Source organism: Natronomonas aquatica, assembly GCF_024449025.1.
Classification (GTDB): Archaea; Halobacteriota; Halobacteria; order Halobacteriales; family Haloarculaceae; genus Natronomonas; species Natronomonas aquatica.
Genome location: NZ_JAHLKM010000018.1, coordinates 1 through 55,568 on the forward strand (window position 1 = coordinate 1; position 55,568 = coordinate 55,568).

Genomic DNA, 55,568 nt, shown 5'->3' on the forward strand with positions numbered 1-55,568 from the left:
CAGCTCATTCACGACCTGAAGGCCGCAAACCCCGAGGCCGACATCAACGTGAAGCTGGTCTCGGAGGCCGGGATCGGCACCATCGCCGCCGGCGTCGCGAAGGCAAACGCCGACGTCGTCCACATTTCCGGGCACTCCGGCGGGACGGGCGCCTCGCCGAAGACCTCGATCAAAAACGCCGGCCTCCCGTGGGAACTCGGGCTCGCGGAGGCCAACCAGATGCTCCGCTCGACCGACCTGCGATCCCGGATCAAAGTCACCGTCGACGGCGGGATGAAGACTGGCTACGACGTGGCTATCGGCACGCTCTTGGGCGCCGAGGAGTACGTCTTCGGGACGGCCTCGCTCGTCACCTCCGGCTGTGTGATGGCCCGCCAGTGTCACGAAAACACCTGTCCGGTCGGCGTCGCGACCCAGAACGAAAACCTCCGCCAGCGGTTCCCGGGCGAGCCACAGCACGTCATCAACTACATGACGTTCATCGCTCAGGAACTTCGCGAGATCATGGCCGAACTCGGCTTCGAGACCGTCGAGGAGATGATCGGCCGCGTCGACGTCCTGCGGCAGCGCGAGGACGTCGAACAGGAGAAAGCGAGAAAGCTCGATCTCTCCGGGATCCTCGCCCAGCCGGCCGGCGGCGATCGGCACAAGACCGAGCCCCAGACCCACGAGATCGAGGAGGCCCTCGATTGGGACCTCCTCGAGGAGGCGGGCGGGGCGATCGAGACGGGCGAGCCGATCCATCTCGACCGGGAGATCTCGACGGTCAACCGGGCCGTCGGTGCGACGCTCTCCAACCGGATCTCGAAGCACCACGGCACCGAGGGGCTCCCAGAGGACACGATCACGGTCGATTTCGGCGGCACCGCCGGCCAGAGCTTCGGCGCCTTCCTCCAGGACGGCGTCACGATGGGGCTGACCGGTACCGCAAACGACTACGTCGGCAAGGGGCTTTCGGGCGGGAAGCTGATTATCAACACGCCGAACGACGCGCCCTACGAGCCCGAAGAGAACATCCTGATCGGCAACGTCGCCCTCTACGGGGCGACACAGGGGGAAGCCTACATCAACGGGATGGCCGGCGAGCGCTTCGGCGTCCGGAACTCCGGGGTGAAAGCCGTCGTCGAGTCGGTCGGCGATCACGGCTGTGAGTACATGACCGGCGGCGTCGTCGCCTGTCTCGGCCGGACGGGCAAGAACTTCGCGGCCGGGATGTCCGGCGGGATCGCCTACGTGCTCGATCGGGACGGCGACTTCGAAGGGAAGGTCAACTACGGGATGGTCTCGACGACCGACGACCTCGACCGGAAGGACCGGCAGATGCTCCGCCGGCTCATCGAGAACCACGTCGCCCACACCGATTCGGACCGCGGCGAGTACATCCTCGAGAACTGGGAGTCGGAACTCGAGAAGTTCGTCAAGGTGGTGCCGGACGCCTACGCAGAGATCATCGAGAACGACGAGACGGCCGACGTCCGGACCGATCTGCCCGACACCGCGGCCCCGACCGTGGGAAGCGACGGCGTCGGCCAGGCCGCCTCCGACGACTGAAACACCCCTGTCAAGGTATCGCAAACGGACGACTCCCGACCGTAACTCCCGGACGGAGAACTACCCTCCGTCACGAGGTTTATGTCCAGCGAAACCGTACGCCCGTGTGTGAGTACGCGAACGGACGCCCTCGACGACCGGATCTTCGGCGTCGACATCCAAAGCGGGGACGTGCGGGGCGATTCACCCTCTTACGCCGTCGTAGCCTATGACGGAGAGTCCATCGATCGGGCCGTCGTCTCCCGGCGGAAGCTCCTTCGGCGCATCGGCGAGGAGCTTCCCGGGATCGTCGCAACGGACAACGCCTTCGAACTCGCCGAGGACAAGGGGGCGCTCGTTCACTTCCTGCGGGGGCTTCCTTCGGAGACGAAACTCGTCCAGGTCACGGGCGACGAGCGGCCGGAACCGCTCTCGCGGGTCGCCGCCCGCCACGGCGTCCCCTACGGCAAGGACCCGATGAAGGAAGCCGAGGCCGCCGCCAGACTCGCCGCCAGGAACGTCGGCTACGAGGTCTCGGCGTTTACGAACACGACCGAGGTGAAAGTCGCCCGGGGCCGTTCGACCGGCGGGGGCGGCGGCTGGAGCGAAGACCGGTTTACCCGCCGGATCCACGGATCGGTCAAAAAGGTCGCCCGGGACGTCGAATCGAAACTCGATGAGGCCGCCCTCGAGTACGAAACGGACGTCACCGAGAAGTACGGCGGCTACTCGCAGGCCCGCTTCGAGGTCGAGGCGACGCCCGACGAGATCCCGGTCTCGGCCCGCCGGTCGGGCGACACCAGGATCGAGATCGAACGGGAGCGACGGGACGGCATCGAGTACCGGCCGCTCGTCACGCGCCGGGATCACGTCATCGTCGGGATCGACCCGGGGACGACGACCGCGGTGGCGCTGGCCGACCTCGACGGGGGCGTCCTCGACGTGTGGTCGAGTCGAACCGCCGACACCGCCGAGGTCATCGAGTGGATCGTCGAACACGGCCGCCCGATCGTCGTCGCCGCCGACGTCGAGCCGATGCCCGAGACCGTCGAGAAGATCAGACGCAGTTTCGACGCCGCCGGCTGGACACCCGAACGGGACCTGCCGGTCGACCGGAAACTCCACCGGACGCGGGAGGAGGCCTACGACAACGACCACGAACGGGACGCGATGGCGGCGGCGCTTTTCGCCTACGACGGCCACGAGGACCAGTTCGAGCGGGTCAGCGCGAAGGTGCCGCCGCGGTTCGAGCGCGGGGAGGTCATCGCCCGCGTCGTCGCCGGCGAGGAGAGCGTCGAGACGGCGCTGGACGAGTTGGGGGAGGACGACGGCGGCGAGGAATCCGCCGAGACGCACGATCCCCGCGAACTCACGCCGGAAGAAAAAGAGATCAGGCGGCTCAAAGAGCGGACCGAGCGGCTCGAGAACCACGTCGACGACCTGAAAGCCACCATCGAAACGAAGGACGAACGGGTCGCTGAACTCGAGTCGGAACTGTCGGAGGCCCGCCGCGAGGAGCGCAAAGACGCCAGGGAGCGCCGTGAAGTGACGCGGCTGGAACGGGAAAACGAGCGGCTCAAGCGGGAACTCGCCGAGGCCGAGGCGGCAAACGACGATCTCGAAGGCAAACTCGAACGGCTCAAAGAGCTATGGAAGCTCGATCACTCGAATTTCGCCGACGTGGCCGAAAAGAAGCGCGATCTCGTCCCCGTGAAACCGATCGAGCAGTTCACGACGGACGCGATCGAACGCGCCGACGAGTCCTACGGGCTCGCATCCGACGACGTTGTCTACCTCCGGGACGCCAGCGGCGCCGGCCGCCGGACAGCCGAGTTGCTCGTCGAGTACGGCCCCCGGGTCGTCCTCCGGGACGGGCGGCTCTCCGAGCAGGCCGACGAGATCCTCTTCGAACAGGAGATCCCGGTCGGGCCGGCGGCGGACGTGACGATCCAGGAGGTCGACGAACTCGCCGTCGCCCGCGAGAGCGAAATCGAGGCCGTCGTCGACGAGTGGCGCGAGCGGGCCGAAAAGCGGCGGCGCGAGCGCAAGGCGGCCGAGATCGACCAGCTGATAAGCGAACACCGGGCGCGGGACGAACCCCGGTAGTCGGAACGTTCACGGGGCTGCCCCGGCCAGAGAGCGTATGAAACAGGCCATCGTCGCCAGGACGGACATCGGGATGGGGACCGGCAAGCTCGCCGCACAGGTCGCCCACGCCTCGCTTTCGGCCTACGAGAAGGCTGAAACGGCGGCCCGAAACGAGTGGAAGTCCGGCGGGCAAAAGAAGATCGTCCTGAAGGGAAACGGAGAAAAACAGCTCCAGCGGCTGGCCGACGAGGCGCGCCGGGAGGGGCTGCCGTACGCGCTCGTCCGGGACGCCGGCCACACCCAACTGGAACCGGGCACCGTGACCGCCCTCGCCGTCGGGCCGGGCGGGGAGAACGTCGTCGACAAGGTGACCGGCGATCTGAGCCTCTATTGATCAGTCGAAACCGCGGGTGTACTGGCGCGGGACGGGCGCCTCGTAGCCCAACTCCTTCGCCGCGTGGAGCGTAAAGTACGGGTCCCGGAGGTGTTCCCGGCCGACGATCGCGAGGTCCGCCCGGCCGTTCCGGACGACCTCCTCGGCACCCTCCGGGGTCGTGATCTTGCCGACGGCACCGACGGGGACGCCGCTTTCGGCGACGCGTTCGGCGTAGGGAACCTGATAGTGGGGCCCCGGCTCGGGGACCTGCTGGTCGGGGTGGTTCCCGCCCGCGCTCACGTCGATCAGATCGGCGCCGAGCGGCTCCAGATCGCCGGCGAGCCGCGCCGAGTCCTCGACGGTCCACGACTTTCGGTCCGGGAGCCAGTCGGTCGCGGAAATCCGAACGAAAAGCGGCGTTCCCTCGGGGATCTCCTCGCGGACCTCGCGGACGATTTCCCTGAGGAGTCGGGTCCGGTTCTCGAAGCTGCCGCCGTAGTCGTCCTCGCGGGTGTTCGTCACCGGCGAGAGGAACTCGTGGAGCAGATAGCCGTGGGCAGCGTGGATCTCCAGAATATCGAACCCAACGTCGACGGCCCGTCGGGCCGCCGTGACGAAGGCGTCGATCACGCGCTCGATACCCTCGATGTCGAGCCGTTCGGTCTCCAGGGGCTCGTCGGCGGGCCACGGTTCGGACGTCGGGCCGACGGGCGTCCAGCCGGCCTCGTCGCGGCGCGGACCGCGGCCGTCGGCGGGGCGATACGTCGAGGCCTTCCGGCCGGCGTGGGCCAGCTGGATCGCGGAGGTCGCGCCCTGTGACTCGATGTACTCGGTGATCGGCCGGAGGGCCTCGGCGTGTTCGTCGCTCCAGATCCCCAGGTCCTGTGGCGAGATACGGCCCCGAGGCGTGACGGCGGTCGCCTCCGTCATCACGATCCCGGCGCCGCCGGTCGCCCGGCTGCCGAGGTGGACCAGATGCCAGTCGGTCGCCAGCCCGTCCATCTCCTCACAGGAGTACTGACACATCGGCGAGACCATCACGCGGTTTCGGGCCGTCACGTCCCGACACTCGAAAGGTTCGAAGAGGTGCATGCCGACCGTTCGGGGCGGGAGAAAAAGACCCTTCGTATCTCCGCCGGACGGCAGAATTAACGCTTTAGCCGCGACCGTAGAAGCGATAGCAAACGGCTTGTCCCTCGACGACACAGCTATCGTATGCGCGAGGCTCACCAGGCCGAAGCCGCCGTCGGAATCGAGTATTACGTCTCCGAGACCGAGGGGACCGGCGGTCGGCTCCGGGACCGATCCGTGGACTTCCGGGTCCGCGAGCGGGAGGCCTTCGGCGCGGAGCTTCGGGACCCCGACGCCGAGACCGGCTCCTACCCGCATCTCGTCTTCCGGGCGACGCTCGAAGGCTGGGATACGAACGACTTCGCGTCTGCACTCTCGAACCGCTTCGGGGTGAGCCGAGAGCGCGTCTCGTGGGCGGGGACGAAGGACAAACGCGCGGTCACGACGCAGCTTTTTTCGATCAAACGCGAGGGGAACACGCTGCCGGAACTCGACGGCGCCGAGATCGAGGCACTCGGCCGGGCCGGCCGGCCGGTTCTCTTTGGGGACCTGATCGGCAACGAGTTCGAGATCGTCGTCCGCGACGCCGATCGGCCCGAAAACGCCGACCGGATCGCCGCCGAACTCCGGGCGTTCGCGGGAACCGACAGCGGTGACGGCGCCGAAATTGCGGTCCCGAACTACTTCGGGCAACAGCGGTTCGGCTCGAAGCGACCGATCACCCACCGGGTCGGCCTCGCGGTCCTCGCCGACGACTGGGAGACCGCCGCCGTCCGGTACGTCTGTGAGTCCAGCGAGCGTGAGCCCGAGCGGACCCGAAAAGCGCGCGACCGGATCGCCGCCGAGCGGGACTGGTCGGCCGTCGACGAGGAGCTCCCGGGCGGGCTCCGGTTCGAGCGGGCGATCGCCGCCAGGCTGGCCGAGGGCGCCGACACCCCGGAGGACTACCGGGCGGCGCTCGAAGAACTGCCCTCGAACCTCCAGCGGATGTTCACGAACGCGGCACAGTCGTACGTCTACAACCGGATCCTCTCGGAACGGCTCCGGCGTGGAATGCCCTTCGGCCGGCCGGTCGAGGGCGACGTGGTCTGTTTCACCGACGGCGACGGGCTGCCCGACCCCGACCGGACGCAGGTCGTCGAGGAAACACAGCTCCGGACGATCCGCCGGCACTGCGAACGCGGGCGGGCGTTCGTCACGGCGCCGCTCGTGGGGACCGAAACCGAGTTCGGTGCGGAGGAACCGCGATCGATCACCCGGGAGGTGCTTTCCGATCTCGGGATCGAGCGGTCGGATTTCGACCTCCCGGGCGAGTTCGGATCGACCGGCACCCGGCGGGCGATCGGCGTCTCGACCGACCTCACGCTCGGCGAGGACCCGCTCGAACTCCGGTTCTCGCTGCCGAAAGGAAGCTACGCGACGGTCCTCGCCCGCGAGTTCCTGAAGACCGACCCGGACGACCTCGCCTGATCGGACGGTCCGGAAACCGCCCCGCTTATCGGCCTCGATCGCCTCCCTTCGGGTATGGAGTGTCGGTGCTGTGCGTCGCCGCTCGACCGACCGGGCGATTACTGTCTGGTCTGTCGGAGCGAAAACGCCGACACGGTCGTCATCGAGTGTGCCCACGATCGGGCGAGCGTGACGACGCTTTTCGACGAGGAGGTCGTCGGCGAGCGGACCGTGACGACGAACCCCGAAACCGAAGAGCGGTGGATCCCGACCGAACGCCGGAACTTCGCGGGGCGGATCGCCGACGAAGTCCGGCGGAAACGCCCGGAGGAGGTCTATGCGACCGGCGACCGGGGCGTGATCAACGCGGTCCGCGGCGAACTCCGGTATCCCTTCTACCGGATCGAGGACGACGATCCGATCGAGGCCGTCCGCCGAAAGCGAGGGGAGCCGGCGCTCGCGGTCGTCGAGGCGTCGGCCGCAGAAAAGCTAGGCGGTAGCCACAGCACGCTCATCGGCGGTCGGGACGGCCGCCGGGCGATACAGACGGTCGCCGGACACCCCCACGTCAAGAAGATCATTCCTGGGCCGATCGACGCCGGCGGCTCCGGGTCCCAAAGCGGCGTCCGGGCGAAGGCGACCCGCGCCGACGAACGCGGCAACGTCCGGCTTCTGATCCGCGATGGCTCGAGCGTTCAGGAGAACCGGATCGTCACGACCGCCGGCGATCGGGAACTGGGCGAGCGCGTCCGGGCGGACCTCAACGAGGCGCTCTCGGAGGCCGAACTGGGCGAGTGACCGTCGCCGGGAAACGTGGGGTTTATGCCTTCGCTGGCGTGACAGTAAGGTACTATGGCCAAGAAGGGCAAAACCGGGAGCGCAGGCCGCTTCGGCGCGCGATACGGGCGCGTCGCCCGCCGTCGCGTCGCAGAGATCGAAGAGGACACCAACAACGCGAAAGTCGACGGCGACAGCGTAAAACGGATCGGAACCGGCATCTGGGTCAACGAGGAGACCGGCGAGACGTTCACCGGCGGCGCCTACCGCCCCGAGACCCCGGCCGGAAAGACCGTAACGCGGTCTATCCGCGCCGCGATCGGCGACGAAGAGTAACGATGAGCTACAAGTGTTCCCGCTGTAAGCGCGACGTCGAACTGGACGAGTACGGCGGCGTCCGGTGTCCATACTGCGGCCACCGGGTCCTCCTGAAGGAGCGCAGCCGCGATATCAAGGAAGTCGACGTCGAGTAGCGTGCATACGGTTGAGCTGGATTTTCGTTACGATACCCCGGAAGCGGCCGCCCTCGTCGCCGACGCCGTCGGCGAAGAACTCGGCGAAATCGACGGCGACCGCGCCACGGCGACGCTCGCCCGGGAGGGGTCGCGGCTCTCGATCGGGATCGACGCCGAGGATCTCGTCGCGCTCCGGGCCGGAGTGAACACGTGGTCGACGCTCGTCGAAGTCGCCGAGACGGTGGCCGAGACGGGAAACCACGACCGGAGAGATACTGATCATCACGGGTAGGACCGATCTAGAGCCACGGATCGGCAAACCGTCCGCCGCCTCTTGTGGCTATGGGGCGTGTCGCTCGATCGCCTCTCGGATTCGATCTTCGTCGATCGGTTTGGTGAGATATACGTCGTATTCGACCCCGATTTCTGCCTCGGAATCGACCGCCGATATGATCCCGATCGGTGTCCGGTATCCGTCCCCGCGGATCGCCCGGATCGCCTCGTCGCCGGACATCCCCGGCATCCGTCTGTCGAAGAAGGCGATGTCGATGTGATCATCGAACCGTTCGAGGGCTTCTCGGCCACCCTTCGCAGTGAGAACCTCGTACTCGGAGCCGTACCGGATCTCGTAGATATCCAACAGTTCGGGCTCGTCGTCGACGAAAAGCACCGTGAGTTCCGTCGCCCGTTCTACGGAGGGATCGCTCGTCCTCAGCTCCGGCATACTCGATGGTACACGCTCACGGTAATAATATGACGACCTAAGTGGTTAGGTACTCCCGCTGCTTGAGGGCTATGCGATCGGCCGTTCGGATACGGGTCGGACGGTTACTGGACGTTCTCGAGGTCGATCACCGCTTCGACGGACATCGCCAGCCAGGCGTCGTCCCGTGCGATATCGGCGACGACGAACGCGTCGGTTCCGTCGACCGAATCGTACTCGCCGACGACTTCGGTGTCCGGGCTCGCGTTCTCCGGTTTCGGGGGATCCGGTTCGGTCCCTTCCATGCATCACGGTAACACGCAGTCTAATACCGGTCTTCGGGGTGATTCGGCGAACGTTTCGACACTCAAAACCGCTGCCGTGTTCCCGTTCGAATCGAGATCTGAATCCGCTCTCCAGTATATATATTCCCCCTGTCGTAGCTACTGGCAAGCCAGCCCACCGATCCGGTGGCTGCGCACGAACCGATGAACTCAGAGAACCCGATTCAGAAGGCTGGATTCGAACGTGCCACCTCGCCCGTCGTGGGGGTCGTATTGCTGTTCGTGATGACCGTCGTTTTGGCGACGGTAATCGGAACCGCGATCGTTTGAGGCCCAGTCTGGCGGCGGGCCGGCGTGGGCGCTTCAGGCAGGTTCTCGCGTCGCTCGCCCCGTGGTCCGCCGTATCCGGCGTCTCCGCTCCCCATAGAGGGGTGTTACCGAACCGTAAGTCGGTAACACAGACGTGCGTTTCTGTTTTGTTTCCGATTCCCGATGCGGTAACAGTATGGGGAAGTACGCCTTCCTGATAACCGGAGGGCCCGATCGGGTCGGCAGCGTACTCAACGGGATCGAGTACGCACTGACACTCGACAACGACGGCCATGAAGTTCGCGTCTATCTCGACGGCGCGGCGACGAAATGGCCGGGGGAACTCGAACGGCGGGTCGATCACCCGCTCCACGAGCGGTTCTCAGAGCTCCTCGATCGCGATCTGGTCGCTGCCTGTGCGTTCTGTGCCGACGCGTTCGACGCGATCGACGGCTGCCGGGGGGCTAATATCCGACTCCAGGGCGTCCCTGACGAGCAACACGGGCCCGATGTCGGACGGCTCGTCGAAGAGGACTTTGAGCTTCTTACTCTTTCTTAACACGTACCGGGTCCGATCGGTCCATTCTCCCGATTTGACGTCATTACAGACGCTCTATGTGTATATTCGGTAACATTAGACGATACTTCTTTATATACGTATCCTCAGATAAAACTCATACGCGCGGTATTCATATATGGTATCGCAACGCACGGACTCCCGAGTTGTCCCGTTCGTCTCTGAGCTATGACTCGGACCTACGCCTTTGATGGCGGACAGGAGATTTCCGGGGTGGACGAACGCGTTCTTTCGGTCGTCCTCGATGAACTGCCGGCGATGGTCGTCGTCACCGACGGACTGGAGCGCATCTATCACGTCAACGAAGCGGTCGCTGAGGAGACGGGTTACGACCGGGACGAGCTGGTCGACGAACCGGTTGGGACGCTGCTTTCGGGTTACGACGGGGACGCTGTCGCCGACGGGGACGAACTCGAGCTCGAACTCGTCGCGGAGACGGACAGCCGGTTTCCGGTTCGCGTGACCGTCGAGACGACCCCGTCAGTATCGGATGTCGGGGCCGACCGGATGGTCGCACTCCTCATCGAAGGGGACGAAACGACCGGCGACGAGACTCCGAGGGAGAGGTCGGCGCGGACTGATTCGCTCGATCGGGTCTTCGAGCACGCCGACGACCCTGTGTTCCTCGTCGACATCGAGGCGGATCGGTTCGTCAGGTACAACCACGCCGCCTGTGAATTGCTCGGGTACGACGCGGCGGAGCTCGATTCGGTTCAGCCGTCGGATATCCACCCACAAGATTACGAAGCGTTCCAAGAGTTCGCCGAAGAAGTGTTCGAGTACGGCCACGGTTGGACGGAACGGCTCTCGTGTCGTCGGTGTGACGGGGAACTAATCGAGGCGGAAGTCTCGGGGACGGCGGTCGTCGTCGACGGCACCGAGCTCCTGCTCGCTACTGTTCGTGACGTTTCGACACGAGTCGAGCAGGAACGGGAACTGCTCCGGTGGTCGACGGCGCTGGCGGCGGCGACCGACGGGATCTCGATACTTTCGGACGACGGCACGGTTCAGTACGCCAACGGGGCCTACGCCGCCCTCTTCGGATACGACGATCCCGACGCAGTCGTCGGCAAACGGTGGCGCGAACTGCACGAACCGGCCGATCGCTTCGCGCTCGAGATCGGCCCGGAGACGCGTTCGGAGGGTGAGTGGCACGGGGAAGTCACTGGGGTACGTGCCGACGGTTCGACGTTCCCGCTTGAGGTCTCGCTGACGCGGCTCGAAACGGGAGAGTTCGTCTGCGTCGGACGGGACGTGACAGACGAACGGCGCCACGAACGGCGGCTCAACGGGCTGTTGAAAGCGACCCGGGAACTGATGTCGGCGGGGGACAGAACCGAGACCGCTTCCGTCGCAGTCGAGGCCGCCGCCAACGCGCTCGACTACGAGATCGCGACGCTCCGGCTGTACGACGGGGCGGAAAACGACCTCCGGCGGTCGGCAGCGACCGACGCCGCGGGGGAGCTTCTCGAATCGGAGGTCGCCTACGATCTCAAAGCCTCGAACGCCGGGACGGCGTATCGTACCGGCGAGACGGTTTGTAACGAACCGACCGACGACGCGTATGCGACCACTTCCTCGCGTGCCGATCTCCACGTTCCGGTCGGCGATCTGGGCGTCCTTACGGTGATCGACCCCGACGGGACGTTCAGCGAGACCGATATTCAACTGGTCGAACTGCTCTCTGAGTCGATTCGTACGGCCCTCCGTCGAGCCGACCGCGAGGAGCGACTCCGGGACCGGCGGGTGGAACTCGAACGGCGGCGGAACGAACTCGCGGTAACCGACCAGTTCAACACGCTCGTAGTTGAGGTGATCCGGTCGATACTCGGATCGGCGACCCGGGCGGAAACGAGCGAGACGGTCTGTGATCGGCTCGCCGGTTCATCGCTGTACGACGCCGCCTGTATCGTGACCACCGACGACGGGGAGCCCATCCTCGAGGCCGGATCGATCGACGACGATACCGCACTCGTCTCCGACCCGGAGACGTTCGTCGACTCGCCGTTCGTGAGACAACTCCTCGAGGAGGCCGCAGGACGGGCCTGTGTGACCACGACCCGTCGTCGCTTCGACTCCCAGCGCGGCGAGGAGGAAACACTGGCCGCCGCCGTACCGATCGCTTCCCGGACCCAGACGTTCGGCAAACTGGTTCTCGCAACCACCGATCCTCCGGAGTTCGGCGACGCGGTACAGAGCGGGTTTGCGGTACTCGGGGAGGCACTCGGGTTCGCCTTCCTCGCCGATCGTCGCCAGAAGACCCTCCAGACGGGGGAGTGTGTCGAACTCGAGTTCGCCTACGAGAGCCCGTTCGGCGATCTCTCCAGCGCGTTCGATTGCCGGTGTTTACACCGGGGAGCGGTAGACACCGGAACCGAGCCCGTTTATCGGATCAGAATCACGAACGGGGACTGTGAGGCGCTCGAGGACTTTCTCCTCGAGTACGGATCGGTCGATCACTGCGCCGTCGTCGACGACCGGACGGACGAATGCGTCGTTCACGTCACCGTCGATAATCCGCCGCCGAACATCCTGGCCCGAACCGGCGTGAACCTCCGGTCGTTGATCGCCGAGAACGGCGAGACTCGTCTCGTTGTCGAGGTCGCATCGGAAATCGACGTCGATACCGTCATCGACCGGCTCAAGGAACACTGGGTGAACGTCCGGCTGGTTGCGAAGCGACAGCGTCCCCGGCCGGTCGATGAGTTCGCCGTCGACCCGGACGCCCAGTTGACGGGCAGACAGACCTCCGTGTTGCGCACGGCCCACGAACAGGGTTACTACGAGTGGCCCCGGGAACATACGGCCGAGGAGATCGCCGACTCGCTCGATATCGCGTCCTCGACGCTACACCAACACCTTCGATCGGCCGAGCGGAAGCTCGTTTCGGCGTTCCTCTCGGAGTAGCCCGGCTGTTGGGCTGTTTCGGGGGTCATCGAAGCAACGTCATGGAAGGGGCATCCAGCCGGCCAGTCCGCCGATTATAACAACAACCACGGGTACGGTCATTCGATCGCACGCCTGCAGTGTGATCGATTGTGTATCTTGCCCCCCGGTCGCTTCGTCGTCCGATCGCTAGTCTCCGGGTTCGGGATCGGCCGCCGAGTGTGTACCTACGTGTCTAGGTATCCCCGTTCGAAGTATTTGCCATAGATGACCATGCTATATCCCGTATAGCTCACAGGTAGCGATGAGCACCGAAGGGATCGATCCCGCACGGATGGACAGCACGTACACTGACACCCAGGCGGTTTTGATCGACGTGTCGGCTCTCGTCAGCCACAAGTGGCACCCGATTGTCGTCCACCAGTTGCTTACCGAAGGATCGCTCGGATTCAGCGGCCTGAAATCCAGGATCGACGGGATCTCGAGCAAGATGCTTTCCGAGAGTCTCACCGCGCTCGAAGAGTGGGGCGTCGTGGAGCGCTCTATCGTCGAAGAGAAACCGGTTCGGGTTCGATATAGCCTCACCGACGGCGGCCGGGCACTGGAGCCCGTCCTCGGATCGATGGTCGAGTGGGGGCGAGTCAATCTCGAGCGTTCGCCCGATGCGCCCGATCGGAGCCATCCCGTCGTCGCCTCGTGTCGTCGCTCAGGCGCCCCGACGTCGGAGGGGGGACGATGAGTAGCCAGCAGGGTGCTGATTCGGTTCTGTCTCGCCCGATGAGTACCGAGAAGCTCTTTTATCCGAACCGGACCGAAAGCGAGTGGATCGAGCAACTCGGGATCGACGAACCGGCCTACCGGGACGTCCTCGAGACTGTCTTCGGACTCCGGACACAGACGGTCGCGACGTACGCCGCCCTGCTGGAAGAATCCGGCCAGACGACCGAACAGTTGGCCGACCGGTTCGATCGAGACCGGAGCAACGTCAACCGCTGGCTGAGTGAACTCCACAGGGCGGGGCTCGTCTTCCGACACAGACGCATTCCGGAGACGGGTGGCTTCTTTTATGAATACTACCCCATCCCGGATTCCCTCCGAGAAGCCGTCCTGAAAGAGGCTATCGAACAGTGGAAAGAGACCGCGGTCGGCGCTGTTACGGCCGAAGAATCACGATCGGAATAGCGACAGGACAGCCCTCTACACCATCCCATGGTCGAAGCACTCACCGAACTCGTCGCCTTCACTCGAACCGAGGGGATGAGTCGAAACGGATCGACGGAAACTCGTCGTGGTTTCGCCTCGTACCGGCAGAAATGTTGACCGACATCCGATCGGCCGTCTACGTTCCGCCGTCCGCACTCGCGACTATCGAGACGTAACTCACGTCCCCGGCCTCGAGGGCGGCTTCGAGTCCCTCGATCGCCGTCATGACGCGCCGTCCGCGCTTTCCAATCAGTCCGAGCAATCCCTCGTAATCGATCCGTTCGTTCACCCGATCGCGCATCGCGAGGAGATCGTCGTGGTGATCCTCGATCGATCGCACCTCAAAGCCGGCCTCGGCGAGCGCCGCCCGTAACCGATCGCGGCTCCGCGCGCCGTCGAGACAGAGCGCCTCGGCCATCCGATCCGGGAGCGGAGGGTGTTCGCCCTCGACGACGACGTCCGAGAGCGCGAGCCGACCACCGTCGTTCATTACCCGGTTTGCCTCCCCGAGCGCGACCGGGAGGTCGGTGAGACACAGTACACACTCGGCGAGGAGGACGTCGACGCTTCCGTCCCGTACCGGAAGCGCCGTCGCGTCCCCCCGTACCGCCCGATCAGCCGCCGGGGACGGATCGATACCCACGGCGTCGGCACCGCGCTCTCTGGCCACCTGCAGCGCGTCTCCGGCGCCGCAGCCGACGTCGAGGAGACGTGCCCCAGGGACGACGTCTGCCCGGTCGAGCAGCCGTTCCGTCGCCTCGGTCCCGCCCGGGTGAAGCGGCCCCTCGAGGACAGTATCGAGGGTACCCCACGGGTTCGCCAACGCAGCGTCGAGCAGCCCGTTCATCGCTCCTCTGTTCGATCGTCCGGCCCGTGCCCACCGTCGGGTATCGTCCCGTCGTTCCGGTAGCCGGTCGTCGATTCGCCTTCGACAGGCGGTTCATCGACCGTGCTCCGGCCGCCCCAGCCCTTTCGGTTCCGGAGCGCGTACTCACCGTCCTCGGTCGTCATGTTGTAGCCGCAGAACGGAACCAACTCACCGTCCGCCGTCGGTACCGAGAGACAGCAGTTGCTCAACCGGTTCACGTCGGCCGCGTCGGCGTCCATGAACCCCGTGAACGACACGGGGACGATCTCATCGAACAGCCCCTCGACACTGCCGGGTACGTCGATACCACAGCAGCCGGCGGTCTTGCAAGCCCACTCTTCGCCGGCGGCGGTGCCGGCCAGAAGCTCCATGTAGTCGCCCTCGTCGACCATCCCCGAGAGTATCCCCCAGAGCCGGTCGTCGACGTACTGTGTGAGCGGGACGAACGAATCGACGTCCGGGCTCGTGGACGTGTCGGTCTCCCGGCTCGGATCGCCACAGCCGCAGTCAGAGTCATCGTCTCGGGCGGCTCCACACTCGGTGTCCCCGCCCGGGTCGGCGTCGCGGGGGACGAACGCGGTTCCGATCTGACAGTAGGCCGAACAGCAGGGGGCCGGCAGCATGTCGCGCGGCTCGAGCGTGTCGATCTGCTCGGCCAGCGATCGCGTCGCGTCGTCGATGGCGAACCGGCCGTCGTTTCGTTCGTACCGGCCGAAGTGAGCCACCGGCTGGAAGTTGACCGACCGGACGATGTCCCTGTTTTCGAGCGCGAACCGGACGATATCGCCCATCTCGTGGTCGTTGACGCCCGGCACCACGGTCGGAACGAGGACGACTGGCAGGGCCGCCGCCCGACAGGCTTCGATGGCCGCGAGTTTCTCTTCGAGCAGATCGATCTCGCGGATCCGCTCGTAGCTCTCGCTCGTCAGGCCATCGAACTGCAGGTAGATCGCAGTGACACCGGCGTCGGCGAGGACATCTACATAGCCCGGGTCGGTCGCCAGCCGGATCCCGTTCGTGTTCACCTCGACGTGGTCGATACCGCGATCGCGAGCCCGCTCGACAAGTTCCGGCAGGTCGTTTCGCACCGTGGGCTCGCCGCCGGAGAACTGGATCGGCCGCCCGCCGGCGTCCGCAACGGTATCCAACAGCGTCTCGATCTCCGCCGTTGAGCGGTGTTCGCCACCGGGGGCGGAACTGGCAAAACAGTACGAACACGAGAGGTTACAGTCGGTCGTGACCTCGACGACGGCCAGACAGGCGTGGTCGTCGTCGACAGTCAGATCGCCGCCGTCGTGTTCCGGATCCGGGCCGAAGTCGGCGGCCCACTCCCAGTGGTCAATCGAGCCCCAGATCTTTCGGCTCGTGGTGCCGTGTGTCGGGCACTCGCGTGTGAGGAACACGCCATCCTCCTGTTGCTCGTAGCGGCCGGGGACTTCCTCGAGACAGTCCGGACAGAGGCTCGTCGTGGCCGTGAGGGCGTCGCCGTCGTCCATACGCGGTGGGAGGAACAAAGTGTCATAAGCGTGCCGGGGATGTGCGCCGCCGCAACGAGTGCAGCGAGGCTCTGGTATCGCAGCTGCTAGGCCGCACAATCGTTTTTGATACCCGGAACCGAAAAGGAGTATGACAGTTCCGACGGGACAGGCCCGATCCTCGGTGGCGGTTCCCGACACCGATCCAGCGGCGCTGGCTCAGAACCTGCTCGTCGCGTGCAAGCAAGGCGAGGGAACCGACCGATACAGGACCGCACTCGCCGAAGCGACCGACGACGACCTCCGTCCAGTGCGAGCGGACCGGTCGACCGCGCTTTCGTTCTGGCTCAACTGCTACAATGCGGGGACCCAGTTCCTCCTTGAGGATCGCCCGGGGCTCTACGAGAACCCGCTCAGATTCCTGCGGTTCTTCCGTGCGCCCGCGATCACGGTCGGCGGAACCTCGCTCTCGCTGGATCGGATCGAGAACGGGCTGTTGCGCGGCGGCCGATCGAAGTACGGACTGGGCTATCTGCCGAAAATATACGTCACGGAGTTCGAACGGCGCTACCGGCTCGAGAGATGTGATCCGCGGATACACTTCGCGCTGAACTGCGGTGCCGAGAGCTGTCCGGCGATCCGGGCCTACGAGCCCGATCGAATAGACGAACAACTGGATCTCGCCACCCGTCACTATCTCGATAGGACCGCCACCCACGACGCGGGGACTGTCCGCGTGCCCCGCGTATTCCTGTGGTTCCGTGGCGACTTCGGCAGCCGCTCGGACATCCGTGCGTTTCTGCGCCGCTACGACGTGATTCCGGACGGCGCTGCGCCGAAGCTCCGCTACCGGTCGTGGGACTGGTCGAAAGCGCCCGGAAAGTTCGCCGAGTAGCGCCCGAGCCGTTTTCACCGCGGAGCGACTACGGGTCCCCATGGCCCAACAAGTACCGGACTTCTCGCTGCCGAACGTGGCCACCGGACCGAACCCGTTCTCACTCTCGGAGCTGTCCGAGGACGTTGTCTTCGTCATCCTTTTCTTTCAGCGCGATCACTACTGTACGAACTGCCGGAAGCAGGTACAGGAACTCGCCGACCGCATCGACGAGTTCCACGAGCACGACGCAGAAGTCGTCTCTATCGTCCCGGAACCGGTCGAACGCGTCGAAGCCTGGCAGGAGCGATACGACCTCCCCTATCCGCTGTTGGCGGATCCGAACGCGGAAGCGGGCGAGGCCTACGACCAGCCCGTCCGGTTCGGGATCCTCGGTCGGTTCTCCGATTTCTTCGGCCGGATGCCCGAGGTAGTTGTCGTCGACAGGCGGGGGCCGGAACCGGAGATCGCGTACGTTCATCGGGGCTCCTCGACGTTCGACAGGCCGGAGATAGACGCGTTGCTCGCGGAACTCGATGCGCTCCGGACAGGGGCGTGAACCGCGTCGCAAACAGCGAGCCGGGAAACTCCTGTCGTCACGGGGTTTCGGTCCGGTGGCCTACTCGGGATCACTCCGATGAGTATCCCGCAGTCGCCACTTCTGTACACGTCGGCCGACTGCTCCGAAGATTCGAACCGATCCAGACTGACGCGCGGAACGTCGGGAACCGTCTCGATCCCGTCGTGTGAGACGTCCATGTCGCAGCCGTCACAGAAGAACGGATCCGGACACATACTGTTCCGAGTTCACTAGGGACGGATATCCCCGTGGTGGTGCTCGTCGTCGGAGGGCTCCGCCGATGTCGGCGAGATAAACCCGATAGAGCGGCTGTAATCGTATTGCATACTCGCCGAATCGATAATAGACGATACAGACGACGTTGACGGGATGTGACCTAATGGCGACCCCATCCGCCGATTCCCTGCGATCACCGGGGGGAGCCGAAAAGCTCCGACAGGGGTATCCCGTCACCGTCGAAACGGCGGTCATAGACGAGTTGATGAACGCTTCGCGGAGGTGACGACCCGCGGCGAAGCAAAACCGTTCCCGGGACCGATCGTCCATCGATGTAATACAGCAACACCACAACCATGCCGATATCGAGACGGGTCGTCCTCGAACGACTCGCCACAGAGACCGACGCCGACAGCCGGGAAACGATGACCGTCGAAGCGCTCGCTGCAGGTCTCGACACCGACGAACGGACTGTCGAAGCCCACCTTCAGAGGCTCGCAGACTGCGAACTCGCCCGGATTCACGCAAGCGGGCGCGTGAGAGTGACGATCACGGGCGAAGAGATCCTCGAACTCGGAGCCGACGAAGTAGTCATCGTGGACCGACCGACGACCGATACGGAGCGGTGAGATGACCAGTACTTATTCGGACACCGCACTACTGATGGTTTGTATGGTGGTATCGAATCCCGATGTCTGAGAAAGAAGCCGACCAGCACGGGGAGAGCTCGGCGGAAGTCGAGTACGACCCGGCGTCCAGCCGGTATGACCTCTTCGAGTGCCCCGATTGCGACAACGTGGTCCTCGCGCTCGGGCGCGATGACCCGCCGATGTCGTGTCACGACGAACCGATGGAACGCGTCACAGATATCGAAATGCAGGTCAAGCCACCGGACGTCAAACAGGTGCTGCTGCAGGCGTTCGGGCTTCCGAAAGCCGGCCTGGACATCTGTCTGTGCGTCATCAGTGAAGGTCCTCTCTCGGCGTCGGAGGTCGCCGACTCGCTGGGATACGACCGGAGCACGATCACCCGGTATCTCAACAAACTCGTCGAACTCGGCCTGTTACAGCGATCCGAGCTAAACCTCGAGGAGGGCGGCGTCGTCAACGTGTATCACTCGGTCGATCTCGAACGGATGCGGCGCGAAACCCTGATCGGCTTCTACGTCTGGGCCGGGGAGGCCGCCGCGCTCATCGAGGACGCGAACCTGACGAAGCGGGATTACCTCGAAGAGAACCCCGACCGGGAGCTGCCGGACGTGTTCTGGGAGTCGTTCTCGGAGGAGTAGCGGTCTTCGAGTTGAGAGATAAACGTCCCCGTACGGTCGGCTACCGTTTGTCCTCGATCACGTAGGCGGCGGTCGAGACGGAATCTCACGTCGTGTTGAACGGTGGCACGCAGGCGAGTTCGCCGTTCGACACGTCGTCGACGACGATAATTTACATCCGTGACAGGCACGATACCCCGGAATTCGGGCTGTGAATACGCGCTGTCACTCTGTGAAACAATTTATTGTGATTCGGATCGAAACTCCGCGGCTCGTTTCTCCCCCAGTTCGATCAGCTCCTCGATGAACCCGGGACTTCGGTCGACCTTCGTCGAACAGTGATACGTCCGTCCCATCGGAATCCGACGGACCGCCGTCTTCGAAAAATCGCTTTCGGGGAGGTGTCCTTCGTCGATCCAATCGTTGACGCGTTCGATGACCCGCAGTTCTTGGTTTAACGAGATGTTGCCGGAGAGTTCGTTGCGGCGGTCGGCGATCTCTTCGGCTGTCGTCGGCTCCTCTTGGCGTTCCTGGGGGTTGATTTGGATCACCCAGAGTTCGTCGGGTTTGCGGGCGGCGTCGACAGTCATCAGATCGTCGATCGGCGGGTTCTGGCTGAAGAGCCCATCCCAGTGGTAGTGGCCGTCGATCTCGACCGCCTCGAACAGGTTCGGGACCGCAGCGGACGCCAACACCGCTTGCGGCGTCACGTCCTTGTTGGTAAACGTCTCGAACACACCGGCGTTGATATTTACTGTTCCGATCACGAGTTCAGGGACCTCCCGCGTACAGAGCTCCGGGATCTCGTCGAAATCGATGTGCCGTTCGAGCGCCGCTTTGATCCGTTCTTTGCCGGATTCTGCACCCGGGATCTGGTACGGACTGACCTGCGGGATCGGGAAACCACTGCTCTCGATGCGGGAGAGTCCGACCACCCAGTTGTTGGTGAACTGATCGCCGATACCGTCCGCTTTGAGATCGTTCCAGAACCCCTCGAGGAGTTCGATGGCCGTGTTCTCGTCGGCAGTCACGAGCCCGTACCACGCCAACGCCGCGTTGAACGCACCACCCGACGTGCCGCTGATCCCGACCAGTTCGTATTCGTCGTTCCACTCCTCGAGCAGTCCCTTCAGGACGCCCGCGGTGAACGCCGTGTGGCTCCCACCGCCCTGACACGCGATCGCGATCTTGGTTTTCGTGTGCTTACTCATACGTTGTGGTGTACCCGCCGTCCCACAGCAGATCGCCGCCTTTGAGGTGTTTCCCGTGTCTTGAGAAGCTGAACACGAAGGGGTTCGCGACCTCGGCGGGCGTCATCATCTCCTTGGTTCGGGCCTGGCCCAATATCACGTCCTCGAGGGCCTCACGTTCGGAGATCCTGCGTTCGGCAGCCGTGACGACGGCGACGGTGTTCGGTTCGAAGTGAGGATCGTCGAGGTCGAGGGGGTCCTCCGGTGTCAGTCCCGGCCCGGTGAGTTCGAACGCTTCGGCGGACATCGTGCTGGAAGAAGCGAACCAGCCAGCGCATAAAACTGTGTGTCGGATGTGTGACCCGACGGCAAATCTAGATCGGCCACGCGAGTCCGCCCGAACGTGTGTTCGATCGCATTATGGATGCGTGTTCGATCGCACTACACGGGCGCGGTGCGTTTTCACGCTACCCTCGAGAACCCGTGGTATGGTCCAGGAGAAGGCGATTCCGGCTCGTCTGTGGACGGCCCTCGACGGATACGATATCGGGGGCGGCTTCGGACGGCCGTGTCCGAGCTGCGAACAGGAATACGAGCCGGGGAACCGTCTCTTCGTCATCACCGAACGACCGCCGAATACGGACGAGTGGATCGTCTCGTCGGTCGTCTGTGCCGAGTGCGGTCAGCGATCGCTGCCGGACGACGAACGACGACCGTCAGTCGATCAGGCCCTCGTTTCCGCCGACCTCGCCGTGGCGGGGATGACGCTTGCCCTCGACGGCGAGAGCGCTCGTCTCCTGGATCGGTCCCCGGCGAAGGATGAGTAATCGGCTCGACCGGTTCGATCGCTCCGGGTGTTTGAACGAGACAGTCACTCGTCAGACCGTGCTGTCGGGGACTCACTTCGTATACGATTCGGCACTCGGCTATGCGATGATGCCAGCGCCGAGGAAAGCCCCGAGAACGACGCCGTAGATGACGTGGACGGTTCCGAACATCATCATCGTATCACGGTCGGGCTCCATCTCCATGATCGTACGCATCCAGAACATCATCCCCCCGATCATGAGGACGATACCGTAAACGAGCCCGATGCCGATAGCGACGCCGAGAGAACCGAGACTAAGCCCGACCAGCGGGACCCCGACCGCGAACACTATCCCGGCGATGACGCCGTAGACGAGGTGCAACGCCATCCCCGGCATCGTGTAGTCCCCTGGCTGGCCGCCGCCGAGCTTCGCGACGAGTGCCGCCGTCGGCGGCAGCCCGCCATCCCCCATCACCATCATTACGACGGTCATAACGATCGTCGCGACCACGCCGCCAGCGAGACCGGCAATATAGTAGTCAGTAGAACTGTTTACACACCACTCACAGCCGGATGGCCAGCGACAGCCACGCTGGCCGGACACTCGCGAGTGGATCTGCACTGACTTCTACCGACTACTATAAGTGATGCCATAGGTTCAGTTCTATCGGACGCGAGGTTCCTAGTAAACCACGATGGGGGCGTTGAAGAGAGACGCACACTGGCGAAAGCACAAGAATAAGTACCCGATCGGTGTGTGTGATCGAGACACACGATCGATCAATCGTTAATTCTACGTCGCCCGTACGATCCGGTGATGAGATCCACTCGACGCCGTTTCGTCGCAGTAGCCGGTCTCAGTGCATTCGCAGGCTGTACCTCAGTCTTAGACCGTGGATCGGAGGGAGAGCCGGCTACGACGGCGGAGTCGAGTACTACCGAATCGGCGTCGGTAAACGACGAAGCCGTTCCGACTGCCGAGGCGACTCTACCACTGCCGATGGAACCCGGTGAACTCGAATCACTCGCGGTCTCGGGGGGGCCACCCAAAGACGGGATCCCGTCCATCGACGAACCTTCGTTCGTCGGTCCCGACAACGCCGATTTCCTCGACTCCGGTGATCCCGTGTTCGGCGTCGCGCTAAACGGCGCGATCAAGGCATACCCACAGAAGATTCTCGTTCGACACGAAATCGTCAACGACCGCCTCAGTGACCGCTCCGTCGCAGTGACGTACTGTCCGCTGACTGGGACCGTCCAGGGGTTCGAGCGCGGGGAAACGACGTTCGGGGTCTCCGGTCGACTGATCAACAACAACCTCGTGATGTACGATCGGGCGACAAAGGCCTGGTGGCCACAGATCCTCGCCACATCGATACCCGGGTCGTGGAACTCGGACCCCGGGACCAGCTCGTTACGGGAATTTAGACTCGTGTGGACGACGTGGGAGCGCTGGCGGGAGTTGTATCCCGACACGCAGGTCCTCTCGACGGAGACAGGTTTCGCAAAAAACTACGGCAGCGATCCCTATGGCTCGTACAATCCGCGCGGGGGGTATTATGCCAACGAGAACATGCTATTCGAACCGCTCGAGGAAGACGACCGGTTCGGCCGGAAACGCGTCTTCATGGGTGCCCGGACTGCCGACGGGGCCGTCGCTTTCGACAAATCCACGCTGCTTGAAGAACGGATCATGACGGGGGAACTGAGCGGGACACCGGTCGTCGCGGTCGCCGACCGACGCCTGAATACCGGGTACGTCTACCTGAATCCCGACGAACGGACAGCCACGACCGACGGCAGTACAGTGCAAATGGGAGATTCCTCGTACGAACCGAATGCCCTACCGCTCGCGGGGGTCCACACGTTCGATGCGATGTGGTTCGCCTGGCACGGGTACTACCCGGACACCGATGTCTATGCGTGAAAGCGTTCCCCCCGGGCGGCTCGGAGCGGCTGTCTCCCGAACGATCGCAGCCGCAACAGAGGTATTCCGCCACCCGGATGCGACACTGGTCGTCGTCGGAACGGCAGTCGGGTATCTCTTGATCTATCTATACGCCCTCGGGCACATCGCACCGGGGCTCGGCGGGTTCGACGTGACTGTCGTCTCCGGAGCGCTCGGGAAGTTCTTCAAACCGGAACTCGGTCCGTTCTCGTTTACTCCAGTCGCCCGCGTGTCGGTTGGCCCGGTGACCTACCTGTTTTCGCTTAACACCGTTTTGGGTCTCGGTCTCGCCGGCTTGGTCGGTATGAATCTTGGTCTTACGTATCTCGCGTGGCGCCAGCCCGCCGCCTGCGGGATCGGGTCCTCGTCGTCCGGATTCCTCGCGAGCATTCCGGCAGTGCTGTCGGGAACCGCCTGCTGTGGACCCGTCGTCCTCATCGTTCTTGGGATCCAAGCGTCGGGCATCATCGTGACGGCGTTTCAGTTCCTGTTGCCGATTGCCGTCGTGCTGTTGCTCGGGAGCCTCGTGTTGGTCGGTCGACAGATCGATCCGGCGAGGCTCTGAGCGGATTTTATACCGATCTGCGCGGAGATCATAGGGACGCACGGAGGAAATCGATGTCAACGATTCCGAAGGGGGTGAGTCGTTTCGAGACACAAGTCTCCCGAGACCGTACGATCGAAAAGGGACCTCGCCCGGTAACCCATTATATAACCACTGTGCTGGGGTGGACCACAAGCGAACGCCCACAGTGTCATTAAGCCTGTTCTCGAAGGTCTACAAATATATGGCTGATAGCTCGTCCCCGAACACCCCACATGGCGATATGACGTGGTACAAGGCACTTTCTCCCGATGAACTACCAGAGGGCCGGGTCAAGGCCGTCAGCTGTGGCGACACGACCGTGGTTGTAACGCATCACGACGGAGAGTATGCTGCCCTCGATAACAACTGTCCGCATCAGGGCGGTCCCCTCGGCGAGGGATCGATTGAGACAGGTTACCTCCGATGTCCATGGCACGGCTGGGATTTCGACCCACTGACGGGCGAGACGCCCGGTCCGCACGATGACTGTGTCCAGACGTTTCCGGTCGAAGAACGCGACGATGGCATCTACGTCGGCTTTCCCGAGGAGGAGCCCCACGAACGGACGGTATCCGACGTTATCGCCGAGACGTTGGTCAACTGGGGTGTCCGGCAAGTCTGGGGGATCGTGGGACACTCGAATCTCGGCCTCGCCGACGCGCTCCGCCGCGAGGCCGACCAGGGTAATCTCTCGTACTACGGCGTTCGGCACGAGGGTGCTGGCGCATTCGCCGCCTCTGCCTACGGAAAGCTCACCGGTCGGCCGGCGGCCTGTTTCTCCATCGCCGGTCCCGGTGCGACGAACATGCTCACAGGGCTGTGGGACGCGAACGTCGACGGCTCGCCGACTATCGCGCTCACGGGGCAGGTCGAATCGCAAGTCCTTGGCACGGGAAACTTCCAGGAAGTCGATCTCGAGGCGGCCTACGGCGACGTCGCCGAGTTCGAGGCGACGGTGTTGCCCGACAGCGACCACGCCGAACTCGCGACGCGAGCGGCAAAGACGGCGATACTGGAACGAGGCGTCTCCCATCTGGTCTTCCCCGACGAGATTCAGACCCAGTCCGCCGAGGACGTCGATCCCGGCGATCCGGAGGGACGGATCACTCCCCGCGATATTTCCCCACCTGAAGACGCACTCCACGATGCGGTAGATCTGCTAGAAACTGCCGAACGGCCGGTGATCGTCGTCGGCCACGGAGCCCGGTTCGAGATGGACGGCATCATCGAACTCGCCGAACGGCTCGACTGTCCGGTGCTGACAACGTTCAAAGCCAAAGGGCAGATCCCCGACTCCCACCCACTTGCGGGCGGGGTTCTCGGTCGAAGTGGGACCCCGATCGCGAGCCATTTCATGAACGAAGCGGACCTGCTGGCCGTCTTCGGCGCGAGCTTCTCGAATCACACGGGGATTGCCGAGTACAAGCCAACGATCCACGTCGACTACGACGCGATGACCCTCGGCAAGTTCCACAGCATCGACGTTCCGGTGTGGGGCGAAATCGGCGTCACCGTCGACGAACTCCACGAGCGACTCGACGGCTTCGAAGCGGAGAGCCAGCGCGATGAAATCGCCGATCGCTGGGAAATCTGGCGTGACGAGAAGGCCACCCGACGGGATGAGACACCGGAACGTGGCGTCAACTACGCCACCGCCTTCGACGCGATGACCCGACTCGTCCCTGACGACGCCATCATCCCCGTCGACGTCGGGAACAACACCTACGCGTTCGGCCGCTACTTCGAGCCGGAACACCAGTCAGTGCTCATGTCTGGGTATCTCGGCTCGATCGGCTTTGCGTTCCCCGCGGCGCTGGGCGCGTGGGCGGCGACACAGGAGCCTGAGTCGCCCTTTGTCGGTCGAAAAGTAGTCTCGGTCTCCAGCGACGGCGGCTTCGGCCAGTACATGAGCGAGTTTACGACCGCCATCAAGTACGACATGGACATCACGCACGTCCTTCTCAACGACGACGAACTCGGGAAGATCAGCAAAGAGCAGCGCACTGGCGGGTGGGACGTCTGGCAGACCGACCTCGTGAACCCGGAATTCGCTCGGTTCGCGGACAACTGTGGTGGATACGGCGTCTTCGTCGACGACCCGGAGGAACTCGACGAGGCGCTCGAAACCGCTATCGACGTCGACGGCCCCGCACTCGTCGAGATACTCACTGACTCGGACCCGATCTGATACCGGCGGTTATACCTGCGTATGGATATCGCGCGGAGCACGTGCAGCTGGAGATAGCTATAGCTGACAGTATGAACGATCGGATTGTCGTGACTGACAGCTTCGCTCCGACCCGTCCACTGTGTACCGAACGGTACAGCAAGTCACGCTGCACCACTCGAATGCTGCTCTCGACGCTTGTGGGGAGTGACTGGTCGTCGTCGGGTCGGCCTATCGTTCATATTTTTCTCAGCGTGAGGGAGACTCGAGGAAGTCCAGTCGCACGGATGCAGTCGACCGCAGGACGCTCGCTACCAGCGCCACCAGCGAGAGCGACAGGAGGACGATTCCGACTCCCACGAAAAGCCCGATCGGGTTCGGGCCCAGGACGCTCCCGAGCGTCAGTGCGAGGCCGAACACCCCGAGATAGCTTCCGAGGAAAAACAGCGGAACGACGCTGTAGGGGCCGTCAGTGTAGGCGTATACGCCGGCGAGGAGACCGGTAACCGGGAGCACGGCGAAATAAACGACTGACGCGACCCCGTCGGTCGCGGCGTCCAACCCATACACCGGATCCCGGTAGAGCACGAGGAGAACGGTCAGGAATCCGGCCACGAGTGTGGCGCCGCCGATTTCGTTCATATCCATTAGTACGGTTCGTGTATCGAAGGGTAGCTGGGTCGCACTGTGTCCCTCTCGTTACTCCTGGGCGCGTTCCATCTCGTAGCTCAGGCGGTGGGGCATGATGCTCAACGCGCGAACGATCGCGGCCAGCGAAATGAAGATTCCCAGGGGGATGTGGCCGACGCCGCCGAGTTTGAGCCAAAGCAGCGTTGAGGGCCACTTGTGGATCTCGGCGAGCGCCGAGTTGACCGCCGCGCCCCGGGTGCCGCCACTTCCACCGGCGAGGCTCGTGTCGGGGAACTGCGTAAAGTAGTTCTCCAAGAGCGGATGGAAACTCGTCAGCTCGAAGAATATCGCTGCACCGACCAGCAGATACCCCACGGCGGCAAATATCGCGCTGACCATGAGCATCTTTTTGATCGATCCAATCGTCGATTCTATCTCCGCGATTGACTTGCGATCCGGATATTCGCTTGCCATGAGATTCGCTTCGATTCCATGGTAAATATAGGCACATCGGACGTGAAAACAGATTGCACGTCCACCCAGACGTTCTATCGGTACCGCGGATTGGTTCTCCCGAAGTCGAAGCGACACGTCCCGCTCGCTCGCCGGCCCACTCAATCATGAACGACGGAACATCCAACAAACGACAGTATCGAACGGAAACGCGGGATCCCGACGACCGGATTCCGACTCGGCCGATCCGGCGGTGGCTTCGATGAGCCGATCCGAGGCCGACAGCCCCGAACGAATCGCTACCTGGAGCGACCTCCCGGACCGGGAGCCGAACCACGCACGCGTCGAGGGCGTTGATCTCGTTGTCATCCGATACGACGACGAGGTGTCTGTCCTCTATGGTCGATGTCTCCATCGCGGTGTGCTCCTCGGGGACGGCCGCGTCGAAGGTGACGATCTCATTTGTGGTGTCCACGGCTGGGACTATCGCGTTGATACCGGCATCAGCGAGTACGACAATTCGGAAGTGTTAGAGAAATTCCGTTCATGGGTCGACGAGGACGAAGACGCCGTCTACGTCGACGCTGCCGGAGTCGCCCGTTGGGCCGAAGACAACCCCCAACCCTACGACGACCCTGCGCCCGGTGATGGGGGCGACGGGGCGATGCAGGGAGCCACTGACGACATCGATGGCGGTGCCGTCGACCCGGAGTTCTATGGTGAGCCCGATCACGAGAAGGAACCGTACTCCCACTACATCCAGACGCTAGCCCAGCGGGGCCCCGACGGGATCGGGGAACACGGCGAGGTTTCCGCGATGGGTGTCCCGCGCACGGAGCTGCCGTCCTGGGAGGACTTGCAGATCCTGACGGCCCAACTCGCCCGAACGCCCCTCGATGACGAGACAACCGTCGATACGGAACTGGTGATCGGGCCGAACGCGGAGAACCCGCTGCGACTCGACATCCCGATCTTCGTGAGCGACATGAGCTTCGGCGCGCTCAGTGAGGAAGCGAAGGTCGCGATCTCGACGGGGGCCGAGCGGGCGGGGACGGGCATCTGTTCCGGCGAAGGCGGCATGTTACCCGAAGAACAGGAAGCGAACTCCAGATACTTTTACGAGTACGCGACGGGGAAGTTCGGCTGGGATATCGACCTCGTCGAACGGGTCCAGGCGTTCCATTTCAAGGCCGGACAGGGGGCGAAGACGGGCACCGGCGGCCACCTTCCCGGGGAGAAAGTAGAGGGGCGGATCGCCGAGGTTCGCGACCTCGAACCCGGGACGGACGCGGTGAGTCCCTCGCGGTTCCCCGAGTTAGAGACACCCACGGACTTCGCCGAACTGGCCGATCGGGTACGCGACGTCGGCGGTGGTATCCCGATCGGGTTCAAACTCTCCGCCCAGCACGTCGAGGAGGACATCGACTTCGCGCTCGAGGCCGGCGCGGACTATCTCATCCTCGATGGGCGCGGCGGTGGCACCGGGGCGGCACCGGACGTGTTCAAGAACAACATCTCGGTCCCGACGATGGCCGCTCTCGCCCGGGCACGTTGCCACCTGGACGCACGCGACCGGTCGGACGTGACGCTTATCGCGACGGGTGGGCTTCGGACGGAATCGGATTTCATCAAAGCGATGGCGCTGGGCGCCGACGGCGTCGCGGTGGCCAACGCCGCGATGCAGGCGATCGGCTGTCTCGGCATGCGTGCGTGTGACTCGAACAACTGTCCGGTCGGGATCGCGACCCAACGGGAGGATCTCAGAAGCCGGCTAGTCATCGACTCTGCCGCCGACGGCCTCCAAAACTATTTCGAGGCGACCGTCAAGTTGATGAAGGTAATGGCCCCGGCCTGCGGTCACGACAGCCTCTCGGGATTCGAACGCCGAGATCTGACGGCCTGGAAAAAAGACATCGCCGACCTGACCGGCGTCAAGTATGCCGGTGTCGGCCACGAACGGTAACCAAATCTAATGGAACTGATTTCGATCGCTGCGGAGGCAGAGAACGGCGTGATCGGTCGGGATGGGGAACTGCCGTGGCGGAGTATCCCGGCCGACAAACGACAGTACAGAGATCGGATCGCGTATTCGCCTGTGATCCTCGGACGGCGGACGTTCGATTCGATGCGCGAGGACCTCCCGGGAACCGCACAGATCGTGCTGAGCCGGTCGGAATCGGCGTTCGACGTCGAGACGGCACACCACGCGTTGGGTATCGACGATGCGGTCGCGACAGTCGGATCGCTCGGGAGCGACCACGCCTACGTCATCGGTGGGGCGGGTATCTATAAACTGTTCCAGCCCGTGATCGACCGAATGGTACTCAGCCGGATTCCGGGCGAGTACGACGGGGACACGTACTTTCCGCACTGGGATCCCGATGACTGGACCGTGGTCGATCGTACGTCCTACGACGAGTTCACCCTCGAAGAGTGGGTTCGAGAACAGAACTAGCTACCGTCACCCTTCAACTATGGATACATCCGATTTACCCACGGCCGTCGCCGAGTCCCTCTCGGCGAACCGTACGGAACTGTTCGAGTTCACCGAGGAGCTGGTCGGATATGACACCCAGAACCCCCCCGGACGAACGGTGGATATCGTCGAGTGGCTCGAAACCACGCTCGACGAATCGGCGCTGTCCGTCGAGCGCTTCGAAGTCGATCCGGAGAAGCCCAATCTCATCGCCACGCTTCCCGGACAGGCCGACCACACGCTATGTTTCAACGGCCACCTCGATACCGTTCCGTTCGAGGAGCGCGATTGGTCGCACGATCCGCTAGGAGAGCGAAGCGGAGAACGCATCTACGGACGCGGGACGACCGATATGAAAGGAGCCGTCGCCGCGATGGCCCAGGTCGCACTCGCCTACGCTCGGAGCGGGACGGAACCGCCAGTGACACTCCAGTTCGCGTTCGTGAGCGACGAGGAGACGGGCGGTGATGCCGGCCTCACGACGCTGTTAGAAACGACCGATTTCGACCCTGACGCCTGCGTTGTCGGTGAAACTACCTCCCGTAACGGACGATATTCCGTTTCGGTCGCCGATCGCGGGAACATCTGGCTCACGCTCGAGGCCTCAGGGAGTGCTGCCCACGGCTCACGGCCGATGATCGGAGAGAACGCGATCGATCGTTTGACCGATGCGATCGGGCAGTTGCGAAGCGAATTCGGACAACGGGAACTCTCGATCGATGCATCGATGGACGGGATCATCGAGGAGTCCGTCGACTTCTACGAGCCGGAGGCCGGAGCCGAGGCCACCCAAAGCCTGTATCGATACCCGACGATCAATCTCGGTATCCTCGAGGGTGGAAAGGCGATAAACACGGTACCGGCTTCGGCATGTGCGAGAGTCGACATCCGATTGACTGCCGGTGTCGATACCAGGGAGGCACTCAGCGGGATACGGGACTGCTTGACTGGGATGGACGGCATCGAGATTATCGATATCTCGTGGACCCGTGGTTCGTACGAACCGCTCGGGAGTTCCATCGTCGAAGCGAGCGCGAAAGCAGCCGAACACGTCGTCGACGAGCAGATCTACCGACGGAGCGCGACCGGAGGCGGCGACGCCAAAGTCCTTCGACACGAGGGGATCCCAACGGTCGAGTTCGGCTTCGGTACGCAGACAGCCCACGGGACAGACGAATACACGACGACCGAGGCACTCGTTCGAAACGCCATCAGTTACGCAGCACTTCCCGTTCTGTACGAGCACTCGAGGAGCGTTGACCGATGATTTCAGCTATCGGGGGGACGACAATCGCGGCGGTGACGCTCGTTATTGTAATCGCCGGAGCGACGAACGGGCTCGCCGGCTTCGGATTCGCCGTCGTCGGAACGATGGTCCTTGCGACGATGATCGACCCGGCGACGGCAGTCGTTTTCATGATCGTCCCGATTCTCGCGGTCAATCTCTCGTTGGTCCGTGATCTCTCCGGGAAAGAGCTCCGAACCTGTAGCCGACGGTTCGGTCCGCTCATCGGTGCGGCTCTGGTCGGAACAGTCGTCGGCATGGCCGTCCTCAGTAGTATCCCGAGCAGCCCCCTGCGTGTCGGGCTCGGGATACTGACTCTCGGGTTCGTCGCGACAGCCCAGCGACAGATTCCGCTCCCGGAGCTGTCGGCAGGGAGGATGGGCACGTTCAGTCGTACGCGAGCCGGGATGCTCGGTATCGGTGGTATCTCCGGACTCCTCTTCGGTGGAACGAACGTCGGTATCCAGCTCATCGCGTACCTTCGGAGCTTCGACCTCTCACACGGGCTGTTCGTCGGGGTCGTTGCCCTCGTATTCTTGGGGCTCAACGGAATCCGAGTCGTGGTCGCCGGTCTGCTTGGGCTTTATCCGAGTCCCGCTGTTCTGTTAGCGTCCGTCGTCGCAGCGCTCCCGGCCGTCCTCGGTGTCGCTGTAGGGAAACGTCTCCGAGCCACCGCCAGCGAACGCTTGCGCAGACTCGCCGTTTTGGGCCTTCTCACAGTGGTCGGAATCCGACTGGTGGGCGGCGGGGTCGGAGTAATATAATAGCTTCTCTGTTTGGACACGAAGTCCTGCTGTAGTGGCTGAACATGAACAGTCGATAGTTCCAATAGGATCAGCAGAAATGTATCGCCATGGGGCTGGTGGCTGAGTTTCAGATCGATTGTGAAGCCCTTCCGCTCACGGATGTGGCGACAGCTGTCCCCGAAGCGACGTTGTTACTCGAGATTCAGTACAACCACGGTGATCGCCCACCGTTTCTGGTCACTGTTCACGGCGGTTCCCAGGCAGTTATCGAGACAGCCTTGACCGAAGCGTTCGATGTGGGTGAGTGGACGCTAATCGGGCAGGCTGGAGATACTCACCGATACCAAGTGCAGGCAGCACTCAGTTTTGAACAGCAACTCGGGGATCATCTCGATAACCTTGCGGGGCTCGAGGCCTTGGCCACCGCTGATGCGATCATCGAGCGGATTGAGGTCGTCCCGGGCGGGTGGCAACAAACGGGATGGTTCGCCAGCCGGGACACGTTCGGCAAGTTCTCCTCGTTTTGGCAACAGAACGCTGGGTTTCAATTGCTACGGCTCACCCACGACGAGGAATCCGAACCTCCCGGTGACGGCCTCACGGACCGGCAACGTGAGGCCCTCCGGATAGCGTACGAACTCGGATATTTCGACATTCCACGCCAAGCCTCTCTCGAACGGGTCGCCGCAGAACTGGGGATCTCTGCTTCGTCGGTCTCCGAGCGACTCCGCCGCGCACAGACCGAATTGATCGAAGAAACCGTCGCACCTACCTGGCCTCCGCTCCCCGACGAAGCCCCCTCGTTTTAGCTACCCTTATATAAAAGACCGAACGACTGAGAGACACTCCTTCCCGGCGCACGCCAATACGATACGATGCACCGATGCAGACACTATCGACGGCGGATGAGAGTCGCATCGCAATCGAACAACACGGAAACGGTCAGCCCCTGATATTGCTTCACGGCGGGATGGCCCCACGGCAGTACTGGGGTCCAGTCATTCCCCACCTCGAGGAATACGCCGCGATCGTCCCTCAGCGACCGGGGTTTGGGACATGCCTCGACGATCCAGCTGAAACCGGTGCTGCCGACGTGCTCAATCGGGAGACTGACTACGTACGCACGCTCGTTGATACCATCGAGGAGCCACCGGTTCTGTTCGGCCACTCCTTCGGCGCCCTGACGGCCATCGAAGCGGCGACGGATGCAGCCGTCAAGGCGGTCGTCGCATACGAACCGGCGGTTCTCCCCGATGCGTTCCGCAAAGAGGCTGATCTGGCCGCCCGCATGGCCGCCCTTATCGATGAAGGAGATCGCCACGAGGCAGTGAAACGCTACATCGAACGCGTGCTCCATCCCGAGGAAATCGACGATCTCGACGCTTGGCTAGACGAGTGGCCGGTCTGGCCGGACTGTGTGGACCTCGCCGAAGAAGTCGTCCGGATGAACCGCGCTGTCGAACAGTACCGACTCCCTGATCAACTCGATGTCGACGCGCCAGTGCTTCTTCTGACCGGGACTGACGGCCCGGATTTCCTTCGGAAAGGCGCCCGCGATGTCCACGAAGCACTTCCCGAGAGTCGTCTCGTCGAATTCGATGGCATCAGCCACAGCGGACCCAGCGAGGCTCCCGACGTGATCGCACCTGAAGTGGACACGTTCCTCGTAACAACGCCGATAGCCTGAATTTTGGACGGGTACTCTCGGAACTCAAAAACGATGTGTTAAACGATATCACGCACTTCGGAAGCAGGTTGCTGGTCGAGTAGAGCGACCACCGGAGAAGCGTAGCGGGCAAGAGTGACGCGTGCGACGGTGGCTCTCGCCGCACCGAGGCGTCTCAAAAGACAGGCTCACGCCCTATCTCAGAGCCTTCCGGCTTCGTCGGCGAATCTCACGAAAACCCGGTCAAGAAGCTCTCGAAGGGGTCGTTCGAGCTATTCTGACTCACCAACAACGTGCTCCAGATGAGCGTTTCGTGATGCCGAGACTCGACGACTCTTGAATCACTCGATCCCGAGGCGGTTCCCAACACGAAATGATTGGTATTATATGATGGTAGCAGTTACCATTAGATAACTTCCCGAGCCCTCCATCAGGCCTCATGCTCTCCACATCCGGTAGCGTGCTCTTCTGGCATATGTCCGCGTTTAGTCTCGCGTGTGTCCTTGGTTTCGCGTGTGTCGTCTGGACGTACCATCGGCGAGACCAGTACGCCGCACAGGCGTTTCTCGTGTTCCTATTGGTCACCGTCGCATGGAACGCGACCGTATTGCTCAGAATTGTCGGCCCGGTCTCACTCGCCTGGGAATTGCACTTAATCGAGCAGTTTTTTCAGGTACTGATTACGATCGTCTGGTTTTATTTCGCTGCTGTCTATGCGGGATACCGCGCAGTGCTCACTCGGCGGCTAGTCGGATACCCGCTGGCTGGCGTGGCGGTAGCCATGCTCCTCGTGGAGTCGTTTCCACCCATCGCGGCGATCACAAACACGGACCCGACGACGATCGAGGAGCCGTTCACCTTCGTGACGTGGACCGATACCGCGCTTGCCGGGGTCGTTGAGGTACTCGCGCTGGCGGCGTTTGCTGTCGGCTCTGGATTGATTCTGTACAAGCTCTTGACCGCGAACTACGTGCAGGCATGGCAGATTGTGCTTGTCTTCGTCGCAACAACCGGGACTATTTTGGTCGAAGTATTCGAAGATGCGATTCCCCACGCCGTCTCCGGTGTTGACTATCCCGCATTAGCCGTGACAGGTGTCGGTGTCTCCTATGTGGTCGGTCTGTACCGGTACGATCTCTTCGGGTACACGCCAGTCGACATGTCTGATGTGATCGATGGAATCACCGCCCCAGTTGTCGTACTCAACCCGGAACAGCGGGTAGTGGACTTCAACGCCCCGGCGAAGGCGATGTTTGGGGCGTTAGCCACTGGGTGCCGGGGCGACGTGGTGCTGCCGGCGGCAGTCATTAATGCCGTTCCTGTAGATACTCCGGAGGCGAGCGAAGCCGAGGTGACACTCAGCCGCGACGGCGAGGATCGTGTTTACCGGCTGTATGCCGCGCCTCTCGATTCCTTTGGGGATAACCAAGGCGTCGCTGTCACCCTTCGTGATGTCACCACCCAGCGTCGCCAACAGGAGAAACTAGCTCTCCTCAAGCAGATTCTCACCCGTTCGCTCAGACACAACATCCGCAACAACGTCGATATTGTGAAAGCGAACAGCCAAGAGCTGATCGACAACCTCAACGGTCCGGAGCAGGCCCACGCACACGCTGTGTACGATGCCGCTGATGATCTACACTCAATCAGCACAAAGACGCGGGTGATGAAAGACGTCGCAGAGAACCGCGGACGGACAACACCGGTGGCGCTGTGCGAGCTTCTTACCACGACGGTCGCCGAGTACGAACAGACGTATCCTTCCACCACTTTCGTCGTTGACTGTCCTCCAGCGTGTTCAGTCGAAACAACACCCGATATCGAACCCGCGGTTCGGAACCTCATCGAGAACGCTGCTGAGCACAATTCCGCAGCCGACGCCGAGGTTCAGGTGTCACTCGAACAGCGGGACGACGCAGTCGTAATCGAGATAGCCGACAACGGGCCCGGTATCCCGCCGAACGAGCTGACCGTACTCGAGCGGGGGCGGGAAGACGTCCTTGCTCACGGGAGTGGGATCGGGCTCTGGATCGTGACGATGGTCGTCGACGAAATCGATGGCACCATCACCTACGAGACCGGTGATGCGGGAACGACGATCACGCTTCGGCTCAACAGATGAATCGCCGGAGTCCAGCACTCAGAGGGGCTGGGTATCCGTGCTTACGCGATTCATCCTCGCCGTGAACACCCGGATTCTCTCGCCGAAAGAAAGAGAGCCAGTCACAGGAAGAAACGCAACACAGAGAGCGTCGACGCAGCCTCTCAACGTTCTCTGGGGCTGCTACGTTCATCTCTCTTCGCCGACAAATCGTACGTCGATCCCGTTGTTTTGGATATGGACGTTATGCTCTGGGCTAATGCCTTTGTCGTCCTCCGGTCTCGCTTCCCATGCGCTCTGTGGCACTTCAAAGGTCTTCTGAAGATTCACGTCGTCGCCACTTGCCTCGAGTTTGTTGATATACGTCGCGGGGTCGGAAATGGCAATTACCACGTATTCGTTGTCTGAGATCGTTCCCTCGCCTTCAAATACCAGCGTTCTTTCGTTCGACTCTCTGTTGACAGTTAGTGAGATCCCAACCGAACCGTCATGATCGTTGTATATTTCCACCCCGTGGTAATCGTCCGACGTTTTTGATTTCTCCCCGAAAACAAGCTCGGCAAAGGGCTCCTGTCCGGGGTACGAGCGCGCAAACTCGCTTGTGCGTTTTTCGACCGATATTTCGTCCGTCGTTGTCACCGTAAACTCCGATTCCGCTTGTGTTTCCCCTATCGAAGCACAGCCACCAAGTGAGACGGCTAGAGTGAGACCGCTAGCTCCGAGTAACTGACGACGTTTCACACTTCGTACTCTGTGCTCGACCACAAAAACCCCTGGAAGGCTCAAAGACCTGTTCCATGACCTTCTTCACCCGACAGGTGCCCCGTTCGTACTGAACAATTTGTCTGCCTGCAACTGAGATACGACCCCGTGTGCCGGGCGATCGTGTCGGATACGCCGATATGAGCAAGGGGTGTATCGTCGTCCCCTTCGAGTCGCATCGACAGGTATCCGAAGCTACGATATCCAACAAAGTACGGATTGTTGGCCAAAACACAGGAATGTTAATACGCACTGTGAATGATACCCGATCACACCGTATGAATCTGAACGACGAGCAACGACGCGAGATCTACGAGAACCTCCTGTTCGCCCGGCGGTTCGAGGAGACGGTCCTCGAGGCATACGAATCCGGCGGCGTTCCAGAGCTTCCGCATCTGAGCATCGGACAGGAGGCCGTCGGCGTCGGGGCGACGTATGCGCTCTCGGAGGACGACTGGATCGCACCGTCGCTACGGACGCGGGCGCCGATCCTGATGCGTGTCCCGCTGAAGGAGGTCACGGCCGGGATGTACGGCACCGTGTCGGGACCCTCGGAAGGGCGGACGACCCAACATCACATGGGGTCGACCGAACACGGGATCCTCGGAACGACCGGCATGGTCGGGAGCCACCTGAACGCGGCCGTCGGCGCGGGGTTGAGCAGCCGCCAACTCGGGGACGACCGCGTCTCGGCGGTCTTTTTCGGCGACGGGGCGACGACACGGGGGGAGTTCCACACCGCGTTGAACTACGCCGCAGTCGAGGATCTGCCCGTCGTATTCATCATCGAGAACAACGGCTGGACGGAGGAGACGCCGATCGAACAGGTGACAGCGGTCGAGGAGGATCTGATCGAGTTCGCCGGCCACGACCTGCCCTCGTCGGTCGTCGACGGGCAGGACGCCGACGAGGTCCTCGCGGCCACCTCTGAGGCGGTCGACCGGGCCAGGGAGGGCAACGGGCCGACCCTCCTCGAAATGAAGACATACCGGTACCGGCCGCACGCCGAAGTCATCCAGGAACGCCGCGACGAAGCGGAGATCAAACGCTGGAAGCAGCGGGATCCGGTGAAGATCTACCGCGATCGTCTGCTCGACGACGGCGTCGTCGACGAGGCGTGGCTCGAAGATCTCGACGCGTCGCTCCGGGAGGAGATCGAGGCGTCGTTCGAGTTCGCCCAAAACGATCCCGCCCCGCCGGAGGAGACGATGTACCACGTCTACAAGGACGTCGAGGTCGATCGCGACGGAGGGGTCGTCCGATGAGCGAACATACCGTCAGAGAGAGTATCAACCGGGCGCTGGCCGAGGAACTCGAACGCGACGAGCGCGTGTTTCTCTACGGGGAGGACGTCGGGGACTACGGCGGCCTGTATCAGGTCACCGACGGCCTCCAGGACCGGTTCGGCGAGGAGCGTGTCTTCGATACCCCGCTGTCGGAGACGACTCTCGGGGGGACGGCAGTCGGTGCGGCGCTGACCGGTACTCGCCCCGTCGTCGAGATCATGTTCGGGGATTTCATGGCGATCATCGCCGATCAAATCACGAACTTTGCCGCGAAGATGTACTTCAATTACGGCGACGGGACGGGCGTCCCGATGGTCGTCCGGACGACCTACGGGGCGGGCGACCAGTTCGGCCTCCATCACAGCCAGAGCCCGATCGGGTGGTTTCAGAACGTCCCGGGGATCAAGATCGTCGCCCCGTCGACACCCCACGATTACAAGGGCCTGCTGAAGGCCTCGATCAGAGACGACGACCCGGTGATCTTCCTCGAAAACAAGCTTCGCTACGAGGACGAAGGGGAGGTACCCGACGGCGAGTATACCGTCCCGCTGTGCCGGAGCGAACGCAAGCGGAAAGGCGAGGACGTGACGGTCGTCGCCATCGGTGGGATGGTCGATGTGGCCATGGAGGCAGCCGAGCGACTCGAGGCGGACGGCGTCGACGCGGAAGTCATCGATCCACGGACCGTCGTCCCGCTGGACAAGGAGCCGATCTTCGACTCCGTTCGCAAGACACACCGACTCGTCATCGTCCACGAGGCGGCCACGTTCGGCGGCTTCGGCGGGGAGATCGCGGCCGAGGTCGCGGAGGAAGCGCTGTTTTATCTCGATGCGCCGATCGAACGGGTTGGCGCACCGTTTACGCCCGTCCCGTTCGCCGAGAACCTCGAGGAGGCGTATCTCCCCGACGAAGAGGACGTGATCGAGGCGGTACAGAACACCCTCGGGAGGTAACCATGCAAACGCTTACGCTACCGAAAGGCGGGAAGACGATGGAGGAAGGGACCGTCGTCGAGTGGCTACTCGAGGAGGGTGAGCCCGTCTCCGCGGGCGAGCCGGTCCTCTATTTCGAGTCGGACAAGGCGACGAGCGAGATCACGGCCGACGAGGACGGCGTGCTCCTCGAACGGTCGGTGGCGGAGGGCGAGACGGTCCCGGTCGGGACCGAACTCGGCCGGATCGGCTCGGACGACGAGGCGATCGAAGGAGCCGACACCGCCGGTACCGAACCGACGGACGGCGAGCCGGATCCGGCCGGGAAGCCGGAAGGAGAACCGGATCCGGGATCGAAGCCGAAACCCAACTCGGACCCGGCTGGCGCTGCGCCGCGCGCGACCCCGTCGGCCCGACGGATCGCCCGCGAACGGGGTGTCTCGTTGTCCGCCGTCGCTGCAGAAACAGGCGTTCGACAGATCACCCGCGACGATGTGGAGGCGTACACCCCGGTCGGGGCGGACACAAACGGGGACGATGTAACGACGGCGGCCGAGCCGGACGAACTCACCGTCGAGCCCGTTTCGAACCCCGAATACGGAGATGTCCTCGGCTCGCCGTGGGCCCGCGTGCTCGCCGCAAACCACGGCATTCCGCTGTCGGCTGTCGCCGACGAGACGGGGACAGACCGCGTTCGGGCGTCGGACGTGGCGGCATACGTCGAGAACGAGCCCCGGGAGCCGGGACCGGAGCCGACCGGGCCCGGACCGGATGCCGCTGTCGGGACCGAGCCGGTCACGGGATCGATCGACGAGCCCGCGATCGCACGGGAAGGGCCTCCGACCGGCGCTCGGGGCGTGATGTTCGACCGGATGAGCACGGTCGCCAACGAGTACGCGAGCACGACGACGGTCGCCCGCGTCGACGTGACCGATCTCGTTTCCCTGTACGATCAGCTCTCGGCAGCGTGGGGCGAGGACGTCCCGCTGTCGCTGACCGCGTTCGTCGTCCGTGCCGTCGCCCGATCGCTGCCGGAACACGATGTCCTCAACGCCGAAGTAACGAGTGAGGAAAACGTCCGTGTCTACGAGGATATCAACGTCGGCATCGCCGCCGACACCGACGAGGGGCTGTTGGTTCCTACGATCTACGACGCCGACGATCGCACCGTCCGGGCGCTGAGCCGCGAGATCGACCGACTCGCGTCCGGCGCGCGCGACGGAACGCTCGATCACGACGACATGCAAAACGGGACGTTCACCGTCTCGAACGCAGGAAATCTCGGCGCGTATATCAACACGCCGCAGATAAATCCGCCACAGACCGCCGTGCTCGGTATGTGTGCGATCGTCGACGAACCCGGTGTCGTCGACGGCGAAGTCGTCCCGCGGAAGATGATGCATCTGACACTCACCTACGATCACCGTGTCGTCGAGGGTGCGACCGCCGTCGGGTTCCTCCGGACGGTGAAATCGCTGCTCGAATCCCCCGAATCGCTGCTCTCGTAGCACTGGACAGTGCTACATAGGGCAGATTAGACGGGTGGTTCAAATTGTCCGATATCGGATAAAATTCTCGCATTTTCAATAGAACAGTATTTTCAACCACTGTTATGTACGAACCGCTCATAACACCCACATGGACGATGAGTCGTACCGGAAGCTCGTGGAGGAGTTCTCGGATATTGCGACGATTATCGATTCGGACGGGACGATTACGTACGTGAGCCCTTCGGTTACTCGTACCCTCGGATACGAACCCGAGGAGTTGATCGGGGAAGTCGGCTACGAGTATCAACATCCGGACGACCGTGAGGCCGTGGCCGACGCTATCGAGACTATCCAGACGAACCCGGAGGATACCAAAATAATCGAGACACGGTTCCGTCAGGCCGATGGCTCGTGGTGTTGGATCGAGGCGACGATGCAAAATCGGTTCGACGATCCGGACCTCGGCGGCATCCTCGTGAATAGCCGTGACATCTCCCAGCGCAAACGACAGGAAAGACAGTACCAACATCTCGCCGAAGAGTACAAAACGCTCCTCGAGACTGTCGAGGACGCTATTTTCTTTCTTACCGTCGAGCAAACGGATGGAAAGAACGTGTTTCAGTTCGAACGCCTGAACAGAGCCTACGAGGAGCAGACCGGGATTACAACCGCCGAAGTTCGTGAAAAAACCCCGACCGAGGTGTTCGGTGAGGACCTCGGGGCGCAACTGCGTGAAAACTACCGGCAGTGTGCCAACGCTCGAGAATCGATATCGTACGAGGAGGAAGTCCCCGTCGAGACGGGCGCTCGGTTTTGGCAAACGGTTCTCACGCCAGTTATTACGGACGACGAGGTGACTCAGATCATCGGTATCACACGGAACATTACCGAGCGGGTCAAACAGGAACGCCATCTTCGGAGGCAAAAAGAGCAACTCGACGAGTTCGCAAGCGTGGTCTCCCACGATCTGCGGAACCCACTCACCGTTGCCCAGGGTCGGGCAGAACTGCTCGGCAACGACTGCGACAGTGAGCATCTTACCCCCCTCATCGAGTCACTCGACCGGATGGAGGAAATCGTCGCTGATACGCTCACACTCGCCAAGGAGGGACAGGTTGTTTCGGACCCGAAACCGATAGAGCTGGTCAATTTGGTCGGTGCATGCTGGAAAAACGTACGAACGGACGGGGCAACCATCGAAATCGAAGACGACATCAGGATTAGTGGTGACCGGAGCCGGCTCCAGCACGTTTTCGAGAACCTCTTCGGGAACGCGATCGAACACGGCGGGCCAGACGTGACCGTCCGCATCGGCCGAATCGATGACGACGGGATTTACGTCGAAGACACCGGCCCAGGAATTCCGGAAGACGTCCGTGAGACGGTGTTCGACCCCGGGCATACCTCAGCGACTGGTGGGACCGGCTTTGGATTGACGATCGTCAGACGGATCGCTGAGGCTCACGGCTGGCAGGTTGCGGTTGTCGATGGGAGTGACGGCGGGGCACGGTTTGAGTTCACTGGTGTCGATCTCGATCAGTGAACGATACGGGCCGTCAAACCCGACCGCGTTATCGCTGACTGATTTTTACTACCGGACGATTCGCCCCTCGTACACGTCTGCCACGTCGTTATCGAACACTTTGCTGTATCCCAACTCAGTGAGCAGAGCGTCGTACGCATCGGGTTCTGTTTCAGGGATCACCATATCGACATCAGTAGTGAACCGGGTCTGAAACGCCGAGATTGTCCACTCTCCGACGAGCACGTACGACAGTTCTTCGTCCTGTACGGCACGGCGTGCGTCGATGAGTTCGCCCCGAGGCTTTTCGAGGCTCATTCACAGGAGGACCATACCCTCCGTTTGCGTTCACCGTCCAGCTGTTCAAGCGCACACTGGGGCAGTCCCACCGCCCGAGTGACCGGATACTATCGAGTTTGGGACTCCACGTCCGGAGGAATCCCCTTCGGACCGCCAGATTCTCACTCGATGGTACCTTCGAATCCCGTATGCCAGAGGAGTAACGGCGGTGTGGCCCCGCCAGGAGACCAGTCATGCCAACCGGGTTGCAAGTCAGCAGATTTCCCAAACGTGCAGCACGGGAACCTGCGCCGTTCACCGTTTCGAGGGGGTCACTTGGTACTGATATTAACTCCAGTAATCTCAAAACGACTGCCGCCTTCCGATCCTTCATGTACTGAAACGCTCCATCCGTGGGCGGAGGCAATATGGCTCACCCGTGCTAATCCGAGCCCATTCCGTCCCTTGAGATCGGACATCCCGGCCCGGAAAACGTCGTTTCGGCTGTCTTCAGGAATGCCGGGGCCGTCATCGAGAACGTAGAATCCATCGGGCAGCGGTCCGACCTCAACCGTTACTTCTGGCGGCCCGTGATCAACCGCGTTGGTGTACAGTTCTCGCAATAGTCCAAGCGTTCTTTCGCGGTTAGCCACGATCTTCCCCGAGACCAGAGGCTCTTGTTCAATTATCTGGAGGCTTGCTTTTTTAGTATTGCTCTGGCTCCAGGCCGAACGAGCGGCCTCTGTGAGTCCTAAGGGTTCTGTGGAACCGACTGGCTGGCCCTGCTGTATCAGCACGTTCAGATCGTCAAGAAACGTATCGATACGATCGAGGGCTGTAGTGATTTCGGACAACGGTTCGTTCCGGTCGGTTTCTTGATAGTCGTCCTCCTTTGTTTCGGTGGAAATATACTGAGTATACCCCTTTGCCACGTTTAAAGGACTCCGCAAATCATGAGAGAGCACTCGCCTGATCTCACCGATCCGCTCTCGCTCCCAGTTTAATTCCGCCCGACAGCTTTCAAACGCGGGTTCAGTGCCGGCATGTTCCCGAGAACGGGAGGGGGCAATCCCGTCTCGGATACGATCTGCGAGTCGATCAACTGCGTCTGGATGGTCCCGCTGAACGTATCCCGAGACGCCAGCGTTGAGTGCCGACGCCGCGATCGATTCCGAACCACTTTCGACGAATAACACGAGCGGAACGGCCGGTTCCGTACCCTGGCCAGCTCGTCGTTGGCTGAATTCGATGCCGTCTATCCCAGGGAGGTGGTAGGCGCTGACGATACAGTCGGGGGGTTCCTCCGCGTCCGCAAGAAACGACAACGCTGCCTCGGCGTCGGGTTTAGAGACGGAGTCAGCTGTAATCTCCGATCGCGTGAGAACCTCCATTATGGCGGACTGATCTGTTCTATCGATACCGACGTATAATAGAGACAGCGACGAATTCATTGTCTGCAGACGTAGGCACTGCCAGTTAATAGGTTTTCAAATCCAGGTGCCCGGTATGCCCTTCGACAGCACAGCGGGGTCGACTCCGGCAATCGGTTTGTGGGGATCGCATTCACCCGGTTTGCAGACTGATCCGTCAATCTGCGGAAGGGTAACTCGATGCTATCCGTTGCCTGTGGATGAACCCAATCAGCTAAAACGGTGGAAACAATCATAACGTAGCTGTCCATATCTACTGGTGCCTTGTCGAGATCTATCGTTGCACACTTCCACGCCGAAGTCGAATTAAGCCACTCGACGGAAGGTCGGTCGCTTCAATCCCGGATCGTTGTGAGCGATGAAAGGATTGGGGTGGCGATAGACGGGACGAAACGGACGATAGAGTTCTCAAGTATCTTCGACATCGTTCAGGGGGTCTCGCGGCTGCGGAAGGCTGGATCAACTGAGACAGTCACTCTCGCCTTTTGGGGTGACAATCAGCGAGAGACGATCTCTATCAGCACGGATGTAGAGGTATTGGTTAAATTCCAGAAAGTTCTCTACAGGAAGCTACTGGACGGGATAGAAGTCGTCGCTACGTATCGAAGTCGGACCGGAGAAGAAAAAAGAGAACGGCACACGTACCAACTTTCCGTTACTAGCTCGCAAATCCGTCTCCGGTCGACCGAAACCGACCACCAGATCAGTATCCGCCGGGACGGTGTAACCAAGTTCAAAACTCCTTCGAACTCCCCGACGGACGGTGATCAAGAGCCGGCGGCGGTCATTTACTCCGACACCGGCAATTGTATCAGTAAAACAACCGTCTGTATGCCGTCTTTTCGGGCACTCAATCTGTTCGGGCGCTATCTACGGGCAGACCTGCTGTCTACGGACGAAATCGGGACTACGACTGGATCCAAGGATACAATCGAAGTACTGCTCGTCGATGACGATCCCCATGATCTAGAGATGGCGGAAGTGTTCTTGAAAGAGCAATCCGATCGATTCAGTTTCACATCTGTCTCGAGCGCATCAGAGGGACTCGATGCCCTCAATCAACTAAATAATTCTGCCGAATTCTTCGATTGTATTGTGAGCGACTATCAGATGCCCGGGACGGATGGCCTCGAATTTCTTACCGAGATCCGAGAACGCTATCCGAACGTGCCGTTCATCCTCTATACCGGGCAAGGGAGCAAGAAAGTAATCAAGCAGGCGATCTTAGATGACGTGACCGACTATGTAGAGAAAGGCGTTGGCCGCGAACAGTACCAGATCCTTTCGGAACGTATTCGAAAAGCTGTTCGCTAACCAAAACGCCACACCGGGGTGGCGCCCAAGACACACTCAAAAGCAACCTCGCGACGTATGAGACAACAAGGCCCGTCTACACTTTCACTATTTCGATCAGTGTGGATCCAGTGCTACCCCTCTTTCTGTTCGGCGGAGTCTTCCGAGGGACATAGGATTCCCAGGCCACCCACCGTCTGTTAGAACCAACTTCTGAGACGATCTGGCCGGAGGCCCCCGTCAGTCTGATTACTCTGCACGTTGTTTGTCATCACATGACATGCAAAATCGAATGTAACGACTGTGAACTCGAACGCCAGATCAACGATTGCGTGACGGCTCACAAGCGTGCCAAGGAACATGAGGCAGAGCACGGCAACCACTTCGTGATGTTGTACGACCGTTCTAGGGGATGACTTACAGCGGTTTGAGGCGAAAGCCCGCCCGTTTAAGCCTGTCTCTTACCCACAAATCGGGTCGGTGCCGAGATCAATGCATTCAACCGAACATCCCGATATCTTCGGATATAACTCCTTTATGTAGCGGTTTCCGATTTCGTTCACCCGCATTCAGTAACCCCCCTACCACCGATATCACCGCCCGAATCGCTCCACATCTCGATCTTCTGATTACAGATCAGGATCAAAAGCGTCTGAAGCGTCCGTTTGGAGCTCAGTGAACTTATGGGTAAGAGACAGGGCTTCAGCCGTGTGGAGGAGGTCAAACGACCTGTAGGTACAGTTCAGCGGTACTTCCATCACCCAATCCGAGATATACGATAACGTCTGCGTCCGCTTCGTTATCCACGAGTTTCAACTCATCTGAATCGTCGATCCACCTGTCATCTGGTCCAAATGCTCTAAACGAGACAGTGACGGTATCATCGGTGGCTGCCAGTGTGGCGTTCTCACCGTTGTTGTTTTCAAGACGGTATGTTGTTCCGTTAGCAAGGAAGGAGTCATCATCCCGACCCGCCTTGTCTGCGTTCCCATCGGTAGTTGCGCCGGAGGTCCAAAACTCGGGGTTCCCCAAGTTGCCGTTGTCGATCCAGACGCCGTTGCTAATCGCGGTTGCATCGACGGCAAAATCAACAATAGTCACCGACTTTGACCCCGTGTTTTCGATTACTAACTCGATCTCTGAGCTTTGCGTATCGACCCCCTCAGTCTTCACCGCTTCGACGGACTCTGCGGAAGCCGGTGTCGACGTCGGGGAGGTTCCACGCTCGAGTACTTCCCCTCTGAACAGAACCTTCGAATGCCTGTCTGACCGCCATATAAGAAATAACTCCCCTGTTGGCGCTCCCGAGATCCGGCACTCTGTCCCCGGATTTATTGTATCGTGTGTTGCATTGCAGGCTTGTCCGTCAGTACCGGCATAATTGCCCAACGACCCGCCCGACGCGGCTCGGAGATACACGTTCTCTCCCTCAAGTGAGTCCCCACCAGTATGAGTGAGCACGACCGTTGTTTCGTTCTGGTTCATCTGGAAGGATGCTAGTGGCTCATCTGGAGACACATCATCAACCAATCCAAGCACCAAAGTGCCGCTGATAGCCGCCAGTATGGTTATTATCGCAACCAGCAGGATTGTTGCAATTACCGGGGAAGCACCTCGGTCATTATTATTGGATCCGAACGGTGATGTGACTTTTAGAAAAGACAACTTTGTCTCCAGTCTAAATGTGTGGGATATAGAATGTTATGTTTATCCGATCGAATCGTCGACCGCCCAGGGACAGATCCGTCTTATACGGCAATCGTTCGACAGCCGCCGGAAGGAGCGAACAGTCCAGCCGCTCGATATGCTCAGCCTGCGACAGCGATTTGAACGAGCGGTACCGATCTACTGCCGTGCTAGGACTCCGGTTTTTCACCTGTGACGTGTGCGAGACAGTGTATGCAGATGTCGAGAGACCGCCACGGTGTAGCAACTGTGAAGCCGACCCAGTCGTCGAAATAAATCCCGAAACTCAGGCCGTGGCCTACTTCACCGGACGGTAAAACTCGTGGTGCCGGTCTCTATAGTAGTCGGTGGACGTCAGTGTAGATCCACCCGCGAGTGTCCGGCCAGCGTGGCTGTCGCTGGCCATCCGGCTGTGAGTGGTGTGTAAACAGTACTACTGACTACTATAGTAGCCCCTTTCGGATTGCAATCCGTGTCTCGATCTCTTGGCGGTGATGTCTTTTGTCTCGAACGCTTACCCATAGATAATGCAGCGGCGCCTCCGGCGGCTGCTCCGCACGTTTCACCGGAGATTCAGATCGATGAAACCAACACCGACCGCAATACGCGAATACGACACGCAGGCACCACCCAGTGAGATGACCGAAACGGCAACGTTTGGGGTGGGGTGTTTCTGGGGACCGGATGCTGAGTTCGGCGCACTGGACGGAGTCGTCCGAACACGGGTCGGGTACGCGGGGGGCACGAAAGCCGATCCGACGTACCACTCGCTCGGAGACCACACTGAAATGTTCCAGCTCGACTTCGATCCCGATGTAGTCAGCTACACCGACCTCCTTGGCCACGTATTCCGGAGCCACGACCCACGCTCGCAGACGCGAAAGACACAGTATCAAAACATCGTACTCACAGAGACGGCTGCTCAACAGAAAGCCCTCGAAGAGTTTCTACAGACACGGGGGCTTTCCACGGACGCGATCGATACTCGGATCGAGCAGCTTTCGCGGTTCTACCCCGCCGAGGATTATCATCAAAAGTACACGCTCCGCTCGAAGCGCATTTTCATGAACGCGTTCGAAGAGCTAGGATACGATGAGGCACAACTACGTGAGTCTCCCGCAGCGGCCAAACTGAACGGATACGCGTCAGGACACGACACAGCTGCGGTTGACGAATTAAAAAAGGATAGAGCTGCCGAGAGTGGGGACTTCTGATAACGTTCCGAGGTCACGCTTCCAACTCAGTCTATTGTTCCGGTCAGTAAACCCGAAAAAGCGGTTGCGGTAAAAATAAATAATCAGTAGTGATCGTTCAAAACGGTCTCAAAGAGATGGTTCAGCGTCTCTTTCATCGCCGGATATGAGGCTGCAAAACCGAATCACTACGTCATGAATCCAGCTGGGCGAAGGCGAACTCGGTGCTACTGCCCAGTGGATCGGTCGCAATCTCGGTCTGGACGTTCCCGAAGCCGGCGTCCCGAAGCTGGTTCAGTGTGGCTTTCCTGCCAGGTGCGGAGAACAGCATCGACCCTCCCATCCAGTTCTCCCGGATCGTCTCAAAGCGACTTCCCGGCAGGGTAACCAACAGCCAGCCGCCCGGTCTGAGCACCCGCGCGAACTCCCGATAGACCGTCGGGTGCTCAGTCCTTGACACGTGGAAGACGGCATGATACGCTGTGATACCATCCACTGTCCCGGCCACCAGCGGAAGGTGGGTCATGTCGGCTTGAACTAATACTGCATCCGACACTGTCCCGGTTGCGAGTTCGAGACCGCGGCGTGAGATGTCGACACCGATACTCCCTGCCGGCAGATTCGCCAGCGTTCGCGCACCATCGCCCGGGCCAATATCGAGGACCCGCGGATCCGGCGGCAACCGTTCGAGCAACTCCCCGATAAGCTCAGTATCGGACCCGTCCGGATCTCGACGCTGTGCGTACGTCTCGGAGATCTTGTCCCACTGATGGCGGATCTCTGTTCTGTCCATAGTATGTTAGGGTCCGCTGTTGGTATCAATCAAATGAATCGGGAAGTTTGGTAAAGAAATGACCCCCCGACTCTCGTTGGATTCACCGAAACGAGGGATTGCGGTCCGTCGGAGAGATGAGTATCCCGACGGCCCTTCTCGGGCCTCGCTGTTCGCTCTATGTGCTGTCGAGTAAGCCGGCGTCGCTGGCGATCGCGTACACCTGGTAAACGAAAACGAGAGCTACCCCGATAATTACGCCCCAGAGCAGCACTGCAAACAGCGTCGAACTGATCGCTGTCATCAGTCGCTCACCTCTCCGCCATCGGCCGCTGGCTCGTCGAGGCGCCGGATCTCGGCCGCAAGGTCGCTGTGGTCGTATTCACCGGGAGCGAGACGGGCCACGAGCAGCGTTGTGATAGTCGAGGTGAGGAACGCGCCGCCGAACGCAGTCAGATACAGTGGATCCGCAGCCGGCAGGACGCCACCGAGGACAGGAATCGACCGTATCAGGGCACTGAAATCCGGGAAATACGCCAGTCCGACCGCGAGACCGATCAGGCTGCTAACGAGTGCACCCCCACCGGTGAGTCGTTTCGAATAGAGGCCATACAGGAGCGGGAACGCGACTGCGGTACCGAGCAGGTCAGCGAAGAAAAAGAGACGGAGCACGCTTCGTGCCCGGAGACTGACGTAGACCGCGCCGACAGCGACGACGACCGTCAACAGGCGTGCGCCGAGTTTGAGTTCCCGGTCGGCCGGGTCAGCGAGCAGTCGCGGCAGGTCCGCGGTGACGATGCTGGCCAGTGCATTGAAAAGCGTGTCAACGGAACTCATCACGAGTAACAGTGCCAGAAGGACGACCGCGAGGACAGTCCACTCCGGGAAGGCTGCCTGCAAGAGGACAAAGAAGGCGACGTCAGCGTTATACGAGGAACTCGTCACGTCGGTCACGATGTCGGCATTGCCCGCCGCGACGAGGCCAAAGAGCGCCGCAAGGAAGACGATCAGGCCGTTGGCGATGGTTGCGTTCCGAAAGCCACGTTCGATTGTCCGGCTGTCTTTGGCGGCGTAGATCCGCTGCCACCAGGTCTGATTGATGAGTTCGGCCCCGAGGATGGCGAAGGCGAGCCCGAGTCCGAACTGGAGGCCCGGGACGAATCCGGGATCCAGCAGTGCCGGGTTCGCTGCGTTGATTCCCTCGTGAATCGCGCCGGCACCACCGAGTGTGAAGGTCGCGCCCGCGAAGGCGACGACCAGCAACGGGAGAATGAGTACTGCCTGAATCGAGTCGGTAAAGATCGACGCCCGCAAGCCGCCGTAACTCGTGTACAACAGCACGAACCCGCCGACGAGGACGGCAGTCTGCCACTGGGGAACGCCGGCCACCAGCGAGAGTGCGCCGGCGATGCCAGTCAGTTCGGCAGCGACGAAAACGAACATGTACAGAGAACTCACAACGAGGACGAAGGCGTACATCGCCGCGCCGTAGCGGGCGTGGGCGTACTCGGTCAGCGAGTGGCCTGCGGGGATCACCTTTCGGATCCGTGGCCCGAGTTTCGAATACGCCAACATCGGAAGCGCCTCGCCGATGGCGTACCCGACGACGGCGGCGATTCCGAAACTCGCGCCGGCCTCCGGGGCAGCCAACAGTATCCAGACGCCCATGACCGAGGCGACGAGCGTCGCTGTCGTCCGGCCGTTGCCGGCGGAGTTCCGGGCAGTGATGAGGTCCTCGGCGCTTCCGACCGTTCCCCGCGAGTACCAGAGCCCGAGGGCGGTAAAGCCGACCAGTGTGGCGGCGGTCAGACCGAGCGCCACGGTCGTGGTTACCATCGGCTCTCACCGTTCGCGACGGTGGTCGCCGTCACGTCGTCCGATCCCGTCTCGCTGTCGGCCCATCTATACGCGCTGTCGAAGAACGAAACCTCCAGTTCGACCGTTCGGCGGAACAGACGAGCTAGCTGTCGCTGTCGACGCGGTGAGGCGGCCGCTCCCTCCCGGTCCAGTTCCGCTCGAAGCCAGGCGACGAACTCGTCGAACGCGGGATTGTCGTGGAGTTCGATCCATTCGGCGAGATAGAACTGTGCCGGCGGTTCGTCCATCGATTTGCCGGCCCACGAGCGATAGCTCCACTCCGCCGGGACCAACACGGCGAGCGTTTCCGCGTAACCGCCCGTCCGAGCCGCCCCCCGAAGCAGATCCTGAAAAGCTCGTGTCGTCGGCGTCAGATCGGGATCGTTCCGGTCGGTCTCGGGCACACCGAGCGCGTCGAAGGATCGCTCGAAGTAGTCGTTCTCTTCGTCAGTGAGCGTCCCAAGGAAATCAACGAGACGGGATCTGGCGGTCATCGACGGCGCGTCACCGAGGGCGTGACCGAAGGCCCCAACGAGCGAGTCCAGGAAGGCGTAATCCTGAACGAGGTATTCCCGGAACACCGCGTCGTTTAGCCTTCCGGCGCGAAGTTCCTCAGTGAAGCGATGTCCGGTCGCGGCGGTCCAGTCGGGCTCCGAACGCGCGCGACACCAGTTCGTGAACCGTCCGTCCTCGCCATCCTCGAGGGCGTTTAGGTACTCGGTGAACGTCTCGTCGGGCGTCCCGTCGCTCATACCGACCACTCCTCCTGTCGCCAGGCGGCGTCCCAGAATCGGTACTCGTAGCGTGCCGACGTCCGGAACAGGTCCCGATAGCGGTCGCGCTCGGCAGCGGTCGAGTCGGCCCACACATCGTTCATCAGGTCCTTGCACCACTCGGTGAGTTCCGTGAACTCCTCTCCGGCGTACATATCGATCCACTCGGCGTAGCCCTCGTGATCAGGTCGCCCCTGCTCGGCTAGCCGCCGGCCGGTGACGTTGAACCCCCACATACAGGGCAACAGCGCCGCGACCAGGTCGCCGAAGGTACCTGTCACCGCAGTTCGGACGAGAAAGTCGGTGTACGCCTGTGTCGTCGGAGAGGGGGTCGTCGCTTCCAGTTCGGCTTCGGAGATCCCGAATTCCGCCGCGTAGTCCCTGTGTAAGTCCATCTCGGTGTTGATCGTCGAATCCAGCAACTCGGCGAACGTGCTCATCCGATCGAGACCGGGTGCTGTAGTCGCCCCGTAGGCGAAGACCCGCGCGTAGTCGATCAAATACACGTAATCCTGGCGCACCCAGTACCGAAACGGTTCCTCGTCGAGCGTTCCCGCACCCAGTCGGGTAACCATCGGGTGCTCGCAGATGGCATCCCAGATCGGGCCGCCGATCGTGGAAAGTTCCTCAGTGGCGTTCATACTCCTGCATGATTGCTCACTCGGTTTATAATTAACTAATATAACCTGGTTTTACTTTCGCGGTCGCCGGACGATTTTTATCTGATCTGGTCGATGCGTTGTATATGTCGCTGGTGCTACCGGGTGAGATCGTCGTCGAGGATGTTCTGCCGACGATCAGGGCGATGCTCGCCCGCGAACTCGCGGACAACGGACTCACTCAGCAGGCTATCGCCGATCATCTCGGTGTGACACAGGCGGCAGTGAGTTCGTATCTCAACGCCAAACCTGGCCGAACGGGTCCGATCGCGGGTGACTCCCGGACGCAGGCGACCGTCGAGCGGATCGCCGACGGGTTAGCGAGCGGGACGATGGACGGTTACGACGCGCTGGTTGAACTGCTCGACCTGATCGAGGCCTTCGAGGATCGGGGGCCGATCTGTGAACTCCACGAGGACGCGATGCCTGCGCTTCAGGGAATGAGTTGTGATCTCTGCGTCCGTGGGATCGATCCGGATCTGGAAATCGAACGCGAGACGCTGGCGAACGTCCGACGCGCGGCGCGGCTCCTGTCGACCGATGACAGGATGGCTTCGGTCATCCCCAACGTCGGGACCAACATCGGGATGGCCCTTCCGGACGCGACGACGCCGACCGACGTGGCCGCAATCCCGGGTCGAGCCCACGCGATCCGGGGACGGGTCGAGATACCGGCGGACCCGGAATTCGGTGCGTCGAAACACGTCTCGACGCTGATTATTGCTGCTCACGCTATCGATCCGTCCATCCGTGGTGCGATCAATCTCACCACCGAGGCGTCGTTGCTCTCTGCTGCCCGTGACCGTGGGATCGACCCACTCGAGTTCGACGCCGACTACGACGACAGGGACCAACGCCTCCGCAAGCGGTTCCGGACCCGTAGCGAGGTGCCACGGATCGTCTATCACGAGGGTGCGTTCGGCATCGAGCCGATCTCCTATGTTCTCGGAGAAACAGCCGAAGACGCTACGCAGGTAGCCGCCGAACTCGTTGAGGCCGCGAACATTTGATGCGGGCACCGCATAACCCCTCACGATTAGTGGAAATATGATCACGATGGACTCCAAGGGGTGAATCGTGCTGTCACAGGAGGTCCGGGAACGCCTCGGGAGCGATCCCGGTACCGAAATCGACATCCACGAGGAAGACGGCAAGGCAGTCCTCAAGCCCGAGACCGATCCCGAGAAGGTCATCGAAAAGACGGAACAGCTCATCTCCGAGGCGGTGACCGACCGCGACGCCCCCGATGAAGAGATACATTCGATCGCCGAGGATCACGCCGAGACGATCCGCCGCCAAGCGACGAGCGACGAGCGACGCCGACGATGAGTGATGACACATATCCCTTCGACGTCGGTATGGTCGCCCTCGCCCATGCAGGAACGCCAGTCAGTGAGACGGCGCTCTCGCACGTGACAGACGCTATTGCAGGCACCACCGACGCCGTCGTGCCGTACCCGGCACTCTTCGGTTCCTACGTTTTTCTGACGAACTGCTACGGATTTTCGAACGCTGACGCCTCTCGCTTGATTGAGAATTTCGCGGACGAGAAATTGGAATCGACGAAGAACTATCCCCTCCGTCTGTAGGACGGGAGAGTTTACGGGCGATTACTCGTCTTCTTCAGGTTCGTCCTCTTCCCCATCATCGTCATCGCTCTCTTCGTTTTCTTCTTCATCGTCCTCATCTTCATCGTCCTCATCTTCATCGTCCTCATCTTCCTCTTCTTCGGCCTCTTCACGTTCATCGTCTGACTCGCTCTCGTCGTCATCCGCCTCGTCTTCTTCGTCCTCTTCTTCCTCAATTTCGTACTCGTACTCCTCCTCGACGAGGGTCAGCGAACTGTCCTCAATAACGTACTCCAGTTCGCCCTCCGCATGGTCGGATTCGTACCCGACTTCGAGTTCCTCAACCGACTCGTCATCCTCCGTGAGAGCCGAGCGGTCGACCGTCGCGGTTCCGTCAGCGTCGGTGGTGAGGGTGACCCCTTCTTCGCCTTCGACGGTGATCGAGGCGTTCTCAACGGGATCGCCATCGTCGGTCATGGTTACCGTGACGGTTTCGTTATTGAGCGTCGCATCCATCTCGAGATCGGAGACGGACGCTGACGACGCGCCGGTGTCTGTCTGTGCGATACCCGTTGCTGCGGCACCGGTTCCAGCAACAACCAAGACTGCCAGCACCGCAAACAGAGGTTTTGAGACTGACATTGCAATTGACACGACGGCTGTGAGAGATATAAACCGGGAACACCGTCACACGGAATCTCATCGAGTTTACTCGGATTAAAACGGTTTAATCGCCCCCGAAATACTTTTTCGAGCTTGTGGAGTTATACCGGTTACCTCGTAAATACAGTGTATCGATCGATTCCAGCGGGCTGGAATCTGTGCAGGGTTGAGTGTGAGACCCGCATCTTCCCTCTTTCAGGGGTCACAAATCACATCGAACTCGGTGAATTCAAGCTCTGTTTTGTTGCTCTCTATCAGCGACAGGAGAATCTTCATTAGCACGGTCAGAAGTCTCCTCGTCCAGTTTCTGTGTCAGCTCCACACCACGCCACTTTCCGAGCTCAAACCAGCCAGCGGCGACGATAGCAGCGATGATGCCTGAAAAGGCAAAAGCGAACCAGATCCCCGAGGGTGTTCGACTGCCGAAAAACCAGATGTCAACCGGAACGAGGTTCTGAGAAGCGACGTAGGCGATCGGCAGACGGATGAAACCGAACAGCAGGACTGCGATAGCGGCGGCAGTCAGCGTCTTTCCCGCTCCACGGAAGCCACCGCTGTAGGCCCGTAACACACCGACAAAGCCGAACGTGGGAGCGATCCACCGGAGAAACGTTGCGCCCTCAGCTACGACTGCGGGCGTGCTATCGAACAGACGGATGATGTCCGGCGCAAACAAGAACGTGATAACTCCGATCCCCGACAGCAGAACGAGAGACACTCTTGCAGCGAACCGGTTGGTTGCGACGACGCGGTCGTCCCGACCTGCACCAATATTCTGGCCGGTCATTGCTTCGACACCTCGATCAATCGCGATAGCGGGCATGAACACCATCGAGAAAACGCGGATGCCGACACCGAACGCCGCGACGACGGATGTCGAAAACAGTGTTACGATTATTAATACAGCGTTGACGGAGATCGCTCTGCCGGTATTTTCGATCGATGCTGGAATACCGATGCGTAGGAGTTTCTTGCTGTATCCGAGGTCAGGGACCATCTGCCGGAAGTAAATCTGAATCCCGTGAGACCCACGTAGCATGAGCCAGAGGCCGACAACCATCGCTGATCCGCGGGCCAAAACGGTTGCGATTGCTGCCCCCTCGACTCCCAATCGAGGGAACGGCCCTACACCGAAAATAAGCAGAGGATCCAGAGCGACGTTGAGAATCACCGTGCCGAGCATGACCAGCATCGGCGTGACTGTGTCACCTGCACCCCGCATCAGCGCAATAAACACAGTAAAGCCGAACAGAAACGGCAGTCCCAAGCTAATAATTTCCATGTAGTTGACGGCTAGGGTCAGTACGGTCGCCTCTGCAGCGAACACCTGTAGCAGTTCTTCGACGAAATTAAAACCCAGAGTACCGAGTCCAACCCCGGCTAGCAAAGTGAATATTACCGTCTGAGACGCAGCATATTCGGCCCTTTCAGATTGGTCCGCGCCGGTGTGTTGGGCAACTAAAACGCTCCCAGCGACAGTTAGACCGAGCCCCAGCGAGATGAACAGATAGACCAGCGGGAATCCGAGGCTGATTGCCGCGAGCGCCTCGGTACTGTATCGGCCAAGCCAGAACGTGTCGGCGAGGTTGTAGCCGACCTGAAGCAAATTAGTAATAACAATCGGAAAAGAAAGGAAGAACAGTGATTTCGGGATCGAACCGCTTGTCAAGTCTAGCTCGGATTGATCCCTGAAGAGTCCACTGAGACGGGTCGAAATACTCACAGGCCGTCACCGTTAGCTATGGGGCTGTCGATTTCTCGTTTCCATTCGCCGGACGGAGAGAAGGAGGGTATTCGTGATGACAACACCATCTTGGTACGGTTCTTAGACTGAAAAGCAGTGTGTAACAAGCCAGAGCGGACCCTATCGATAAACTATTATTATAACACCGGCCAGGACTGTTCGCTGACTGACAAATGGACGAACTGTTCTGCCGGACGACAGTTATCGTTGCCAGTTCGAGTTCTGGGGCGCATCCGTTGGCTCCGACATACCGGAGAGTCGCCGAATCGTGGCGATCAAGTTCCGTTCGGAGGTGGTGTGTGTGGCGGCGGGATGATCGATCCCTTCGAGCGCGACGAGCCCATCAGCCTCCCCGACCAGCGACTGGTTCGGAGTGGAGGGCACGGATGTCAGCACCGTCGCTACCGCGTCGTCCTGCAGAGCCGCCGCCCGCCGTTGGGTGTCGAGATCGGGCGAGCTAAACGGTGGAGCGATCACCACATCCTCGGCTAATCGGCGTGCCGTATTGACGGCGGCGTCGTTCTCCGGAAGGATCCCGACCGAAACCGCGATCCCGGCGGTGCTGAGACGGGCGATGACGCCTGCTGCCCGCTCGCCGCCGCCGACGATATGGAC

At 61.4% G+C, this 55,568-nt stretch carries 60 protein-coding genes and 2 pseudogenes (1 of these 62 running past the window's edge); 40 read left to right on the forward strand and 22 right to left on the reverse strand.

The features are described 5' to 3' along the window. The 3 genes from KM295_RS11975 to pth2 all read left to right on the forward strand — a co-directional run. The coding region (locus KM295_RS11975) for a GltB/FmdC/FwdC-like GXGXG domain-containing protein (RefSeq protein WP_256030190.1) at positions 1-1,551 on the forward strand (1,551 nt) is incomplete at its 5' end. A 108-nt stretch (positions 1,552-1,659) separates the two neighbouring features. After that, the gene (locus KM295_RS11980; protein WP_256030191.1) at positions 1,660-3,636 is read left to right on the forward strand and encodes a DUF460 domain-containing protein; all 1,977 of its coding nucleotides are present in this window, start codon (positions 1,660-1,662) and stop codon (positions 3,634-3,636) included. A 37-nt stretch (positions 3,637-3,673) separates the two neighbouring features. Then, entirely contained in the window at positions 3,674-4,012 is a 339-nt protein-coding gene (gene pth2 / locus KM295_RS11985) for a peptidyl-tRNA hydrolase Pth2 (protein WP_256030192.1), read from the forward strand. Here the strand turns inward: pth2 and KM295_RS11990 are convergent, their stop codons facing one another. After that, complete coding sequence (locus tag KM295_RS11990) at positions 4,013-5,086, reverse strand: NADH:flavin oxidoreductase/NADH oxidase (protein WP_256030193.1); 1,074 nt, start codon at positions 5,084-5,086, stop codon at positions 4,013-4,015. A 123-nt stretch (positions 5,087-5,209) separates the two neighbouring features. Here KM295_RS11990 and truD point away from each other — a divergent pair, with 123 nt between their 5' ends. Genes truD through KM295_RS12015 form a run of 5 tightly spaced genes read left to right on the forward strand, consistent with a single transcriptional unit; the run spans position 5,210 to position 8,038 of the window. Beyond that, positions 5,210-6,535 carry a tRNA pseudouridine(13) synthase TruD gene (gene truD, locus KM295_RS11995; protein ID WP_256030194.1) on the forward strand — a complete coding sequence of 442 codons (1,326 nt, stop codon included), beginning with the start codon at positions 5,210-5,212 and terminating at the stop codon, positions 6,533-6,535. Between the two features lie 54 nt (positions 6,536-6,589). Beyond that, entirely contained in the window at positions 6,590-7,312 is a 723-nt protein-coding gene (locus tag KM295_RS12000) for a DUF2103 domain-containing protein (RefSeq protein ID WP_256030195.1), read from the forward strand. A 54-nt stretch (positions 7,313-7,366) separates the two neighbouring features. After that, positions 7,367-7,627, forward strand: coding sequence for a 50S ribosomal protein L37ae (locus KM295_RS12005; RefSeq protein WP_256030196.1), 261 nt, complete (start codon positions 7,367-7,369; stop codon positions 7,625-7,627). A gap of 2 nt (positions 7,628-7,629) precedes the next feature. After that, the gene (locus tag KM295_RS12010) at positions 7,630-7,764 is read left to right on the forward strand and encodes a DNA-directed RNA polymerase subunit P (RefSeq protein WP_137276262.1); all 135 of its coding nucleotides are present in this window, start codon (positions 7,630-7,632) and stop codon (positions 7,762-7,764) included. Position 7,765: 1 nt separating this feature from the next. Beyond that, on the forward strand, positions 7,766-8,038 hold the full coding sequence (locus tag KM295_RS12015) for a KEOPS complex subunit Pcc1 (RefSeq protein WP_256030197.1): 273 nt from the start codon (positions 7,766-7,768) through the stop codon (positions 8,036-8,038). A 48-nt stretch (positions 8,039-8,086) separates the two neighbouring features. On the opposite strand, the gene KM295_RS12020 is transcribed toward KM295_RS12015, so the two are convergent. Then, a complete protein-coding gene (locus tag KM295_RS12020; RefSeq protein WP_256030198.1) occupies positions 8,087-8,470 on the reverse strand; it encodes a response regulator transcription factor in 384 nt (127 codons plus the stop codon). Between the two features lie 104 nt (positions 8,471-8,574). After that, positions 8,575-8,754, reverse strand: a complete 180-nt coding sequence (locus tag KM295_RS12025) for a DUF7556 family protein (RefSeq protein ID WP_256030199.1) — start codon at positions 8,752-8,754, stop codon at positions 8,575-8,577. Between the two features lie 183 nt (positions 8,755-8,937). Between KM295_RS12025 and KM295_RS12030 the strand changes: the two genes are divergently transcribed. The 5 genes from KM295_RS12030 to KM295_RS12050 all read left to right on the forward strand — a co-directional run bounded on the left by KM295_RS12030 (position 8,938) and on the right by KM295_RS12050 (position 13,687). Beyond that, the gene (locus KM295_RS12030) at positions 8,938-9,063 is read left to right on the forward strand and encodes a type IV pilin N-terminal domain-containing protein (RefSeq protein ID WP_256030200.1); all 126 of its coding nucleotides are present in this window, start codon (positions 8,938-8,940) and stop codon (positions 9,061-9,063) included. 175 nt (positions 9,064-9,238) lie between these two features. Then, positions 9,239-9,601 carry a hypothetical protein gene (locus KM295_RS12035; protein WP_256030201.1) on the forward strand — a complete coding sequence of 121 codons (363 nt, stop codon included), beginning with the start codon at positions 9,239-9,241 and terminating at the stop codon, positions 9,599-9,601. Positions 9,602-9,787: 186 nt separating this feature from the next. Next, complete coding sequence (locus tag KM295_RS12040; RefSeq protein WP_256030202.1) at positions 9,788-12,526, forward strand: PAS domain S-box protein; 2,739 nt, start codon at positions 9,788-9,790, stop codon at positions 12,524-12,526. Positions 12,527-12,809: 283 nt separating this feature from the next. Next, positions 12,810-13,244, forward strand: a complete 435-nt coding sequence (locus KM295_RS12045) for a winged helix-turn-helix transcriptional regulator (RefSeq protein WP_256030203.1) — start codon at positions 12,810-12,812, stop codon at positions 13,242-13,244. Then, on the forward strand, positions 13,241-13,687 hold the full coding sequence (locus KM295_RS12050) for a helix-turn-helix domain-containing protein (RefSeq protein WP_256030204.1): 447 nt from the start codon (positions 13,241-13,243) through the stop codon (positions 13,685-13,687). Before KM295_RS12045 ends, KM295_RS12050 begins: the two co-directional genes overlap by 4 nt. A 157-nt stretch (positions 13,688-13,844) precedes the next feature. Here KM295_RS12050 and KM295_RS12055 read toward each other — a convergent pair whose 3' ends face one another. Together KM295_RS12055 and KM295_RS12060 are read right to left on the reverse strand one after the other, a co-directional pair. After that, positions 13,845-14,555, reverse strand: a complete 711-nt coding sequence (locus KM295_RS12055) for a class I SAM-dependent methyltransferase (RefSeq protein WP_256030205.1) — start codon at positions 14,553-14,555, stop codon at positions 13,845-13,847. Further along, on the reverse strand, positions 14,552-16,072 hold the full coding sequence (locus tag KM295_RS12060) for a radical SAM protein (RefSeq protein ID WP_256030206.1): 1,521 nt from the start codon (positions 16,070-16,072) through the stop codon (positions 14,552-14,554). Before KM295_RS12060 ends, KM295_RS12055 begins: the two co-directional genes overlap by 4 nt. Positions 16,073-16,202: 130 nt before the next feature. Here KM295_RS12060 and KM295_RS12065 point away from each other — a divergent pair, with 130 nt between their 5' ends. From KM295_RS12065 to KM295_RS12085, 5 genes are all read left to right on the forward strand, one after another. Further along, positions 16,203-16,946 (forward strand): DUF547 domain-containing protein, encoded by a 744-nt coding sequence (locus tag KM295_RS12065; protein WP_256030207.1) that lies wholly within the window; start codon positions 16,203-16,205, stop codon positions 16,944-16,946. Positions 16,947-16,986: 40 nt separating this feature from the next. Beyond that, complete coding sequence (locus KM295_RS12070; RefSeq protein ID WP_256030208.1) at positions 16,987-17,484, forward strand: peroxiredoxin family protein; 498 nt, start codon at positions 16,987-16,989, stop codon at positions 17,482-17,484. Between the two features lie 400 nt (positions 17,485-17,884). Next, positions 17,885-18,007, forward strand: coding sequence for a hypothetical protein (locus KM295_RS12075; RefSeq protein WP_256030209.1), 123 nt, complete (start codon positions 17,885-17,887; stop codon positions 18,005-18,007). Positions 18,008-18,077: 70 nt separating this feature from the next. After that, positions 18,078-18,350 (forward strand): hypothetical protein, encoded by a 273-nt coding sequence (locus tag KM295_RS12080; RefSeq protein WP_256030210.1) that lies wholly within the window; start codon positions 18,078-18,080, stop codon positions 18,348-18,350. A 62-nt stretch (positions 18,351-18,412) separates the two neighbouring features. Then, positions 18,413-19,009 (forward strand): helix-turn-helix domain-containing protein, encoded by a 597-nt coding sequence (locus KM295_RS12085; protein ID WP_256030211.1) that lies wholly within the window; start codon positions 18,413-18,415, stop codon positions 19,007-19,009. Positions 19,010-19,230: 221 nt separating this feature from the next. Here KM295_RS12085 and KM295_RS12090 read toward each other — a convergent pair whose 3' ends face one another. Together KM295_RS12090 and KM295_RS12095 are read right to left on the reverse strand one after the other, a co-directional pair. Continuing rightward, positions 19,231-20,199 carry a patatin-like phospholipase family protein gene (locus tag KM295_RS12090; RefSeq protein ID WP_256030212.1) on the reverse strand — a complete coding sequence of 323 codons (969 nt, stop codon included), beginning with the start codon at positions 20,197-20,199 and terminating at the stop codon, positions 19,231-19,233. Then, positions 20,192-20,383 (reverse strand): annotated as a pseudogene (locus tag KM295_RS12095) (D-beta-hydroxybutyrate dehydrogenase); the annotation flags it as partial. The gene KM295_RS12090 and the pseudogene KM295_RS12095, both read right to left, overlap by 8 nt. Before the next feature lie 283 nt (positions 20,384-20,666). Here KM295_RS12095 and KM295_RS12100 point away from each other — a divergent pair. Further along, complete coding sequence (locus KM295_RS12100; protein ID WP_256030213.1) at positions 20,667-21,005, forward strand: hypothetical protein; 339 nt, start codon at positions 20,667-20,669, stop codon at positions 21,003-21,005. A gap of 99 nt (positions 21,006-21,104) precedes the next feature. On the opposite strand, the gene KM295_RS12105 is transcribed toward KM295_RS12100, so the two are convergent. Next, entirely contained in the window at positions 21,105-21,479 is a 375-nt protein-coding gene (locus KM295_RS12105) for a hypothetical protein (RefSeq protein WP_256030214.1), read from the reverse strand. Between the two features lie 507 nt (positions 21,480-21,986). Between KM295_RS12105 and KM295_RS12110 the strand changes: the two genes are divergently transcribed. The 3 genes from KM295_RS12110 to KM295_RS12120 all read left to right on the forward strand — a co-directional run bounded on the left by KM295_RS12110 (position 21,987) and on the right by KM295_RS12120 (position 25,708). Further along, entirely contained in the window at positions 21,987-22,913 is a 927-nt protein-coding gene (locus KM295_RS12110) for a DUF3179 domain-containing protein (RefSeq protein ID WP_256030215.1), read from the forward strand. After that, a complete protein-coding gene (locus KM295_RS12115) occupies positions 22,906-23,499 on the forward strand; it encodes a hypothetical protein (RefSeq protein WP_256030216.1) in 594 nt (197 codons plus the stop codon). The genes KM295_RS12110 and KM295_RS12115 overlap by 8 nt, the downstream gene beginning before the upstream one ends. Positions 23,500-23,722: 223 nt before the next feature. Continuing rightward, complete coding sequence (locus tag KM295_RS12120) at positions 23,723-25,708, forward strand: thiamine pyrophosphate-binding protein (protein ID WP_256030217.1); 1,986 nt, start codon at positions 23,723-23,725, stop codon at positions 25,706-25,708. Between the two features lie 228 nt (positions 25,709-25,936). Here KM295_RS12120 and KM295_RS12125 read toward each other — a convergent pair whose 3' ends face one another. Together KM295_RS12125 and KM295_RS12130 are read right to left on the reverse strand one after the other, a co-directional pair. After that, on the reverse strand, positions 25,937-26,335 hold the full coding sequence (locus KM295_RS12125) for a hypothetical protein (protein ID WP_256030218.1): 399 nt from the start codon (positions 26,333-26,335) through the stop codon (positions 25,937-25,939). A gap of 51 nt (positions 26,336-26,386) precedes the next feature. Continuing rightward, on the reverse strand, positions 26,387-26,791 hold the full coding sequence (locus KM295_RS12130; protein WP_256030219.1) for a hypothetical protein: 405 nt from the start codon (positions 26,789-26,791) through the stop codon (positions 26,387-26,389). Positions 26,792-27,032: 241 nt separating this feature from the next. Here KM295_RS12130 and KM295_RS12135 point away from each other — a divergent pair, with 241 nt between their 5' ends. From KM295_RS12135 to KM295_RS12170, 8 genes and pseudogenes are all read left to right on the forward strand, one after another. Next, positions 27,033-28,733, forward strand: coding sequence for a glutamate synthase-related protein (locus KM295_RS12135; RefSeq protein WP_256030220.1), 1,701 nt, complete (start codon positions 27,033-27,035; stop codon positions 28,731-28,733). Positions 28,734-28,742: 9 nt separating this feature from the next. Then, positions 28,743-29,225, forward strand: coding sequence for a dihydrofolate reductase (locus KM295_RS12140; RefSeq protein WP_256030221.1), 483 nt, complete (start codon positions 28,743-28,745; stop codon positions 29,223-29,225). A gap of 19 nt (positions 29,226-29,244) precedes the next feature. Then, the gene (locus KM295_RS12145; protein WP_256030222.1) at positions 29,245-30,513 is read left to right on the forward strand and encodes a M20 family metallopeptidase; all 1,269 of its coding nucleotides are present in this window, start codon (positions 29,245-29,247) and stop codon (positions 30,511-30,513) included. Next, the gene (locus tag KM295_RS12150; RefSeq protein ID WP_256030223.1) at positions 30,510-31,295 is read left to right on the forward strand and encodes a sulfite exporter TauE/SafE family protein; all 786 of its coding nucleotides are present in this window, start codon (positions 30,510-30,512) and stop codon (positions 31,293-31,295) included. Before KM295_RS12145 ends, KM295_RS12150 begins: the two co-directional genes overlap by 4 nt. An 89-nt stretch (positions 31,296-31,384) precedes the next feature. Further along, positions 31,385-32,086: a helix-turn-helix domain-containing protein gene (locus tag KM295_RS12155; protein ID WP_256030224.1), complete on the forward strand. Its 702-nt coding sequence runs from the start codon at positions 31,385-31,387 to the stop codon at positions 32,084-32,086. Between the two features lie 74 nt (positions 32,087-32,160). Further along, the gene (locus KM295_RS12160; protein WP_256030225.1) at positions 32,161-32,964 is read left to right on the forward strand and encodes an alpha/beta fold hydrolase; all 804 of its coding nucleotides are present in this window, start codon (positions 32,161-32,163) and stop codon (positions 32,962-32,964) included. A 124-nt stretch (positions 32,965-33,088) separates the two neighbouring features. Then, a pseudogene (locus tag KM295_RS12165) lies at positions 33,089-33,223 on the forward strand (IS1595 family transposase); the annotation flags it as partial. A gap of 159 nt (positions 33,224-33,382) precedes the next feature. Then, positions 33,383-35,065, forward strand: a complete 1,683-nt coding sequence (locus tag KM295_RS12170) for an ATP-binding protein (protein ID WP_256030226.1) — start codon at positions 33,383-33,385, stop codon at positions 35,063-35,065. Positions 35,066-35,233: 168 nt separating this feature from the next. On the opposite strand, the gene KM295_RS12175 is transcribed toward KM295_RS12170, so the two are convergent. Continuing rightward, complete coding sequence (locus tag KM295_RS12175) at positions 35,234-35,785, reverse strand: hypothetical protein (protein WP_256030227.1); 552 nt, start codon at positions 35,783-35,785, stop codon at positions 35,234-35,236. A gap of 299 nt (positions 35,786-36,084) precedes the next feature. Between KM295_RS12175 and KM295_RS12180 the strand changes: the two genes are divergently transcribed. From KM295_RS12180 to KM295_RS12195, 4 genes are all read left to right on the forward strand, one after another. Continuing rightward, on the forward strand, positions 36,085-37,071 hold the full coding sequence (locus KM295_RS12180) for a thiamine pyrophosphate-dependent dehydrogenase E1 component subunit alpha (protein ID WP_256030228.1): 987 nt from the start codon (positions 36,085-36,087) through the stop codon (positions 37,069-37,071). Further along, positions 37,068-38,045 (forward strand): alpha-ketoacid dehydrogenase subunit beta, encoded by a 978-nt coding sequence (locus KM295_RS12185; RefSeq protein WP_256030229.1) that lies wholly within the window; start codon positions 37,068-37,070, stop codon positions 38,043-38,045. Before KM295_RS12180 ends, KM295_RS12185 begins: the two co-directional genes overlap by 4 nt. A gap of 2 nt (positions 38,046-38,047) precedes the next feature. Next, complete coding sequence (locus KM295_RS12190; RefSeq protein WP_256030230.1) at positions 38,048-39,532, forward strand: dihydrolipoamide acetyltransferase family protein; 1,485 nt, start codon at positions 38,048-38,050, stop codon at positions 39,530-39,532. 130 nt (positions 39,533-39,662) lie between these two features. Beyond that, on the forward strand, positions 39,663-41,057 hold the full coding sequence (locus KM295_RS12195; protein ID WP_256030231.1) for a PAS domain-containing sensor histidine kinase: 1,395 nt from the start codon (positions 39,663-39,665) through the stop codon (positions 41,055-41,057). 48 nt (positions 41,058-41,105) lie between these two features. Here KM295_RS12195 and KM295_RS12200 read toward each other — a convergent pair whose 3' ends face one another. Together KM295_RS12200 and KM295_RS12205 are read right to left on the reverse strand one after the other, a co-directional pair. Next, positions 41,106-41,354 carry a hypothetical protein gene (locus KM295_RS12200; protein ID WP_256030232.1) on the reverse strand — a complete coding sequence of 83 codons (249 nt, stop codon included), beginning with the start codon at positions 41,352-41,354 and terminating at the stop codon, positions 41,106-41,108. A 293-nt stretch (positions 41,355-41,647) separates the two neighbouring features. Beyond that, a complete protein-coding gene (locus KM295_RS12205) occupies positions 41,648-42,766 on the reverse strand; it encodes an ATP-binding response regulator (protein ID WP_256030233.1) in 1,119 nt (372 codons plus the stop codon). Positions 42,767-43,009: 243 nt separating this feature from the next. On the opposite strand from KM295_RS12205, the gene KM295_RS12210 reads away from it, so the two are divergent. After that, positions 43,010-44,059, forward strand: a complete 1,050-nt coding sequence (locus tag KM295_RS12210) for a response regulator (RefSeq protein ID WP_256030234.1) — start codon at positions 43,010-43,012, stop codon at positions 44,057-44,059. Between the two features lie 254 nt (positions 44,060-44,313). Beyond that, entirely contained in the window at positions 44,314-44,454 is a 141-nt protein-coding gene (locus KM295_RS12215; RefSeq protein ID WP_256030235.1) for a hypothetical protein, read from the forward strand. 304 nt (positions 44,455-44,758) lie between these two features. Here KM295_RS12215 and KM295_RS12220 read toward each other — a convergent pair whose 3' ends face one another. Further along, entirely contained in the window at positions 44,759-45,703 is a 945-nt protein-coding gene (locus KM295_RS12220) for a type IV pilin domain-containing protein (protein ID WP_256030236.1), read from the reverse strand. Positions 45,704-46,305: 602 nt separating this feature from the next. Here KM295_RS12220 and KM295_RS12225 point away from each other — a divergent pair. After that, on the forward strand, positions 46,306-46,938 hold the full coding sequence (locus tag KM295_RS12225; protein WP_256030237.1) for a peptide-methionine (S)-S-oxide reductase MsrA: 633 nt from the start codon (positions 46,306-46,308) through the stop codon (positions 46,936-46,938). 172 nt (positions 46,939-47,110) lie between these two features. Here the strand turns inward: KM295_RS12225 and KM295_RS12230 are convergent, their stop codons facing one another. The 5 genes from KM295_RS12230 to tenA form a co-directional block, all read right to left on the reverse strand. Continuing rightward, positions 47,111-47,710 carry a class I SAM-dependent methyltransferase gene (locus KM295_RS12230; RefSeq protein ID WP_256030238.1) on the reverse strand — a complete coding sequence of 200 codons (600 nt, stop codon included), beginning with the start codon at positions 47,708-47,710 and terminating at the stop codon, positions 47,111-47,113. Positions 47,711-47,867: 157 nt separating this feature from the next. After that, positions 47,868-47,993: a hypothetical protein gene (locus KM295_RS12235; RefSeq protein ID WP_256030239.1), complete on the reverse strand. Its 126-nt coding sequence runs from the start codon at positions 47,991-47,993 to the stop codon at positions 47,868-47,870. Beyond that, positions 47,993-49,525, reverse strand: coding sequence for a sodium:solute symporter family transporter (locus KM295_RS12240; protein ID WP_256030240.1), 1,533 nt, complete (start codon positions 49,523-49,525; stop codon positions 47,993-47,995). The genes KM295_RS12235 and KM295_RS12240 overlap by 1 nt, the downstream gene beginning before the upstream one ends. Then, complete coding sequence (locus tag KM295_RS12245; protein WP_256030241.1) at positions 49,519-50,298, reverse strand: TenA family protein; 780 nt, start codon at positions 50,296-50,298, stop codon at positions 49,519-49,521. The genes KM295_RS12240 and KM295_RS12245 overlap by 7 nt, the downstream gene beginning before the upstream one ends. Then, on the reverse strand, positions 50,295-50,960 hold the full coding sequence (gene tenA / locus KM295_RS12250) for a thiaminase II (protein WP_256030242.1): 666 nt from the start codon (positions 50,958-50,960) through the stop codon (positions 50,295-50,297). The genes KM295_RS12245 and tenA overlap by 4 nt, the downstream gene beginning before the upstream one ends. 104 nt (positions 50,961-51,064) lie before the next feature. On the opposite strand from tenA, the gene KM295_RS12255 reads away from it, so the two are divergent. From KM295_RS12255 to KM295_RS12265, 3 genes are all read left to right on the forward strand, one after another. Then, on the forward strand, positions 51,065-51,988 hold the full coding sequence (locus KM295_RS12255; protein ID WP_256030243.1) for a thiamine-phosphate synthase family protein: 924 nt from the start codon (positions 51,065-51,067) through the stop codon (positions 51,986-51,988). A 67-nt stretch (positions 51,989-52,055) separates the two neighbouring features. Further along, positions 52,056-52,307 carry an AbrB/MazE/SpoVT family DNA-binding domain-containing protein gene (locus tag KM295_RS12260; protein WP_256030244.1) on the forward strand — a complete coding sequence of 84 codons (252 nt, stop codon included), beginning with the start codon at positions 52,056-52,058 and terminating at the stop codon, positions 52,305-52,307. Then, positions 52,304-52,567, forward strand: a complete 264-nt coding sequence (locus KM295_RS12265; protein ID WP_256030245.1) for a hypothetical protein — start codon at positions 52,304-52,306, stop codon at positions 52,565-52,567. Before KM295_RS12260 ends, KM295_RS12265 begins: the two co-directional genes overlap by 4 nt. A gap of 21 nt (positions 52,568-52,588) precedes the next feature. On the opposite strand, the gene KM295_RS12270 is transcribed toward KM295_RS12265, so the two are convergent. The 3 genes from KM295_RS12270 to KM295_RS12280 form a co-directional block, all read right to left on the reverse strand. Further along, on the reverse strand, positions 52,589-53,188 hold the full coding sequence (locus KM295_RS12270) for a hypothetical protein (protein ID WP_256030246.1): 600 nt from the start codon (positions 53,186-53,188) through the stop codon (positions 52,589-52,591). A 250-nt stretch (positions 53,189-53,438) separates the two neighbouring features. After that, positions 53,439-54,932, reverse strand: a complete 1,494-nt coding sequence (locus KM295_RS12275; RefSeq protein WP_256030247.1) for an MATE family efflux transporter — start codon at positions 54,930-54,932, stop codon at positions 53,439-53,441. A gap of 222 nt (positions 54,933-55,154) precedes the next feature. Continuing rightward, positions 55,155-55,568: the 3' end of an ATP-binding cassette domain-containing protein gene (locus tag KM295_RS12280; protein WP_256030248.1), read on the reverse strand. Its footprint extends 789 nt past the window's final position; the window shows 414 of its 1,203 coding nt (coding positions 790-1,203); the start codon falls outside the window, past its right edge — the gene reads right to left on this strand; it ends in the stop codon at positions 55,155-55,157.

Excerpts from the sequence above, each read along its gene's own strand:
- pth2 (WP_256030192.1), top strand. The coding sequence starts at position 3,674 with ATGAAACAGGCCATCGTCGCCAGGACGGACATCGGGATGGGGACCGGC.
- KM295_RS12140 (WP_256030221.1), top strand. The coding sequence starts at position 28,743 with ATGGAACTGATTTCGATCGCTGCGGAGGCAGAGAACGGCGTGATCGGT.
- KM295_RS12150 (WP_256030223.1), top strand. The coding sequence starts at position 30,510 with ATGATTTCAGCTATCGGGGGGACGACAATCGCGGCGGTGACGCTCGTT.
- KM295_RS12115 (WP_256030216.1), top strand. The coding sequence starts at position 22,906 with ATGCGTGAAAGCGTTCCCCCCGGGCGGCTCGGAGCGGCTGTCTCCCGA.
- tenA (WP_256030242.1), bottom strand. The coding sequence starts at position 50,960 with ATGAACGCCACTGAGGAACTTTCCACGATCGGCGGCCCGATCTGGGAT.
- KM295_RS12040 (WP_256030202.1), top strand. The coding sequence starts at position 9,788 with ATGACTCGGACCTACGCCTTTGATGGCGGACAGGAGATTTCCGGGGTG.
- KM295_RS12030 (WP_256030200.1), top strand. The coding sequence starts at position 8,938 with ATGAACTCAGAGAACCCGATTCAGAAGGCTGGATTCGAACGTGCCACC.
- KM295_RS12255 (WP_256030243.1), top strand. The coding sequence starts at position 51,065 with ATGTCGCTGGTGCTACCGGGTGAGATCGTCGTCGAGGATGTTCTGCCG.
- KM295_RS12085 (WP_256030211.1), top strand. The coding sequence starts at position 18,413 with ATGTCTGAGAAAGAAGCCGACCAGCACGGGGAGAGCTCGGCGGAAGTC.
- KM295_RS12195 (WP_256030231.1), top strand. The coding sequence starts at position 39,663 with ATGGACGATGAGTCGTACCGGAAGCTCGTGGAGGAGTTCTCGGATATT.
- KM295_RS12270 (WP_256030246.1), bottom strand. The coding sequence starts at position 53,188 with ATGTCAGTCTCAAAACCTCTGTTTGCGGTGCTGGCAGTCTTGGTTGTT.
- KM295_RS12200 (WP_256030232.1), bottom strand. The coding sequence starts at position 41,354 with ATGAGCCTCGAAAAGCCTCGGGGCGAACTCATCGACGCACGCCGTGCC.
- KM295_RS12240 (WP_256030240.1), bottom strand. The coding sequence starts at position 49,525 with ATGGTAACCACGACCGTGGCGCTCGGTCTGACCGCCGCCACACTGGTC.
- KM295_RS12145 (WP_256030222.1), top strand. The coding sequence starts at position 29,245 with ATGGATACATCCGATTTACCCACGGCCGTCGCCGAGTCCCTCTCGGCG.
- KM295_RS12105 (WP_256030214.1), bottom strand. The coding sequence starts at position 21,479 with ATGACCGTCGTAATGATGGTGATGGGGGATGGCGGGCTGCCGCCGACG.
- KM295_RS12135 (WP_256030220.1), top strand. The coding sequence starts at position 27,033 with ATGAGCCGATCCGAGGCCGACAGCCCCGAACGAATCGCTACCTGGAGC.
- KM295_RS12125 (WP_256030218.1), bottom strand. The coding sequence starts at position 26,335 with ATGGATATGAACGAAATCGGCGGCGCCACACTCGTGGCCGGATTCCTG.
- KM295_RS12000 (WP_256030195.1), top strand. The coding sequence starts at position 6,590 with ATGGAGTGTCGGTGCTGTGCGTCGCCGCTCGACCGACCGGGCGATTAC.
- KM295_RS12180 (WP_256030228.1), top strand. The coding sequence starts at position 36,085 with ATGAATCTGAACGACGAGCAACGACGCGAGATCTACGAGAACCTCCTG.
- KM295_RS12160 (WP_256030225.1), top strand. The coding sequence starts at position 32,161 with ATGCAGACACTATCGACGGCGGATGAGAGTCGCATCGCAATCGAACAA.
- KM295_RS12120 (WP_256030217.1), top strand. The coding sequence starts at position 23,723 with ATGGCTGATAGCTCGTCCCCGAACACCCCACATGGCGATATGACGTGG.
- KM295_RS12020 (WP_256030198.1), bottom strand. The coding sequence starts at position 8,470 with ATGCCGGAGCTGAGGACGAGCGATCCCTCCGTAGAACGGGCGACGGAA.
- KM295_RS12205 (WP_256030233.1), bottom strand. The coding sequence starts at position 42,766 with ATGAATTCGTCGCTGTCTCTATTATACGTCGGTATCGATAGAACAGAT.
- KM295_RS12045 (WP_256030203.1), top strand. The coding sequence starts at position 12,810 with ATGAGCACCGAAGGGATCGATCCCGCACGGATGGACAGCACGTACACT.
- KM295_RS12185 (WP_256030229.1), top strand. The coding sequence starts at position 37,068 with ATGAGCGAACATACCGTCAGAGAGAGTATCAACCGGGCGCTGGCCGAG.
- KM295_RS12035 (WP_256030201.1), top strand. The coding sequence starts at position 9,239 with ATGGGGAAGTACGCCTTCCTGATAACCGGAGGGCCCGATCGGGTCGGC.
- KM295_RS12005 (WP_256030196.1), top strand. The coding sequence starts at position 7,367 with ATGGCCAAGAAGGGCAAAACCGGGAGCGCAGGCCGCTTCGGCGCGCGA.
- KM295_RS12080 (WP_256030210.1), top strand. The coding sequence starts at position 18,078 with ATGCCGATATCGAGACGGGTCGTCCTCGAACGACTCGCCACAGAGACC.
- KM295_RS12190 (WP_256030230.1), top strand. The coding sequence starts at position 38,048 with ATGCAAACGCTTACGCTACCGAAAGGCGGGAAGACGATGGAGGAAGGG.
- KM295_RS12010 (WP_137276262.1), top strand. The coding sequence starts at position 7,630 with ATGAGCTACAAGTGTTCCCGCTGTAAGCGCGACGTCGAACTGGACGAG.
- KM295_RS12130 (WP_256030219.1), bottom strand. The coding sequence starts at position 26,791 with ATGGCAAGCGAATATCCGGATCGCAAGTCAATCGCGGAGATAGAATCG.
- KM295_RS12230 (WP_256030238.1), bottom strand. The coding sequence starts at position 47,710 with ATGGACAGAACAGAGATCCGCCATCAGTGGGACAAGATCTCCGAGACG.
- KM295_RS12075 (WP_256030209.1), top strand. The coding sequence starts at position 17,885 with ATGGCGACCCCATCCGCCGATTCCCTGCGATCACCGGGGGGAGCCGAA.
- KM295_RS12245 (WP_256030241.1), bottom strand. The coding sequence starts at position 50,298 with ATGAGCGACGGGACGCCCGACGAGACGTTCACCGAGTACCTAAACGCC.
- KM295_RS12170 (WP_256030226.1), top strand. The coding sequence starts at position 33,383 with ATGCTCTCCACATCCGGTAGCGTGCTCTTCTGGCATATGTCCGCGTTT.
- KM295_RS12265 (WP_256030245.1), top strand. The coding sequence starts at position 52,304 with ATGAGTGATGACACATATCCCTTCGACGTCGGTATGGTCGCCCTCGCC.
- KM295_RS12070 (WP_256030208.1), top strand. The coding sequence starts at position 16,987 with ATGGCCCAACAAGTACCGGACTTCTCGCTGCCGAACGTGGCCACCGGA.
- KM295_RS12050 (WP_256030204.1), top strand. The coding sequence starts at position 13,241 with ATGAGTAGCCAGCAGGGTGCTGATTCGGTTCTGTCTCGCCCGATGAGT.
- KM295_RS11990 (WP_256030193.1), bottom strand. The coding sequence starts at position 5,086 with ATGCACCTCTTCGAACCTTTCGAGTGTCGGGACGTGACGGCCCGAAAC.
- KM295_RS12215 (WP_256030235.1), top strand. The coding sequence starts at position 44,314 with ATGACATGCAAAATCGAATGTAACGACTGTGAACTCGAACGCCAGATC.
- KM295_RS12065 (WP_256030207.1), top strand. The coding sequence starts at position 16,203 with ATGACAGTTCCGACGGGACAGGCCCGATCCTCGGTGGCGGTTCCCGAC.
- KM295_RS12225 (WP_256030237.1), top strand. The coding sequence starts at position 46,306 with ATGAAACCAACACCGACCGCAATACGCGAATACGACACGCAGGCACCA.
- KM295_RS12110 (WP_256030215.1), top strand. The coding sequence starts at position 21,987 with ATGGAACCCGGTGAACTCGAATCACTCGCGGTCTCGGGGGGGCCACCC.
- truD (WP_256030194.1), top strand. The coding sequence starts at position 5,210 with ATGCGCGAGGCTCACCAGGCCGAAGCCGCCGTCGGAATCGAGTATTAC.
- KM295_RS12235 (WP_256030239.1), bottom strand. The coding sequence starts at position 47,993 with ATGACAGCGATCAGTTCGACGCTGTTTGCAGTGCTGCTCTGGGGCGTA.
- KM295_RS12100 (WP_256030213.1), top strand. The coding sequence starts at position 20,667 with ATGGTCCAGGAGAAGGCGATTCCGGCTCGTCTGTGGACGGCCCTCGAC.
- KM295_RS12060 (WP_256030206.1), bottom strand. The coding sequence starts at position 16,072 with ATGGACGACGGCGACGCCCTCACGGCCACGACGAGCCTCTGTCCGGAC.
- KM295_RS12055 (WP_256030205.1), bottom strand. The coding sequence starts at position 14,555 with ATGAACGGGCTGCTCGACGCTGCGTTGGCGAACCCGTGGGGTACCCTC.
- KM295_RS12155 (WP_256030224.1), top strand. The coding sequence starts at position 31,385 with ATGGGGCTGGTGGCTGAGTTTCAGATCGATTGTGAAGCCCTTCCGCTC.
- KM295_RS12090 (WP_256030212.1), bottom strand. The coding sequence starts at position 20,199 with ATGAGTAAGCACACGAAAACCAAGATCGCGATCGCGTGTCAGGGCGGT.
- KM295_RS12025 (WP_256030199.1), bottom strand. The coding sequence starts at position 8,754 with ATGGAAGGGACCGAACCGGATCCCCCGAAACCGGAGAACGCGAGCCCG.